The organism is Albidovulum marisflavi (assembly GCF_025751435.1).
Taxonomy (GTDB): Bacteria; Pseudomonadota; Alphaproteobacteria; order Rhodobacterales; family Rhodobacteraceae; genus Albidovulum; species Albidovulum marisflavi.
This window is the reverse complement of the sequence record NZ_JAOWKY010000007.1, coordinates 1-45020: the sequence shown is the minus strand read 5'-3', so window position 1 is coordinate 45020 and position 45020 is coordinate 1. Positions and strand designations below refer to the sequence as shown.

36 protein-coding genes, 1 tRNA gene and 1 pseudogene are annotated in these 45020 nt (G+C 63.5%); 24 read left to right on the top strand and 14 right to left on the bottom strand.

The features are described 5' to 3' along the window. The 4 genes and pseudogenes from OEW28_RS18550 to OEW28_RS18535 all read right to left on the bottom strand — a co-directional run. A pseudogene (locus OEW28_RS18550) lies at positions 1–113 on the bottom strand (electron transfer flavoprotein subunit beta/FixA family protein); the annotation flags it as partial. Positions 114–274: 161 nt separating this feature from the next. Further along, positions 275–847, bottom strand: a complete 573-nt coding sequence (locus tag OEW28_RS18545; RefSeq protein ID WP_263736291.1) for a cob(I)yrinic acid a,c-diamide adenosyltransferase — start codon at positions 845–847, stop codon at positions 275–277. Next, complete coding sequence (locus OEW28_RS18540; RefSeq protein ID WP_263736290.1) at positions 847–1059, bottom strand: twin transmembrane helix small protein; 213 nt, start codon at positions 1057–1059, stop codon at positions 847–849. Before OEW28_RS18540 ends, OEW28_RS18545 begins: the two co-directional genes overlap by 1 nt. 80 nt (positions 1060–1139) lie before the next feature. After that, a complete protein-coding gene (locus OEW28_RS18535) occupies positions 1140–1970 on the bottom strand; it encodes an SDR family NAD(P)-dependent oxidoreductase (RefSeq protein ID WP_263736289.1) in 831 nt (276 codons plus the stop codon). A gap of 254 nt (positions 1971–2224) precedes the next feature. On the opposite strand from OEW28_RS18535, the gene OEW28_RS18530 reads away from it, so the two are divergent. The 6 genes from OEW28_RS18530 to OEW28_RS18505 all read left to right on the top strand — a co-directional run bounded on the left by OEW28_RS18530 (position 2225) and on the right by OEW28_RS18505 (position 8793). Beyond that, entirely contained in the window at positions 2225–2596 is a 372-nt protein-coding gene (locus OEW28_RS18530) for a hypothetical protein (protein WP_263736288.1), read from the top strand. A gap of 34 nt (positions 2597–2630) precedes the next feature. Continuing rightward, entirely contained in the window at positions 2631–4661 is a 2031-nt protein-coding gene (locus OEW28_RS18525; protein ID WP_263736287.1) for a dynamin family protein, read from the top strand. A gap of 62 nt (positions 4662–4723) precedes the next feature. Continuing rightward, entirely contained in the window at positions 4724–6178 is a 1455-nt protein-coding gene (locus OEW28_RS18520) for a dynamin family protein (RefSeq protein ID WP_263736286.1), read from the top strand. A gap of 87 nt (positions 6179–6265) precedes the next feature. Next, complete coding sequence (locus tag OEW28_RS18515) at positions 6266–6655, top strand: hypothetical protein (protein ID WP_263736285.1); 390 nt, start codon at positions 6266–6268, stop codon at positions 6653–6655. Between the two features lie 50 nt (positions 6656–6705). Further along, positions 6706–7452, top strand: a complete 747-nt coding sequence (locus OEW28_RS18510; RefSeq protein ID WP_263736284.1) for a hypothetical protein — start codon at positions 6706–6708, stop codon at positions 7450–7452. 3 nt (positions 7453–7455) lie between these two features. Then, complete coding sequence (locus OEW28_RS18505; RefSeq protein WP_263736283.1) at positions 7456–8793, top strand: dynamin family protein; 1338 nt, start codon at positions 7456–7458, stop codon at positions 8791–8793. 100 nt (positions 8794–8893) lie between these two features. Here OEW28_RS18505 and OEW28_RS18500 read toward each other — a convergent pair whose 3' ends face one another. The 6 genes from OEW28_RS18500 to OEW28_RS18475 all read right to left on the bottom strand — a co-directional run bounded on the left by OEW28_RS18500 (position 8894) and on the right by OEW28_RS18475 (position 16726). Beyond that, entirely contained in the window at positions 8894–9997 is a 1104-nt protein-coding gene (locus tag OEW28_RS18500) for a LysM peptidoglycan-binding domain-containing protein (RefSeq protein ID WP_263736282.1), read from the bottom strand. A gap of 90 nt (positions 9998–10087) precedes the next feature. After that, positions 10088–11188, bottom strand: a complete 1101-nt coding sequence (locus OEW28_RS18495) for a transporter substrate-binding domain-containing protein (RefSeq protein ID WP_263736281.1) — start codon at positions 11186–11188, stop codon at positions 10088–10090. Positions 11189–11295: 107 nt separating this feature from the next. Further along, a complete protein-coding gene (locus OEW28_RS18490) occupies positions 11296–12390 on the bottom strand; it encodes a LysM peptidoglycan-binding domain-containing protein (RefSeq protein WP_263736280.1) in 1095 nt (364 codons plus the stop codon). Positions 12391–12505: 115 nt separating this feature from the next. Further along, complete coding sequence (locus OEW28_RS18485; RefSeq protein ID WP_263736279.1) at positions 12506–13273, bottom strand: PP2C family protein-serine/threonine phosphatase; 768 nt, start codon at positions 13271–13273, stop codon at positions 12506–12508. 16 nt (positions 13274–13289) lie between these two features. After that, positions 13290–14243, bottom strand: a complete 954-nt coding sequence (locus OEW28_RS18480; protein ID WP_263736278.1) for an FHA domain-containing protein — start codon at positions 14241–14243, stop codon at positions 13290–13292. A gap of 113 nt (positions 14244–14356) precedes the next feature. Continuing rightward, positions 14357–16726 carry a serine/threonine protein kinase gene (locus OEW28_RS18475; RefSeq protein WP_263736277.1) on the bottom strand — a complete coding sequence of 790 codons (2370 nt, stop codon included), beginning with the start codon at positions 16724–16726 and terminating at the stop codon, positions 14357–14359. A gap of 408 nt (positions 16727–17134) precedes the next feature. Here OEW28_RS18475 and parC point away from each other — a divergent pair, with 408 nt between their 5' ends. The 3 genes from parC to OEW28_RS18460 are packed head-to-tail and all read left to right on the top strand — an operon-like array spanning position 17135 to position 21807. After that, positions 17135–19480 (top strand): DNA topoisomerase IV subunit A, encoded by a 2346-nt coding sequence (gene parC / locus OEW28_RS18470; RefSeq protein WP_263736276.1) that lies wholly within the window; start codon positions 17135–17137, stop codon positions 19478–19480. A 15-nt stretch (positions 19481–19495) separates the two neighbouring features. Then, positions 19496–20686, top strand: coding sequence for a YjgN family protein (locus tag OEW28_RS18465; RefSeq protein ID WP_263736275.1), 1191 nt, complete (start codon positions 19496–19498; stop codon positions 20684–20686). Beyond that, positions 20683–21807, top strand: coding sequence for a M48 family metallopeptidase (locus OEW28_RS18460; protein WP_263736274.1), 1125 nt, complete (start codon positions 20683–20685; stop codon positions 21805–21807). Before OEW28_RS18465 ends, OEW28_RS18460 begins: the two co-directional genes overlap by 4 nt. A 5-nt stretch (positions 21808–21812) precedes the next feature. Here OEW28_RS18460 and OEW28_RS18455 read toward each other — a convergent pair whose 3' ends face one another. The 3 genes from OEW28_RS18455 to OEW28_RS18445 form a co-directional block, all read right to left on the bottom strand. Further along, the gene (locus tag OEW28_RS18455; protein ID WP_263736273.1) at positions 21813–22469 is read right to left on the bottom strand and encodes a Fe2+-dependent dioxygenase; all 657 of its coding nucleotides are present in this window, start codon (positions 22467–22469) and stop codon (positions 21813–21815) included. Between the two features lie 7 nt (positions 22470–22476). Then, positions 22477–23319: a hypothetical protein gene (locus OEW28_RS18450; protein ID WP_263736272.1), complete on the bottom strand. Its 843-nt coding sequence runs from the start codon at positions 23317–23319 to the stop codon at positions 22477–22479. Positions 23320–23406: 87 nt separating this feature from the next. Then, positions 23407–24771: a cytochrome P450 gene (locus tag OEW28_RS18445; protein WP_263736271.1), complete on the bottom strand. Its 1365-nt coding sequence runs from the start codon at positions 24769–24771 to the stop codon at positions 23407–23409. A gap of 110 nt (positions 24772–24881) precedes the next feature. Between OEW28_RS18445 and OEW28_RS18440 the strand changes: the two genes are divergently transcribed. From OEW28_RS18440 to OEW28_RS18430, 3 genes are all read left to right on the top strand, one after another. Continuing rightward, a complete protein-coding gene (locus tag OEW28_RS18440; RefSeq protein ID WP_263736270.1) occupies positions 24882–25496 on the top strand; it encodes a hypothetical protein in 615 nt (204 codons plus the stop codon). 91 nt (positions 25497–25587) lie between these two features. Continuing rightward, positions 25588–26763 carry an elongation factor Tu gene (gene tuf, locus OEW28_RS18435; protein WP_263736269.1) on the top strand — a complete coding sequence of 392 codons (1176 nt, stop codon included), beginning with the start codon at positions 25588–25590 and terminating at the stop codon, positions 26761–26763. A gap of 256 nt (positions 26764–27019) precedes the next feature. Continuing rightward, a tRNA-Trp gene (locus tag OEW28_RS18430) sits at positions 27020–27095 on the top strand. A 72-nt stretch (positions 27096–27167) separates the two neighbouring features. On the opposite strand, the gene OEW28_RS18425 is transcribed toward OEW28_RS18430, so the two are convergent. After that, complete coding sequence (locus OEW28_RS18425; RefSeq protein ID WP_263736268.1) at positions 27168–28010, bottom strand: class I SAM-dependent methyltransferase; 843 nt, start codon at positions 28008–28010, stop codon at positions 27168–27170. 194 nt (positions 28011–28204) lie between these two features. Here OEW28_RS18425 and secE point away from each other — a divergent pair, with 194 nt between their 5' ends. From secE to fusA, 12 genes are all read left to right on the top strand, one after another. Next, entirely contained in the window at positions 28205–28393 is a 189-nt protein-coding gene (gene secE / locus OEW28_RS18420; protein WP_263736267.1) for a preprotein translocase subunit SecE, read from the top strand. Positions 28394–28589: 196 nt separating this feature from the next. Next, positions 28590–29123: a transcription termination/antitermination protein NusG gene (nusG, locus tag OEW28_RS18415; RefSeq protein ID WP_263736266.1), complete on the top strand. Its 534-nt coding sequence runs from the start codon at positions 28590–28592 to the stop codon at positions 29121–29123. A 98-nt stretch (positions 29124–29221) separates the two neighbouring features. Next, positions 29222–29674 (top strand): 50S ribosomal protein L11, encoded by a 453-nt coding sequence (gene rplK, locus OEW28_RS18410; protein ID WP_263736265.1) that lies wholly within the window; start codon positions 29222–29224, stop codon positions 29672–29674. Positions 29675–29677: 3 nt separating this feature from the next. Further along, positions 29678–30376, top strand: a complete 699-nt coding sequence (rplA, locus tag OEW28_RS18405) for a 50S ribosomal protein L1 (protein WP_263736264.1) — start codon at positions 29678–29680, stop codon at positions 30374–30376. A 446-nt stretch (positions 30377–30822) separates the two neighbouring features. Further along, positions 30823–31338, top strand: a complete 516-nt coding sequence (gene rplJ, locus OEW28_RS18400) for a 50S ribosomal protein L10 (protein ID WP_263736263.1) — start codon at positions 30823–30825, stop codon at positions 31336–31338. A 66-nt stretch (positions 31339–31404) separates the two neighbouring features. Next, positions 31405–31782 carry a 50S ribosomal protein L7/L12 gene (gene rplL / locus OEW28_RS18395; protein WP_263722777.1) on the top strand — a complete coding sequence of 126 codons (378 nt, stop codon included), beginning with the start codon at positions 31405–31407 and terminating at the stop codon, positions 31780–31782. 246 nt (positions 31783–32028) lie between these two features. Beyond that, positions 32029–36165, top strand: a complete 4137-nt coding sequence (gene rpoB, locus OEW28_RS18390) for a DNA-directed RNA polymerase subunit beta (protein ID WP_263736262.1) — start codon at positions 32029–32031, stop codon at positions 36163–36165. A gap of 51 nt (positions 36166–36216) precedes the next feature. Next, complete coding sequence (rpoC, locus tag OEW28_RS18385) at positions 36217–40455, top strand: DNA-directed RNA polymerase subunit beta' (protein WP_263736261.1); 4239 nt, start codon at positions 36217–36219, stop codon at positions 40453–40455. A 169-nt stretch (positions 40456–40624) separates the two neighbouring features. Continuing rightward, positions 40625–41545: a DMT family transporter gene (locus OEW28_RS18380; protein WP_263736260.1), complete on the top strand. Its 921-nt coding sequence runs from the start codon at positions 40625–40627 to the stop codon at positions 41543–41545. Between the two features lie 343 nt (positions 41546–41888). Continuing rightward, on the top strand, positions 41889–42260 hold the full coding sequence (gene rpsL / locus OEW28_RS18375; RefSeq protein ID WP_107674699.1) for a 30S ribosomal protein S12: 372 nt from the start codon (positions 41889–41891) through the stop codon (positions 42258–42260). 12 nt (positions 42261–42272) lie between these two features. Continuing rightward, entirely contained in the window at positions 42273–42743 is a 471-nt protein-coding gene (rpsG, locus tag OEW28_RS18370) for a 30S ribosomal protein S7 (RefSeq protein WP_263736259.1), read from the top strand. A 24-nt stretch (positions 42744–42767) separates the two neighbouring features. Then, complete coding sequence (fusA, locus tag OEW28_RS18365) at positions 42768–44891, top strand: elongation factor G (RefSeq protein WP_263736258.1); 2124 nt, start codon at positions 42768–42770, stop codon at positions 44889–44891. The last annotated feature ends 129 nt before the right edge of the window (positions 44892–45020 follow it).

The window sequence follows — 45020 nt, the reverse complement described above, 5'->3', positions numbered from 1 at the left end:
AACGGGTTCATCGACATCTTCACGTTGGCCAGATCGACACCCGATCCGTCCGCCTTCACGCGGACCTTCACGTTGTAGTCAATCACCCGCTTCACAGGCACCAGTACCTTCATCGGCGTGCATCTCCTCAGGATCAGAGCCGGCCCAGAAGGGCCGGCATGAAAGCTTCCGCGGTTGTGTTAGCGCTTCCGCCAGTCTTTAAACAGTGCAAAATCGACGCTGAGTGTCGCAGGGACGCCACGTTTCTGGATGTTAGCGACCAACTTCGTACCGATCAGCGATTTGCGCCGGGCACCCAAAGCACGTCAGCGCGACCTGCATCATTGGCCATGCGTGCGGCACAGAAAAACCAGTCGGAAAGCCGGTTGAGATAGCGCACCGCCGACGGGTTCACGCCTTCATCGGCCGCAAGCTCGACCGCAAGCCGTTCGGCACGCCGCGCGACGGTGCGCGCCTGATGCAGATGCGCCGCCAGCGCCGTTCCGCCGGGCAGGATGAAGCTGCGCAAGGGTTCAAGCACCGACGTCATCGCGTCGATCTCCCGCTCAAGCCGGTCGACTTGCGCATCGACCATGCGAAGCACCGGAAAGCCCGCCTCGCCGTCCTTTTCCATTTCCGGCCTGCACAGGTCAGCGCCAAGGTCGAACAGGTCATTCTGGATACGCTGCAGTTCCGCGTCGACCGCGCCCTCGGCGTGCAGCCGCGCGATCCCGATCACCGAATTCAGTTCGTCCACGGTGCCATAGGCAGACACCCGGGCCGAATGCTTGGCGACGCGCGCACCGTTGCCCAGGGCCGTATCGCCTGCATCGCCCGTGCGGGTGTAGATCTTGTTCAGAACAACCATCAGTGCCCCCCGATTCCGCCACGGATCAGAACGAACAGAAGGATCAGGATCACGGCAATGGCCTGCGCGATGATCCGATAGCGCATCAGGCGGTTGGCGTGCTTCCGGTTGAAGTCGCCGCCCTTCGCGAAACCGCCGATGCCGATCATCAGCACGACAAGCACGGCAAGGCAGGCGAAGGCGACGATCAGGAACAGCGGGTCATTCAGCATGGGTCTCTCTCCCCTTGTCGGGGCACATGTAGTCACTCCGGGCGTGAAAGCGAAGCAGGAAAACGCGTCCGGGTTCCGCGTCAGATGCGCGCCAGCAAGGTGTCGAGCGCCCGGCCCGGCAGCAGCCGCCGCATCAGCGCCATGACATGGGTCGGCACGGTCACACGGTACCGCGGGCGCGGATCAGGGGTGGAGAGCGCCTTGAGAAGCACCGCGGTCACCGCCGAAGCAGGCAGTTCCCAGCGATCGGGCCCCCGGCTTTCGTAGAGTCGCTTCAACAGGGTCGATTGGTATTGTTCGGCGCGGGGGGAATTGCGCCAGTCGATCCAGCGCTCGAAGTGAGGGATCGAGTTCTGGCGGATCAGGCTTGTGATCGGACCCGGTTCTATCAAAACGACGCGCACGCGCGTATCGGCCATCTCGAGCCTCAGGACATCCGAAAGACCCTCCATCGCGAACTTGGTCGCCACATAGGCACCGCGCCACTTCAGTCCGGTGAACCCCAGCACGGACGAACAGTTGACGATATGGCCGTGGCCCTGTGCCCGCATCGTGGGGATGACCCGGCGCGTCAGGTCATGAACGCCGAAGAGGTTGGTTTCGAAGATTTCGCGCAACGCCCCGCGCGGCAGGTCCTCGACCGCGCCGGGGCACGCATAGGCGCCGTTGTTGAAGACGGCATCCAGCGTTCCGCCCGTTCGTCGCAATGTTTCGTCCACCGCCGCCGCGATGCTTGTTTCGTCGGCGTAGTCGAGCTGGAAACTTTCCAGCCCTTCCGCCTGCAACCGCGCGCAGTCGCTTTCCCGTCGGCAGGTCGCGAAGACACGCCAGCCTGCGCGGGCAAGCCCTTGGGCGGCGTCATAGCCGATTCCCGAAGAGGATCCGGTGATGAGAATGCTTTTCTGTTTCACGTTGCCTGCCCGCCTTGGTCCTCCGGCCCAAGCGATAGTGCAAAGGCCAGCCGCCGGAAACCTTATTTTTAGGGCCGGATTTGCCGGCAGCATCCAGCGGCTTCCCGGAAAAATGTTCGTGGGCGGGCGTATTTGGGACACCGTTTTGCCACAATGGATTTCTAGCCTCTGGCGAGGATTGTGACCCTTTCGGCGACAGTCGCCGAGTCGCACGGGGTCGGAATGCCGGGGCGGAAATTAGAGTCGTATTCACAATGGCATCAGGGTCGACATTGGCATCAGGGGCACGCTCGGCAGCAGCGGTAAGCAGCCTTGGCGCCGCGCTGGCTGCCCTTGGTCAGACCGCGCCCGGTGTGGGCATCGGCATACGCCTGGTCGGATATGACGATCGTACCCGGCGGCTTGGAAACCCGGCGCTGAACACGGCCCTTTCGGCCGGGCGGCGTTTCGACGACTGCGAGGTGCTGGCCGAGCTTCGGAACGGGCAATCCTACAAGCTTCTCAGCGTGCTTCTGGATGCGCCCGCCGAAAGGCTGTGCGTGGCCGAAAGGATCGGGCTGGTGGCGACCGGGCTCGAGGTGCTGAGCCATCTGGACAGTTTGGGAGCTGCGTCTGTCGCCGCCTGACGGTGCGTGCAGCCAGTTGTGAAAGGAATGGTGAATGGTGCGTAATAGAGAGCTGCTGAGTTCGGGAAATGCCGCCTTTGCGGGGCTGGCCTCGTCTTTCTCGGAACTGTCGGAAACGCTGGATCGTCTTGCATCGGTCGCGGACGACAGGACCGCGGCGCGCGCAGCCGGGCTGAAGGCGCGGCTCGAGGAGTTTTCGGCCAAGATCACGTTCGTCGGTCAGGTCAAGGCCGGCAAGTCGGCGCTGACCAACATCCTTGCCGCGACGCCGGGGCTGCTGCCGTCCGATGTGAATCCCTGGACGTCGGTCGTGACGACCGTGGCGATCAACACCAAGGCGCCGGCCGATGTCGAAGGTCCGACGAACACCAAGGCGCGCTTCACGTTCTTCAGCCGTGACGAATGGGACAACCTCGTGGTCGGCGGTGGACGGCTGGGCGAGCTGGCGGAAAGATCCGGGGCGCAAGAGGAGCTTGCCGATATCCAGCGGCAGGTTCAGGCCATGCGCGACGCGACCAAGGCCCGTCTTGGCAGGCATTTCGAACTTCTGCTGGGTCAGAATCACTCTTACGGCTACGTCGATCCGGAGCTGGTCGAACGCTATGTCTGTCTTGGCGATGATGTCACCCCGGGTGAGGGCAATCCCCAGACCGGACGCTTTGCGGACATCACCAAGTCGGCCGAGTTGTTCCTGGACATCCCTGAATACGACGTATCCCTGACCCTTTGCGATACGCCGGGCGTCAACGACACCTTCATGATGCGCGAACAGATCACGCTGCGCAGCCTGCGCGGGTCCGAGCTTTGCGTCGTGGTCCTTTCGGCGCATCAGGCGCTGTCGACCGTCGACATGGCGCTGATGCGGATCATCTCGAACCTGGAGAATCGCCAGATCATCCTGTTCGTGAACCGCGTGGATGAACTTCAAGATCCGGCGGGCCAGATCGACGAGATCCGCTCGGGCATCCTGGCGACGCTGAAGAAGTTCAACATTGCGTCCGACGTCGGGATCGTCTTTGGCAGCGCGAAGTGGGGTGAGGCGGCGCTGATGGGGTCCTACGACGGCCTCTCTGCTGACAGCCGCAAGGCGCTGGAGCAGTTCGGCGCCATGCATCCCGAACTGGCTGGCCGGGACGAATGGGAAACCGCCTGGAACCTATCCGGCCTGCCGGGCCTGTTGAATGCGGTCGCCGAGCGGGTGAGCGAAGGCGCCGGCAAGCGTCTGCTGGAGCGGGTGCGCCGCAACGCGCGCAACCTTACCAACGAGGCGCGGGCAACGCTGATGGCGCGCCGTTCGGGCGGCGCCGCGGTGACGGTGGATTTCGCGGGTCATTCTGCCAGCTCGGTGATGCAGCAGCTTGCCGCCAAGTACGAGTCGGATGTCGCCGAGGTCTGTCAGCAGCTGCGCGACGACCTGATGCAGAGGATGCAATCCGCCGAGTCCGGCTTCGTCAAGCGTGCGACGGATTCCCTGCTTGAGCATCTTGAGCGTCATGGCGAGAGTGGAACCTGGCAGTACGACCCGACCGGCCTGCGCGTTCTGCAGCGGGCGGCCTATCTGAGCTTTGCCCGGGCAATGTCGGCAAAGCTCTCCAAGCTCTATGAAGATGCTGCCCGCCACGTCGAGGCGATATATTCTGCCGTGCTTTCAGAGGCGGAAGGGGAATTCCGGATCGAGGCGCCGCATGCGCCGCGCGTTCCTGCGCCGGTCGGTCTTGGCAAGACGATCGCGCTTGACCTGCAAAGCACCTGGTGGCGCCGCTGGTGGCAGAAGCGGCGCGGATACGAGGCCTTTGCAAAGGACTACGCGCATCTGATCAGGGCAGAGGCGAACTCGATCACCAGGGACCTTGAAGAGAACCAGGTCGCCTCGGTTCTGGAAAACGCCCGTGCGATCCTGCGGGAATTCCTGAAGGAACATCAGGAAACCATCCGCCGCATCACGCAGCCGGACGCGGACACCGCCGAGGATGCGCGCAAAGCCCTCGGCGTCTTGCAAGCGGGCACTGACACGGGCGCCGCCTTCGGAGAAATCCTCCGCGGGCTTGATGATATGGCAGCCTGAAGGGGACGGGCAGAATGACTGATACTCAAACACCGAATCGGCGGGCGGTTTCGCCAGAGGGAATGACCAGGCTCGAAAGCTGGGCCAGCCGCAAACCCTGCATCGCGCTTATGGGTGAATTCAGCGCAGGCAAGACCACCCTGACCAACCTCCTGGTTGGCGAGGACGTGTTGCCGACACGCGTCACCGCGACCCAGCTGCCCCCGGTGTGGATGAGCTATGGCGAGCCCCAGGCCTGGTACGTCGATACTGAGGGCCATCGCCACGATCTTGGCTTCGAGGATCTTCACACCGTTCCCGTGGATGGGGTGCGCTACATCCGGCTTTTCTGCAAGGGCCGCGTCCTTGAGACAATCGACTTGATTGACACGCCCGGCATATCGGACCCGAACATTCCGAAGACCGTATGGGAAATGGCGGTCGGCTACGTCAACGCGGTGCTTTGGTGCACGCATTCGACACAGGCCTGGCGGGAATCCGAGCGCAGCGCCTGGGAATCCCTGCCCGAGCGGCTTCGCGAGAATTCGGTCCTGCTTGCGACACGCTCCGACAAGCTCTTGCCGGCCGACAAAGCCCGCGTGGCACGGCGGCTCAAGCGCGAGGCGGGCGAAATGTTCCGCAGCATCATCATGTTTTCGGCGATGGATGCGATCCGCGCCGCAAGCGAGGATGACGCGCAAGACCTTTGGGTAGAGAGTGGGGGCGAGGAGCTGCTGACCGCGCTTCAGGACATTGCGCATGACATCATCGAAACCCGGATGGGGATGCTTTCGCGCTATGCCGTGATTTCCAGTGAAACCGTTCAGCCGTCCCGCGTTCGGCCGGGGCGGGCTGTCCGCCCCGTCCGGCTTGAGCGGGAAGAAAGCGCCACGCGGGAACGGCTGAGCCGCGACAACGCGGCATCGATGAGATCGCAGGTGATCGAGGGCGCAGAAAGCGCGACCCCCGAAGTCGATACATCCGAAGTGCTGCACCTGAATTTCGTGCAGCGTGTGGTTCCCGGGGAAGCAGACGCGGGCGGCGTGTTCTCGCTGAACGAGCACCTTGAAGACGACGTCGCGGACACGGCAGAGCTTGTTCCCGCAGTCGCCGACGAAGCGCCGGACGAAGCCGAGGACGCTTCGGCGCCAATGGTCGAGCAGGCGGTCGAGACCGAAATCGGTCAAGACCTCGACGCGGAGGCCGGTGATCAGGAACTGGAGGCATCGGCCGACGTCCAGGAACTGCCCGCCGAACCGGTTGATGAGCCGTTGACTGACGCCGATACCGCGCAGATGGAGGCGGTGTCCGTTCCGGAAGGCGACGCCGATTTCTTGGGCGACGGGGAAGGCGGCGAACCGGTTTCCACCTCTGTGACGCTTCTCTGGAGAGAGGTTCTTGCCTCCGAGCCAGAGGCACGCTCGGTCAAGGACGTGCTTGCCCTGTTCGAGAAGTTCCTGTTGGCTGTCGATCGTGCCGAGGGAATCGAACCCGATGCTGAGCGTGCCGAAGACACCGGCCTGCGCAAGCTCGGCTGACGAAGGTCTCTCGCGGCACTGGAAAATCGTGAACCGTCCCTGTAATTCCGTGAAAGCGGTTGCTCTTGGCGGCGGTGGAGACGGATCATGGCGCTGAACGGGTTGATGGATGGCACGCTGCAGGCGCTGCCAGATTGTCTGGCGGTCTGCTACGTCGACATGCCTGAGGAACTGGTTCTGACGCGCCGTTCATCGCGCGCGTTCTCGCAAGAGATACTCGATGCGATCGCAACGCTCGCGGCGCGCCTCTTGGACGGGCAGGGCATGGCTGGCGCTTGGCGCGCGGCGGTCGCCGCCTCGGCGGAGGCGATGCCCGGCGAGGCGCTGATCCGCAACAAGGATTTCACCTGCCTTTTCCTGCGCATGGAAAAGCATGGCGAACATGCGCTCTGCCTGATCGGGAAGAGCGGCGCAGATGTCGCACAGATGCGCAATGCGGGCCGCCAGCTTGGGAAAGACATTGCAAATGTCTTGTGAATCCGCAGGAATTTGAAGCTGGAGTGGGTTGGAAAGAGCAAGCAGGCGCCATGACCGTCAGCCGCGAAATCATGTCCATCATGGCGGGGCTCGAGACATTGTCCGAGCCTGCCGCCACTTCCGCGCGCCATTTGCCCGGCAAATCCGCCTCGGCGCGGCTCGAAGCGATCTTGCGCGTTGTCACGGGCACGATCTTGCCGCGCCGTCTGGTCCTCGTGTCCGGCGGTGGGCGCCGGATGGTCCTTCGTGCGCGCAGCGGGCGGTTGTTCGAGGTCGAGGCCATGCCGTCATCCGATCTTGCCAAGGTTTCCGGCGCGCTCGTGGCCCACGCGCACTGTGAAGGCCAGCATCTCTACCACGTCGAGATCGCGGATGAGGATGACGCGGGATCTGGCGTCGGCTTCTCGGTTGCCGATTTGCGCGCGGCTTGCGCAAAGGCGATGCAGGCTGCCGAGGTGCCATCGGACGCCAGCTTTGCCATGCGGCTTTCGGTCGCTTGCAGCGCCTCGGGTCGGCTGGATGTCTCGGGCGGCGTGACGGACATCAAGGGCGATGCGTCCCTGCTTCCTGCAAGCGCCGACACCGCGCTGATGGGCGACATCGCCGCTTTGCGGACCGCGCTTGGGCACGTGGGCGGCGGCTTTGGATTTGTCGCGGTTGGGGCGGCAGACGAAGGCGCAGGCCGTCTGATCCTTGCCGAGAAGGACAGTGAACTCTGGATCGCCGCCGCTGGGCCCGGGCAGGTTCCGCAACTGGCGCAAGCCTGGGCTGATACCGCCCAACGCGACAAGGGCTGAGTCATGGTGGCATTTCCCAGGGCAGAGACCGAAATCGAAATTCTCAGGCGCTTCGCCGCGGTCATGGACGGAGCGCGGGCTCAGGGCGATCCGGCGCTGGAAAACGCAAGGAGCCAGGTCGAGGCCTATATTGCACGCCTGGAAGCGCCAGTTCGGATCGCGGTAGCGGGGCTTTCCCGTTCTGGCAAGTCGAGCCTGATCAATCTGCTGGTCGGTGAATCCGTGATTCCGACACAGCCGCGCCGCTCGACCATGCCGGCCGTGATCCTCAGGCATTCGGACGCGTACCGGACCACGGCAAGCTGGTGGGATCGGGAAGACAAGGTCTTTGACGGGCTGGACATAGCCGCCGCTGTTGCGCAGGCGCCCGATATCGTATCCGTCGGCATCGACTGCGAGGTCCTTCGCGACGTCTGGCTGATGGACCTGTCCGACCTCGAGGATTCGGGCGCACAGGCCAACGCCCTTTTCGTGCTGAACCGACTGGCCGACATGATCGTCTGGTGCACGAACGCGGACGACCCATGGACCGCGGAAGAGCGCCATTTGTGGGGACTTGTGCCGAAGGCGGTGCAGCGCAAGGCGATCCTTGCGATGACTCATGCGGATCACCTGTCTGCCGGCACGCTCACGCCCACACTTGAGCGGTTGGAGTCTGCGGTCGGCGCGGCGTTTCGCAAGGTCTTGCCCTTGGGCAGCACCGATGCCTGGCGCGCCCTTCAGGGCGAGATCGCGCAACCGGAAAAGGTCTGGGCGGCGAGCGGGGTAGAACCCTTCATGGTCGCCATGATGGAAATGGCGGTCGAGTGCCGGAAATCGGAACTGGAAAAGGTTCGCCGCGGCATGGCGCAGCACCTGGAGCCGCTTCTGGCTCAGCTGCCCCTTGATCCTGGACCGGCGGCCGAGCCGGAAAGCGCCACTGCGAAAACCCGCCGCGCCGATGCGACCGAAGCGCCTGCCACCTCGCGGCCGGCCCCGTCGCAACCGCAGCCAAAGCCCGTAGCGCCGCAGGGCGGCACACAGGCAAAGCCCGTCAGTCCGGTTCTCATGGCCTGGAAGCGGCGCATGGCAGAGGTTGTCGAAACTCTTCACACCGGCGGCATCGAACAGGACGAAGATTTCCTGTCTGTCGCACAGGATGCGGTTTCTCTGTTCCTTGGCGATATTTCCGCGATGCCGGCCCTGCCTGCATCAGAGGCGTGGGTGGAACCCGAATTCCAGCGCGCCCAGGATCTTCTTATCCTGATGCAGTACGAAGGCGACGACGCCAATGCGGAAAAGGCCGCGCTGCTTCTGGCCCAGCTTACGGACGGCCTTGCCCATCCGGTCACGACTGGCTGACGGCAATCACTTCCAAGCTCTGAAATGAACAAGGCCCGCGATCGAATCGCGGGCCCTGTCGGTTTGTTCGGGTGCCGGCTAGTGCCGGCACCATGGCCGATCAGTTCGCCAGTTTCATCAGGTTGTCGTTGTGCTCTTTCAGCGTGCTTGAGATGATCGCATACCATTCGCCGCTGTTGCGCATCTCGCTCAGGCCGCGGTTCATCATTGTGATGTACTGCTTGCCGAACGGGTTCGACTTGTGTGCGATGAAGGACATCGACACGACTTTGGCGAGGTTGGCGTTTTCGACCACATCCGCGCTGATTCCAAGTGTCGCAATGGCGTCTGCGGCGGACTGGATCTCCATGGTGGCAACATCAACCGCCCCTGTCACCAGGGCTTCCATGCAATCGCTCGGCAGGGTCGGTTGCATGAGTTCGATAGCCGGCGGAGTCAGGCCCTCTTCCTCAAGGTCGAAGGTGAAGTAGCCATCCATGCGGCAGATGCGCTTGCCTTTGTAAGCATCGAAGCTTGTCGCGCCAGCCAGAGGGCTGTCCTTCATCGTGTAGTAGCCGACGACGGGTTCGTAGACCGGAAGCGTAGCGTCGAACTGATCGCAGCGATACCGCATTGACTCGCTCAGGATGTCACGCTTTTCGCAGTTCGGCATGAACCATCCCAGACCGATATCGAATGCGCCGGTGGGCAGCAGCGTTTCAAGGTGCGCGCCCCAATCGTTGACGAAGGCAGTCTGGTAACCGCGGGTGTTGCCGCCGCGTTGCATCGCCGTTTCGGCAAGCCGCACCAGGAAGCCGCCGCCCGACAGGCCTTCATCGCTGAAGGGGGCGTAGTTACCGCCCGCCAGGAATTTGACCGGCGGCTCGTAGGCGTTCGACTTGGGTGTGGACGCGGCGATCTTGGTCTGTTCCGCGATGATCGCGTCAGCCGAAGCGGCACCTGCGATCGAGCCGTCTTCGCAAGGAAGGTTAAGAACGGTGCCTTCGACGAGGTTGGCCGGATCGTCGCCGATCACGTTGCGGTTCGCGTTGAAGATGTTCTGGTATTCACCAGTGCCGTAGGCGCTCTGTGCGATCGTCCCAAGGCTGTCGCCCGCCTTCACGGTGTAGGACGTGCAAGCTTCCTGGGCAGAGGCAGAGGTTCCGACCAGCAGCGCCGCAATCCCGGCAGCAGCCACTCGGAAGAACTGGATGCGCTGTTCCATCATGATTCTCCATCTTTCGTTTTGGATCGGCCAGCGGCCGTGCGTGTTGGGGTGGATGACGGGCCGGCTCATCCGGCTCGCCGTAACTCATTAATTTTCAGCAAGTTTCTCGTTCGCTTCCTTGAGCGAGCTGGCGACGATGTCGTACCATTCGCCGCTGTCGCGCATCTCGTCGAGGCCAGCATTGAGCTCGGTCAGAAACTCGATCGCGCGGGGGTTCGACTTCGAGGCCATTGCCGAAATGGCCTGGATCGAGGTGACGAAGGCGTTTTCCACGAACTCGTCCCCGAGACCCAGTTCCTTGCGGACCGAGACCATCGCCTGCGATTCCACCGACATCACGTCGTAAAGGCCCTGCATGACGCCTTCGGCGCAATCGGCCAGGGTCGAAGGGATCGTGATCGTAACGGCAGGCTCGATCAGCCCGGCCTCATCGAGGTCGTGCATCGAATAGCCCTCGGGCCGGCAGATGCGCGCGCCCTTGTAGTCGGCAAGCACTCTGGCATCGGCATAGGGGCTGTCTGCGCGGGTGAAGAACCCGAACACCGCATCGTAGAGCGACTTCGAAAACAGGAAGTTGTCGCAGAAGTCGCGCGTCATCTCGGACATCGAGTCGGTCTTGCCGCAGTCCGGGGCGTACCACGCAACGCTCAGGTCGTAAGCCTTGTACGGCAGCAGGACCGACATGTGCGAGTCCCAGTCATCGACCCAGCCGACCAGGTAGTTGCGATCGTTGCCGCCGCGGTGCATCGCGGTTTCCACCAGACGGATCAGGAAGCCGCCGCCGCTCAGACCCTCGTCGGTGAACGGGTACCAGTCTCCGCCCGTGACGAACTTGATCTTGGGCTTGTAGTCGTCGATCGCAGTTGTCGAACGGCTGGCCGAGGCCTGGGTCGACTTGACCACGTCCGGGGTCGCCGCATCCGCCGTGAGGCGGCCGTCGGCGCAGGGCAGAACCAGCTCGGTTCCGGGCTTGAGGCCCGAAATGTCATTGCCGATCTTGTCGCGGTTCGCGTTGAAGACGATCTGGTAGTCCAGAACGCCGTAGGCCTTGATCGCGATATTCCCGATCGTGTCGCCCTCCTGCACGACATATGTCGAGCAGGCCTCCTGCGCAGATGCGGTCCCCAGGAAAGCACCGGCGCACAGCGCCGATACTGGGAGCGTTTTGCTGATGAGGCGCAAGATCATCCACTGATCTCCTTTTTGTCTTGGCTGCCCTTCCGGGCCGGCCCGTAACTGGGTTGTAAGGTCTCTCTTCTTCGATTGACCCGGCCCGCGCACGAGCCGGGGCCTGATCAGTTCTTCTTCAGTTCTTCTTCTGTCTGGGCCATCAGCCCGGCCGAAACGATGTCAAACCATTCCCCGCTTTCGCGCATTTCGGTCAGACCCCGGTTGATGACCGCCAGGATGTCGGCGCTGTGCGGGTTGGACTTGTGCACGACGACCCGAAGCGTCTTCACCTGCGCAAGATGCGGGTCCTCGACGATGTCGTTCTTGAGCCCCAGATCGGCGAGCGCATCCGAGGCGACCTGCAGGTCCAGATGCACGATATCCACGGTCCCGGTCGCGAGCCCCTCGAAGCACTCGGCAACCGACGATGGGCGCACCAGGGTGATCTTGGGCTCCACCAGGCCGACCGCGGTCATGCCCGAAAGCGAATAGCTTTCCGGCCTGCAGATCCGCTTGCCAAGGTATTCGTCGTAGGTCTGGGCCTTTTCCAGGCCGCTTCCCTTGATCGCGAAGAAGCCGTCCACGATTTCATAGAAGGACTCGGAAAAGTCGAAGTCCGTGCAACGATAGGCATCCGTCGACGACAGCGCCTTGAGGTTTTCGCAATCCGGCCGGCTCCAGGGGAAGGTCGCGTCGAAAGCATTCCGCGGCAGCAGGCTGTCGAGATGCGCGCTCCAATCGTTGACGAAATCGATGGAGTATTTCTGCTGCTTGTCGCCACGCAGCATTGCCGTCCGGACAAGCTGGGTAAAGATGCCGCCTTCGGGCAGCTCCTCTCCCGCGAAGGGCGGATAGTCGTTTCCGGTGACGAAGGCGATCTGCGCTAGAGGTTCGACCACGGCCTCTGCCGCTACGGCCGGCTCTTCCTTGGCTTCCTCCACGACGGGCACCTCGACCGGTGCCGCGGCGGTTTCAAGGCAGGGGATCTCGATCTTCTGGCCGACTTCGATCAGGTTGGGATTGCCACCGATCAGTTCGCGGTTGGCCTGAAATATCCTTGAGAAGTTGCTGGTGCCATAGGCCCGGACGGCGATGTTCGTAAGCGTGTCGCCGCGCTTGATCCTGTAGGTCGAACAGGCTTCCTGGGCAGAGGCCGCATAGGTGCCGGCCGTCAACGCCAAGAAGCTCACTGCGAGAAGCTTCTGGATATCGGTTCGCATAGTGTCGCGCCCTTTCTCGAGCATGGATTGCGACGATCTGTTCGGCGCCGTCAGCGCCGTTTGGATCGCATGTGATTTGGGGATTGGCCGTCGGGATAGGACGGCCGCGAACTCGTTAACTGACCTTTATGACGGCAAGCGATATGTTGTCTTGATCCGGGTCCTCCAGGGACTGGACCTGTGCCATCAGCGCCTTGGCCAACTCGGCGCAACTTTCTTCCTTGTAGCGTTCGACGACCTGCTGGATTTCGGTATCCGACAGGAACTGCAGCCCATCGCTTGAAGCGATGATGATGTCGCCAGGGCGCAAGGGGACGGGCGCCTTGCCGCAGTCCATGCGCGGGATGGGTGCGCCCATCAGCACGGAGGTCAGGCAATTCCTGTCCGGATGATTGCGCGCCGTTTCCTCGTCCAGCATTCCGGTGCGGACCATCAGGTCGATCTGCGGGGCCATCGAATGGTCCTCATTCACCTGGCGCAACCGTCCTTCGCTGAAGACGTAGAGCGGGGAGTCGCCGACCGAGACCCAGTGAAGCCGGTTTTCCATCAGGACCGGTGCGATCAGCGTCGTGCCCATCCCGGACACTTCGCGATTTGACGCGACGTAGGACGCGATGGAATTGTTCGCCGCTGTTGCGACCTCTCGAAGGATGACGGGTATGTCCTCATCCTTGAGCGCGTGGGGCTGGAGGCGCGCCTTCAAGCTGCGCGAAACCTCGGTCACGACGATGTTGCTGGCGATATCGCCTGCAGCGTGTCCGCCCATCCCGTCGGCGAGAACCGCGAACCCCAAGGGGTGATCCTTGAGGAACGCGGTTGCGACCGCGTCCTCCTGGTATTCGCGTTTGCCTTTGTTAATGGCTGTTGCGACGTCATAATGCATCTTGTTGAAATCTTTCTTACTCTTTCTCCCAGACGAAATCTTCGCCGCAGAAGGCAACGAACGTCATGGTCGTTTCGCCGATGCGGATCAGATCGCCGTCGGAAAGCGGTTCGGTGCTCAGCACCGGTTTGCCGTTCAGGCGCACAATGTTGGCCTTGCCGCCGTGACCCAGATAGAACTTGCGATCCTCGTCATCGAAGGCGATCGCGGCGTGGTTCTGGCGAGAAATCGAGGTGTCGCCGAAATCGAGCTGAATGGCCTGATCGTCGCCGCGCCCGATCTGGGACACGCCCGCGCTGATCGCGATGGATGTGCCGCGGCCCGGACCCTTGGTGATGACGACCCAGCCGAAGGGAAATTCGCTGCGGTTCGCGATCTGCTTGGTCGAAGCTTCCTTGGCAAACACGTCCTCGATCCGCCCGTCCGAGCGTTCGAAGCCCAGGAAGGTGGTCTTGACGCGCGACCTGGGACGGGGCGCGCTCGAAGTCTCGGGGGCGGCCTCGGTTGCCGGCTGTGAAGGCGCAGGCGCCGGCTTGGCTGCCTGCTCCGGCTTGACCGCCTGCTCGGGCAGAAGACGCAGGATTTCTGCGATCGGCTCGCGGACAGGTGCCTGATCCTGCGCGGCTTTCGCGCCGGTGTCGGCCTCGGGTTCCGGGGCCGGATCATGCGCCGCATCCAGTTCGGCGGCCATTTCAAGGCCCGCAAGGGTCAGGGGCCGGTCCGGCGTTTCCTTGACGGCAGGATCTTCGTCAGTCTTCGCCGCAAGCGAACCGCGAAGTTGCTGAAGCACGGACTCGAACGGCTCGACCATCAGATCGGGGTCTTCGAGAATGGTTTCATTTGCAGGTGCTACCTGCTCTTCGGTTGCAGCTTCTTCTTCCGACGCGCTGATCTCGGCTTGATCGGCCCGCGCAGCTTTTCTGCGGGAAACGAGATCGAACGAGAACCCCTTCTCGCTCAGTCCTGCCAACGGTCTAATACGCATGATCGTGACCTCGCATTTCAAGAAACGTTTTGCTGCGCGACTGGCGCTAGGAAACTCGTACTGCAACAGTTTCGGCGCGTTGCCGCGCGGGTATGCCCTTATTCGGTGACCAGGTTGTAGCTGGCGGTCGTCTTGATCCTGTCGCGGAGAACCTCGAACTCGGCGGTCGTTTTGCCCTGCTGGACCAGCTTCCGCATCACATCCTCAAGGCTGCTCGACTGGTCGAGGGCCATGCCCGTCGTCATCTCGGAAAGCAGCACGTCGCCTTCGCGCAGCGACGTCCGCGCGTCGCCGATTTCCCGTATCGCGATGTTCCAGCTGTCCTCGCCGTAGCGCGCTTCGGCCCGCAATCCGTCGACCAGTCCGACGCGGCGCAGAACCGGCACCACAAGCTGAACCCGGTTGTACTGCGCTTCGCCCGGCAGCTTGATGCGGACCGAGGCGCGTTCCATTCCGTCGCGTTCGACCGTGAGGTTCCGCAGAATAAGCGCGCCGACGTTCTGTGTCGAAGACACCGGATTGCCGTTCACGGAAAAGATCGTGGTGCCCACCTTGATCCAGTCGCCTGCGATCGCGAGGTCGGTGCTTTCGTCGATCGAACGGATCGTCGCGTAGTTCACCCCGCCGATCGAGCGGACCTGGGTGGTGAATGGCACGACGACATCCCATACCGCAAAGGCGATCTGCGTGGCGGCGGGAACAGCCGGGGCAGCTTCTGCCGCGGCGGTTTCCGTAGGTGCCGCTGTTACAGGTGCTGCCTCTTGCGCTGTGGCGTTCGTCGTCGCGCTCTCGACCGGAGCGACCGGAGCGACCGGAGCGACCGGAGCGACCGGGGCGGCCGGAGCGGCCGGGGCAGCCGCTACTTTGACGGCAGGCTCGCTCGATGTGGTTGTGGCGACAGATTCCGGCGCCACCCCGTTTTCGCCGGCCGATGCTTCAGCCGCATCGGCGCCTTGCCCGGACTTCGAGCCTGCGCTTTCATCAGAGGGTGCGGCGCCGGTTGCGGTTTCGGCCGAAGCAGAACTGACCGGCGCCGCTGCGGCAGCATCAGTCGCCGACGCGGCAGCCGTGGACGTGTTGGCTTCGGGCTTGGGCAGCACCGGCTGCGCCTGTGCGGAAGAGGCAAGCGCTTGCGCGGCGCTGTCCGATCCCTCGGGCGCCGTATCGCCCATCTGCAGCACGACGAAGCCCAGAACAGCCAGCACGGCAACCGCCGAGAGGCCAAGCAGCAATCCACGGCCCGATCCTCCGCGCGGCTCGGGCAGCGGAACCGAAGCGGGTGCTGCCGACACGCGGTGCGGGGTTACCGCCGCTTGCACTGCGGGCTTTGGCTCTGTCTCGGCGGCTTCGCCTTCGGCGGGTTCGGAGCCCCTCTGCTGTGCCGGAGACTCCGGTGCGGAGATCGGTTCCGCGGACTTTGCGGTTTCCTCCGGCGTCGCCGCCGGTTCGGTCACCTCTTCGGCCGCTTCCTCAGAAAGGATCTGTTCGCTGAGCAGGCGCGACACAGCCGCGGTTGCGTCCGCCGCCAGGATCTGCTGGGGCGGGTTCGCAAGCATTTCAAGCCAGTCGGCCGCGCACTGGATGCGCTTGCGCGGGACCGCGTGCATGGCCTTGTCGATGGCTTCGAGGAAGCCGTCCGGATATCCCTCATAGTGGCCCGAAAGCGCTTCGTAGGGGTCGATACCGCCCTCGGCGATCGCGGCCAGACGAACCTGGCTGTTGGCTGCCGGGTGTCCGGTGATCACATGGTAAAGCGTTGCCGCGAGCGCGTAGAGGTCGCTCCAGGGCCCCTGTTCGCTGCCTGCGATGTAGAATTCCTGGGGCGAGTATCCGTCCTTGACGACGCGAAGCGCGGAAAGGGCGCGGCTGGCCCGGGTCGCCTCTTCGCGGGCGGCGCCGAAGTCGATCAGGATCGGCTCGCCATCCTTGTTGATAAGGATGTTGTCCGGCGAGATGTCGCGGTGAAGGATGCCGTTGTCGTGGACGAAACCGACCGCTTCCAGCAGCTTGTAGGTGATCGCGACCAGGCGGTCGGGCGTGATTTCGCCCGGCGCGTGCTCGATGATGTCCAGCAGGTCGCGCCCGTCGATGAAGTCGATCGCCATGTAGGCGGTGTCGTTATCTTCGAAAACCTGGTGCACGCCGACGATGTTGGGGTGGGCAAGCTTGGCAAGGCTGCGGGCTTCCTGCACGAAGAGTTTCACGATTGACTTGAATTCGGCCTGGTGGGCCCGCGACCGCGCCCCCACGATCGTATCGCTGCGGCGGCAGAAACTTCCGGGAAAGCATTCCTTGATCACGACGTTCCGCTCAAGGCTGTCCTTGGCAAGATAGGTGATGCCGAAGCCGCCGCTGTTGATGAAGCGCGATATCGTGTACTGGCCCTGGAGCAACTTGGTGCCGGGCTTGAGTTCGTCGACAAACTCCTCCTTCGTAGCCTGTTCAGCGGCCAGTTGCGGTGCCGTCATTTTCGCTTCCCCAACATTTCAACGGTCGTTCGGTATTTCTGGGATTGTCGCTGGCTCATTCACAAATGCAGGAGACAGAAACAGTCCGTCGTATTCTCGGGGTTTAGGTTCTCTCTCAGAAAGGGGCGAAAGTTGGGCGCTGTGTGGGCGTAATGGCGAATTCAATCCCGGGTCGGAGATTTCAAACAAATTGTAGCAAATATTGCTACAATTGGCGGGCATTGCTTAATGCCAGCTGGCAAAAGCGGAGGCTGGAAGCCAAGGTGTCCGGCGGTCCTGACCTTTGCGGCAAGGCGCGATTCTCGACGTCGGCGCATGTGCGGCAAGTCCGCGATTTCGTCATCGCTTTCGCGGCGATGCGCTTCATTGTCGGTTTACCAAGCCCCCTGCGGCAGCTACATATCCCGCATGAGCAGCACCGACCCGAACGAGCCCGCAACCGGGCCGATCCAGATTTCCGAACCTCTCAGCCGCGCCATCGGCGAGCGCTATCTGACCTATGCGCTCTCGACGATCATGCACCGCGCGCTGCCGGATGCGCGCGACGGGCTGAAGCCGGTTCACCGTCGCATCCTTTACGCGATGCGCGAGCTCAGGCTTTCTTCTTCGGGCGGCTTCCGGAAATCGGCCAAGATCTCTGGCGACGTGATGGGGAACTATCACCCGCACGGCGATGCGGCGATCTATGACGCGATGGCGCGCCTCGCGCAGGATTTCAACGTCCGCTATCCGCTGGTGGACGGACAGGGCAACTTCGGCAACATCGACGGCGACAATCCGGCCGCCTCGCGCTACACCGAGGCGCGCCTGACCGCCGCGGCCGAAGCGCTGATGGAGGGTCTGGCCGAAAATGCCGTGGACTTCCGCGCCAACTATGACGGCACGCTGGAAGAGCCGGTGGTATTGCCTGCGGCCTTTCCGAACCTTCTGGCCAACGGCGCCTCGGGGATCGCGGTGGGCATGGCGACCAACATCCCGCCGCACAACATCCACGAACTTGTCGACGCCTGCCTTGTGATGATCAAGGACCGGAACGTGACCGACGAGGCGCTTCTGGCGCATGTGCCCGGTCCGGACTTTCCGACCGGCGGCGTGATCGTCGAGCCGCGCGAAACGATCCTTGAAGCCTATCGCACGGGCCGCGGATCGTTCCGGACCCGTGCCCGCTGGCAGGTCGAGGATCTTGGCCGCGGCACCTGGCAGATCGTCGTGACCGAGATCCCCTACCAGGTTCAGAAGTCCAAGTTGATCGAGCGTCTGGCCGAGGTGATCCAGACCAAGAAGGTACCGCTTCTGGCCGATGTGCGCGACGAAAGCGCGGACGATATCCGCATCGTGCTCGAGCCGCGCTCGAAGAATGTCGATGCGGACATGTTGATGGGCATGCTGTTCCGCAACTCCGATCTTGAGACGCGCTTCAGCCTGAACATGAACGTGCTGATCGACGGGCGCACGCCCAAGGTCTGTTCGCTGAAGGAAGTTCTGCGCGCCTTTCTGGATCACCGGCGCGAAGTGCTGATCCGCCGCTCCCGGCACAGGGTGGAGAAGATCGACCACCGGCTGGAAGTCCTGCAAGGCTTCATCACCGCCTTCCTGAACCTCGATCGGGTGATCGACATCATCCGCTACGACGCCGATCCCAAGGCCGCTCTGATGGCCGAAGACTGGGCGCGCAAGCAGGCCCGCGCGACATCCGAGAAGGATTACGTGTCGCCCCTGTCGCTTTCGCGTGCCGCCGACGGCCTGACCGAAGTTCAGGCCGAGGCGATCCTGAACATGCGGCTCCGCTCGCTGCGCCGGCTCGAGGAGATCGAGCTGCTGCGCGAACGGGACGACCTGATGCGCGAGCGTGCCGGGCTGGACGCGCTTCTGGCGTCGGAAGCGCTTCAATGGAAGCAGATCTCGGGCGAGTTGAAGGACATCCAGAAACAGTTCGGCAAGTCCGCGCCGGGCGGCGCGCGGCGTTCTGCCTTCGCCGATGCGGCCGAGGTCGAGGATGTGCCGCTTGAGGCGATGATCGAACGCGAGCCGATCACCGTGATCTGTTCCAGGATGGGCTGGATCCGCGCGATGAAGGGGCACCAGCCGCTGGACGCCGAGGTGAAGTTCAAGGACGGGGACGAAGGCCGCTTCATCTTCCACGCGGAAACGACCGACAAGATCCTCCTGGCAGGCAGCAACGGTCGGTTCTACACGCTGCTGGGGGCGAACTTGCCGGGCGGACGCGGCATGGGCGAGCCTGTCAGGCTCATGGTCGACCTTCCGAACGAGGCAGAGATCATTGATCTGATCGTCTACCGGCCGGGCGCGAAATACATCGTCGCCTCTTCGACCGGCGAGGGGTTCGTTGTCCTCGCGGATGAGGTGGTCGCCCAGACGCGCGCGGGCAAGCAGGTGATGAACCTTGGCGAGGACGCCAGGGCGATCGTGTGCAAGCCGGTCGCAGGCGACCATGTCGCGGTCGTCTCGAAGAACCGCAAGCTTCTGGTGTTCCCGCTTGAGGAGCTGCCCGAGATGTCTCGCGGCAAGGGAGTCCGGCTGCAGAAGTACAACCTGGCGCGAGGGCGTCAGGGCGTGCTTGAGCTGGATGGCGGCCTTTCGGACCTCACGACCTTCGATATGGCAAAGGGTCTGTCCTGGGCCATGTCGAACGGAAACACCCGGACCGAGCCGATGGCCGACTGGGTCGCCAAGCGGGCGGGCGTTGGCAAGGCACCGCCGCACGGATTCCCGAGGGACAACAGGTTCACCTGATGAAAGGCATTCGAAATGGTCCCTGGTTCGCATACCGCCGTTGGCTACACGGGTGAACGGGGAAGCCTTTTCGGACTGGCGTTGAAAACCGGTCTTCTGACGGTTCTGACGCTTGGCATCTACCGGTTCTGGGCAAAGACCCGCATCCGCCGCTACCTCTGGTCCTCGGTTTCGGTCGACGGCGACAGGTTGGAATACTCCGGAACCGGGCTTGAGAAACTCCTGGGCTTTCTGGCCGCGGTCGTGATCCTGGCGGTCTACCTGGGCATCGTCCAACTGCTTCTTTTCTATTTCGGCCTGCACTTCGTGGTCGAGCCCGAGAGCGGAGAAGAAGCGCTGATGCAGCTTGCGGTCATCTACATCTCGCTGCTCGCAGTTTTGCCACTGATGCTGTTCGCAAGCTACCGGGCGCGGCGCTATCTGATGGCGCGGACCCGTCTGCGCGGCATCCGCTTCGGCATGGATGCGGCCGCCTGGGGCTATGTCTGGCGCGCGCTGCTTCACTATCTGATGACTTTGCTGACGCTTGGAATCCTGCTGCCGCGGCAGACCTTCTGGCTCGAAAAGTACAAGGCCGACAGGACGCATTATGGCGATGCGCGCTTCGTACAGGGCGGGCGTTGGGTGGCGCTGTATCCGGCGATGATACACCTTGGCATCGCCGCGGCGATCCTGGCCGCATCCGTGGTCCTTCTGGCCTTGACCGAGGACCCGACGCGCGCAGTGCCGCTGGGCGTTCTTGGATACGGATGGGGATTCTTCGGCTGGGCCTTCTATGCGGTGCGCAGTCGCCGCTACCTCGATTCTCACAAGATGCTGGGCGGCAGTGTCGGCTTTGTCGCGGAACCTCGCGTCGGGCGCGTGATCGCGATCTATGCGCTTGGGTTTCTGGCCGTGGGCCTGGCGGGCGGTGCGATCTTTGCGGTGGCAAGTGCTTTGACGGCGGTCGCGGTCGGATCGTTGACGGGGGCGGAAGGCACAGGCGCCGCGGGCATCGTCATCGTCGCGCTGCTGTATCTTGCCACCTTCGCCGTGTTCGGCGCGCTGACGCTTGCCTACATAACACAGCCGTTGATCGCGCATTTCTGCGAAACGCTGACGGTCCTCAATCTGGAAGCACTTCAATCCGTGCGCCAGCGTCCGCATGACCGGGGCGCCGATGCCGAAGGCTTTGCCGACGCGCTCGATATCGGTGCGGCAATATGAGCGCGCCCGAAGGACAGGTGCCGGCGGTCTTCTATGACGGGACGACAGCCAGGCGTCACCCTGTCCTGATCGCGCCCACGCAGGACCGGCTGGGGCTGGCGGTCCTGTTCGATGCGCCGGACCTGACCCCTGTCGTCTGGCCGTTCGACCGGATCCGGGCGCTGGCCGACCAGTCGAACCCTGCCTCGCTCACGCTGACCTTGTATGCCGACAGCACGGACGAGTCGCCCCGCGACCCGGCGCGGCTTTTCGTGTCCGATCCCGGTGCCGTCGCGTGGCTTCGCCGGACCCGGCCTTCGCTATTCAAGCGCGACCTGCGGCCCGGAACCTACCGAAAAGTGGCGCTGTGGCTTGCGGGCGCGGCGGGCGCCGTCGCCATGATGCTGTTCGTGATCCTGCCGGGTCTGGCGAATTTCCTGGCCGAGCGCATTCCCCTTGAGCAGGAGGTCGCCTTCGGACGCGCAGTGATGGCGCAGGTCGAATACCTGTTCCGTGACGGCGACGAACAGATGGTGTGCGACGATCCGAAAGGACGGGCAGCGCTTGATCGGATGACCGCAAGGCTGACCAGGGGACAGACGATTCCCTACGATCTGGACGTTCGGGTTTACAACCACCCCATGCCCAACGCGCTTACGGCGCCGGGCGGCCAGATCGTGATCTTTCGCGGACTGCTGGACAAGGCCGCCAGCGCAGAGGAGGTGGCCGGGGTTCTTGGCCATGAAATCGGCCACGCGGTCCACCGGGATCCCACCCGGCTGACGATGCGTGCGGCGGGCTCTGCCGGCATCTTGTCGATCGTTCTTGGCGACGTCTCGGGCGGTACCCTTGTCGGCATAGCGGGCGAACACCTGATGCAGGCCGCCTATACGCGTGATGCGGAAGAGGCCGCGGACGACTACGCCCTGATGCTTCTAGGTGATGCGGGCATATCCGCCGCGCCCCTGGCCGAATTCTTCGGGCGTATCGCCACCCTCACCGATGACATTCCGGAATACCTGTCTTCCCATCCGCTCGGCGCCGGCCGGGCCGCAAAGATGCGGGCGGCTGGCCTTGAGAACGCGGATGGCCGCATCCTTGATGACGTCGACTGGCAGGCGCTCAAGCGGATCTGCGACTGAGCGGCCTAATCCGCCCACATCCGGATCAGGTTGGATCGCGTGCGGCACAGCGTGTCGAATGCGTCGCTTTTCCCTTCCGCCTCAAACAGCGCCGTGATCGACTGGTCGAGGTCGAACAGAAGCTCTCGCTGCTCGGCTGAACGGATGCGGCTTTGTACCCACCCCACGGCGCAAAGCCGCGTGCCGGACGAAACCGGCTCGACCCGGTGCAACATGGTCGACGGGTAGAGGATGGCATCGCCCGCGCCCAGCTTGAAGGCGCGCTCCTCGATCTTGTCCGCGATGATCAACGCGCCGCCTTCGTAGCTGTCGGGTTCCGACAGGAAAAGCGTGAAGGACAGGTCGGTCCGGATCCCCTGCATCACCGCGTCGTCGACATGCAGCCCGTAGGCCTGTCCTTGCCGGTAGCGAGAGATGATGGGACGGGTCATTGCCTTGGGCCGCGCCGCGGTGCCGAAGACCGGATGCGCCATCAGAGAGGCGGTCACCTTGTCTCGGATAGCCTCCAGATCGGGGGAGGGCAGCGCCTGGTCATTGGCCTTCACTGCCTGCGCGAAGCGACCGGCGCTGGCGCGGCCGTCGCCGAAGGAAAGGGCGGCCGCCGCATCGCGCAATGCGCCCGCCTCTTCCGTGCTCAGCACACGCTCAAGCGCCAGGAACATGGGAACGCTACCTGAGCTTGTAGCCAAGAAGTTCGATCTTGGCGGCAGCGCCCCGGATGATGCTGACGGCGTCTTGGGGCGAAGAACCGGCGCTCATCGGGTCGAATGCGCCGTCCATGGCGGCCAGCGCATCGATCACCTGTTCTGAGATGCCCGAAACTTCGGGGTCAGCCGTCAAGCCTGCCGCACGATCACGCGCGACTTCGATGAAGCCGCGGGCCTCGTAAAAGGCAATCTGGTCGGTGACCGCGCCGTTCTCGATGCTGCTTTCATACTCGTCCGCCGCGGCGCGGACCAAGTCAACGATCTCGTCCATGCGGAGCTCTGCATCGGCTTCGGACATCCCGCGCGCGGCCCCGATCGCTTCGGACAGCGTGTTCATCGCGGCCTGCACATCTTCCAGCGGGGCACCTTCGGCCATGGCGCTGCCGACGGCTTCCAGCTTGGGTGTGAAATCTTGGGCACTCCTGGCGGCCATGTCCTCGCGGATCGTATCCATGATCTCTGCCTCGGGATGTCCCGCGAGCCCGACGGCCTCATCGCTCAGCCCGCGCGCGTAGAGCATGACCGCGCCCTTCATATGCCCTTCGAGCAGGGACAGATTGCCAAGATAGGCCATTTCTGGCGAGGCCGCGCTGGCCATGCCGCCTTCCCCGCCTTCGCCCCCTTCGGTCTGGGCCAGCCAAAGCTTTTCAATCGGGGCAGTCGGGTTGCCTGTCACGTCTCCGGTGGCGGTTCCCGCGTGCGTGACGCCTGCGACCGCCATCCCCAAGGCCGCGCCTCCTGCGGTTAGCGTCGCCCATTTTCCAGGAAAGATCTTTCTGGGTGCGCGTTTGGTCGAATCAGTCATCTTGGACCTCCTTTCGGACCTTGCCGTCCTGATGTGCGTGCCCTGGAAGATAGCGCCAAGGCGCCTGCAACTGACCTCGCGATGTTCTCAGGCCGGCTCGACGCGAAGCCAGACCCCGCCTTGCGGCCGTAGCGTCAGGATAAGGACGGGATCCGGTTCGCGTCCGGGAACCCGCTCAAAGCGGAACCGCGCCAAAAGCGTTGCAAGGATTATCACGGCCTCCTGCAGGGCAAAGGAAGCGCCGATGCAGATGCGCGGTCCCGCGCCGAAGGGCAGATAGGCGAACCTGTCGATGGAACCGGCATCAGAAAACCGGTCGGGATCGAACCTGTCCGGGTTCTTCCACAGAAGATGGTTGCGATGCAGCGCATAGATCGGAAGCATGACGGTGTCGCCCGGTCTGACTTCCCGTCCGCAAAGACAATCGGCCTTGCGGGCGGTGCGCGACAGGAATGCGGCGGGCGGATAGAGCCGCAGCGCCTCGTCGACGATCCGGCGGATATAGGGCAGGGCGGGCAGGTCCGACGCCGTGGCCGCCCGGTCCCCTAGCGCTTCCCGCGCCTCGACCCGTGCGCGATCCTGCACCGTCGGGTCGAACGCGCACAGATAAAGCGCCCAGGCCAGTGTCAGGGCCGTCGTCTCGTGCCCTGCAACGATGAATGTCAGCAGGTTGTCGCGAACCTCGGCGGTGTCCATGCGCCGCCCGGTTTCGGGGTCCTCGCCCTCGAGCAACAGATCCAGAAGATCGGGCACGGCGCGCCGCCCTGCCTGCCTGCGGTTGTCGATCGCAAGGTCCGCGATGTGCTTCATCTCGCGCATCGCGGGGCCGGAGATGACGCGACCGGGTCTGGGAACCCACATCGGCGCACCAAGGATGTCCAGCAGCGAAATCTTCGCCGTCTGCGCGATATAGGCGTCGATGGCGCGATGAACGGCGGCGCGATCGAACCCCTCGGCGCCCGAGAAGGTCACGTCGGAAATGACTTCGAACGTAGCTGTCACCATTTCCTGGTAGAGATCGGCTGCGCGGCCTGCGGCCGATGCGATGCGCTCCGCCGCCCGTTCTGCGGCCGCGCTCATCACCGGCGCCAGAGCCTGCACGTTTCGCACCGAAAAGGCCGGCGCGGCGGCCCGCCGCTGCCAGCGCCAGTGCTGGCCCTCGGCGATGAACAGGCTTTGACCGATCGCGGGGGCAAGGATCAGCTTGGTGACGTCGGATTTGGGATAATCGTCCAGCGCGTCCTTCAGGATGTGGCGGTTCGCCTCGGGATCCATGACCATGTGCCAGCGCTTGCCGGTGCGGCCGGACACGATCGGCTGGCGCGTCGCGATTTCCGGGATCAGTCCCAGCAGGTTTTTGCGCGCCGTACGGAATGAGCCCCAGATGCCCATCGGATCTGTCGCAAGTCTGACGCGGGCCGGCAAGGCGGCGGACGGGGCAGGCGTGTCCATCGGAACCTCCATCCGCCAATATAATGCGTCACGCGGGTCCGCCAAGTCGCCGCGATTGCAGGACAGGGACGAAGCCGCTAAGTCTTGCGGGCCCCGGATCAGAGGATGCCATGACGACCTTCAAACGTTTTGCCGCCCTTGCTGCCGTCGCGCTTGCCGCGGCCTGCACGCCCGCCGACCAGTACCCGAGCAAGCCCTTGGGTGATTTCGCCCTTGGCTACAACATCGTGGTGGCAGCGAACGCGCAGCCCGTGGGACCGTCGCGCAAGGCCACGGCGGAGGAATGGGAAGCGGCGATCAAGAAGGAGATCTCGGCGCGCTTCGATCAGCAGACGGGCGAGAAGCTGTATCACATCGGGATCGGCGTCGATGCCTATGCCCTGGCGGTTCCGGGCATCCCCATCGTGCTGTCGCCCAAGTCCGTTCTGGCGATCACCGTGAATGTCTGGGACGACACGGCCGGTCGCCGCGTGAATGCCGAGCCGCGCCGGTTCACGGTCTTCGAAAAGGGTTCGGGCGAAACCTTCGTGGGCTCTGGCCTGACCTCGTCCAAGGAAGAGCAGATGCAGCGCCTGGCTTCCAACGCGGCGCTCAAGATCGAGGATTGGCTGGAAGACAACAAGGCCTGGTTCACCCCCGAAGCGGCCGCCGCCCGTGCGCTTCTGCCACGCGAGGATCAGGCCGCCGCGGAAACCGTCCCGACCGATGCCGCTACCGCCAACTGACGCTTGATTTTTTCCGGCCTTGCCGGTAGGCAGCGCGCGAGCGAAAATCGGGCTCCTGCCGGGGCCCCCCAACCCATGAGGCGCCTCGGACATGGCAAAGGCAAAGTTTGAACGGACGAAACCGCACGTTAACGTTGGCACGATTGGCCACGTTGACCACGGCAAGACGACGCTGACGGCGGCGATCACGAAGTATTTCGGTGAATTCAAGGCCTACGACCAGATTGACGCGGCGCCGGAAGAGAAGGCGCGCGGGATCACGATCTCGACGGCGCACGTTGAGTACGAGACTGCGAACCGTCACTACGCGCACGTCGACTGCCCCGGCCACGCCGACTACGTGAAGAACATGATCACGGGTGCGGCGCAGATGGACGGCGCGATCCTCGTTGTGAACGCGGCGGACGGCCCGATGCCGCAGACGCGCGAGCACATCCTTCTGGGCCGTCAGGTCGGCATTCCGTACATGGTCGTGTACCTGAACAAGGTTGACCAGGTTGACGACGAAGAGCTTCTGGAGCTGGTGGAGATGGAAGTGCGCGAGCTTCTGTCGTCCTACGACTACCCGGGCGACGACATTCCGATCATCAAGGGTTCGGCGCTTGCCGCGCTGGAAGGCCGCGACGAAGAGATCGGCGAGAAGTCGATCCGCGCGCTGATGGACGCGGTTGACAGCTACATCCCGACGCCCGCGCGTCCGGTTGACCAGCCGTTCCTGATGCCGATCGAAGACGTGTTCTCGATCTCGGGCCGCGGCACGGTTGTGACCGGCCGGGTTGAGCGCGGCGTGATCAACGTCGGCGACGAGGTTGAGATCGTGGGCATCCGCACGACGCAGAAGTCGGTCTGCACCGGCGTCGAGATGTTCCGCAAGCTTCTGGACCGCGGTGAGGCGGGCGACAACATCGGCGCGCTGCTGCGCGGCATCGACCGTGACGGCGTTGAGCGCGGTCAGGTTCTGTGCAAGCCGGGTTCGGTGAAGCCGCACACGAAGTTCGAGGCCGAGGCCTACATCCTGACGAAGGAAGAAGGCGGCCGCCACACGCCGTTCTTCGCGAACTACCGCCCGCAGTTCTACTTCCGCACGACGGACGTGACGGGCACGGTGAAGCTTCCGGACGGCACCGAGATGGTGATGCCGGGCGACAACCTGAAGTTCGAGGTCGAGCTGATCGCGCCGATCGCCATGGAAGAGAAGCTCCGCTTCGCCATCCGTGAAGGCGGCCGCACCGTCGGCGCCGGCGTCGTCTCCAAGATCATCGAGTAATCAAGACCGGGCCCTTGGCCCAGAGGGCCGCCCTTCGGGGCGGCCTTTTCCTTTGCTCATGCGGGTGCTTTTTCTTGAGACGGTCCAGGTTGCGGCGCATCGTCGCGGTGGAGTGCCGGTTCCGGATCGCGCGTCATCGCGGTGCCAAATTCCAGCGAAGCGCTGATCCCGGAAATGTTCCCTGCCACGGCGTTGGCCCGAGTGAAAAACACCCCTTGATTTCGCCGCCCGGCTCGAATACCCACCGCGCAGGCCTAGGGGTATAGCTCAGTTGGTAGAGCATCGGTCTCCAAAACCGAGGGTCGCGGGTTCGAGTCCTGCTGCCCCTGCCAGGCCCTTCCGATCATCGCATTGGCGCCAGTATCCCCGTCATCCCTGACAGGTTCCGAACGCGCGGATGCGTTTCAGCCCGCAGCTTCCTTCGACAAGGCCCACGCGCGGCGCTCGCCAGGATTCGCCTTTACCGCATCGATCGCTTTCCCGATGCGCCGCGCCACCGGCGCGAAGGCAGCGCTTGCCGCCGCCGACTCGAGAACCTCGACAAGTTCCCGATCATCCAGAAGGGCGGTCTGCGCGGCTTCAACCTGCTGCGGCCCGATCTTTCCGGTCACCAGGAAGACGGCACAGTCGCGCGCGCAGAAGGCCACCGGCGTCGCGGCATCGGCCAAGGCGTGCATTTGCGCGATCAGCCAGGGCTGCTTCCAGTGCAGCAGGTCCTGCTGGACGATGACCGAGGCGCCGGGGATCAGCGCGGGGAAGAACTCCGCGGCGATCCTGTCGGCGGACCGGGCGGTTTTTGCGGCATCCACGGCAAGGACCTCGATCGGATCCGCGTTCCAGCGGGCCCGAAGAATGTCTCCGGGATGAAGGGTGACGTTTTCGACCCATGGCGTGAGCAGGCTCTGCGCAAGGTCCAGGACATCGGTGCCTTCGAATGCACGAATGCCTTGCGGATAGAGCGTGCGCTCTTTCGTCTGTTCATTGGCCGTGAACCGGTCGAAGGCATGGACCTGGGTGTTCCTCTGAGCTTCGGTGATGCCCGCGGCGAATCGCGCAGTCGAGCCGCCCACGAAGCACCCCAGGTCCACGACCGCGCCCTTGCCCTTGGCCCAGTCGCGCCCAAGCCAGTAGTAAAGCGCCTGCTCCTCATCCCTCAGCATCGTCGGGACGGTCCTGGCGCGCGGCGGGATCTGGTTCTCGAGGCCGCGCCACGGGGCACCCGTGAATTCGGCTGGATCGCGTTTCATCGGGCGCTCCGTTCCTGTGATCGCTTCTTGGAGCACCTAAGCCCGCGCGGTTCAAGAGCCGGGAAGGGCCACTGTGCGGGTCTCTTCTCGCGCCGGATAGCGCGCGTCCGCTGGCGCAGGTTCAGTGGCGGGCTTGAATTCCACGGCCATGCGGCGTATCTGGCGCGGGTAGCGCAAGGCAAGGCGAGAAGAAAATGGCCACCAACCCAGTCCAGTTCATCCAGCAGGTCCGCTCGGAAGTGGGCAAGGTCCATTGGCCGACGCGGCGCGAGGTGCTGCTGACAACGGTGATGGTCTTCATCATGGCGGCCTTGACAGCGACCTTCTTCTTCATCGTCGACAAGATCATCCAGCTTGGCCTTGGGGCGGTGCTTGGCGTCTGAGGCGCGGGCGGTCGGGTCGCCGGCCATTCGGCCTTGAAATTGCGGGCTTTCGCTTGTAGTTGGGGCGCACTTCCAGACACCGGCGTGCATCGATTCGGGTTGCACGCTGTTTTTTGTTCGGAAGCTGGCGGGTCAACCCGCTGAAAAAACGGAATTCTCCGGCGGACAGCCGTCGGTCTAGCGAGGTCTGAGGCAGATGGCAAAGCGGTGGTATTCGGTGAGCGTTCTCTCGAACTTCGAGAAGAAGATCGCCGAACAGATCAAGCATGCCGTGGCCGAAAAGGGCCTCGAGGACGAGATCGACGAGGTCCTCGTTCCGACCGAAGAGGTCATCGAGATCCGGCGCGGCAAGAAAGTGACCTCCGAGCGTCGCTTCATGCCGGGCTATGTGCTGGTGCACATGGACATGACCGATCGCGGCTACCACCTGATCACCTCGATCAACCGCGTCACCGGATTCCTTGGCCCGCAGGGCAAGCCCATGCCGATGCGCGACGGCGAGGTGAACCAGATCCTCAAGCGCGCCGAGGAAGGCCAGGAAGCCCCGCGCAACCTGATCCGCTTCGAGATCGGCGAGCAGGTCAAGGTGACCGACGGGCCGTTCGACGGCTTCTCGGGCATGGTCGAGGAAGTTGACGAACATGCGAACCGTCTGAAGGTGACGGTTTCGATCTTCGGCCGGCCGACGCCGGTCGAACTGGAATTCACGCAGGTGCAGAAAGTCGCCTGACGTGAGTCTGTGGGAGGTCTCCGGCAACGCCGGGCCGTACCACTAAGCAAGGCCCGTCCGAATGGTTCGGAGCGGGCGTGTGAGAAGGAGCAGGCCAAATGGCCAAGAAGGTAATGGGCAGCCTCAAGCTGCAAGTGAAGGCGGGGCAAGCCAACCCGTCGCCCCCCATCGGTCCGGCGCTGGGTCAGCGCGGGATCAACATCATGGAATTCTGCAAGGCCTTCAACGCGAAGACCCAGGAGATGGAGCCCGGTTCGCCTGTTCCGGTCATCATCACCTACTACGCCGACAAGTCCTTCACCTTCGAGATGAAGACGGCGCCTGCGTCGTACTACCTCAAGAAGGCCGCCGGGCTGAAGCCGGTGGGCAAGCGCAACCGTCCGAAGGGTTCGATGAAGCCGGGTCGCGAAGTCGCCGGCACCGTGACGGTCGCCCAGGTGCGCCAGATCGCCGAAGCCAAGATGAAGGACCTGTCCGCGAACGACGTCGAAGCCGCGATGCAGATCATCCTCGGCTCGGCCAAATCGTGCGGCATCGAGGTGAAGGGGTAAACCATGGCCAAGCTCGGTAAACGCACTCAGGCGGCCCGCGCCGTCTTCGAAGGCAAGTCGAACCTTTCGGTCGAGGATGCCGTCAAGCTGATCAAGGGCGCCGCTTCGGCGAAGTTCGACGAGACGCTCGAAATCGCGATGAACCTCGGCGTCGATCCGCGCCACGCCGACCAGATGGTCCGTGGCGTCGTGACCCTGCCGAACGGCACGGGTAAGACCGTGCGCGTGGCGGTTTTCGCCCGTGGCCCGAAAGCCGATGAGGCGAAGGCGGCCGGGGCTGACATCGTCGGCGCCGAAGACCTGATGGAGACGATCCAGTCGGGCAAGATCGAGTTCGATCGCTGCATCGCGACGCCGGACATGATGCCGCTGGTCGGCCGTCTGGGCAAGATCCTCGGCCCGCGCAACCTCATGCCGAACCCGAAGGTCGGCACCGTGACGATGGACGTTAAAGCGGCCGTCGAAGCGGCGAAGGGCGGCGAAGTTCAGTTCAAGGTCGAAAAGGCCGGCGTGATTCACGCTGGCGTCGGCAAGGTTTCGTTCGACGAGGCCAAGCTGGCCGAGAACGTCCGCGCCTTCGTTGACGCAGTCTCCAAGGCCAAGCCCTCGGGCGCCAAGGGCGCGTACCTGAAGAAGGTGTCGCTGTCCTCGACCATGGGGCCGGGCGTGTCGGTCGACCTCGGTTCCGCATCGGCCCAGTAACAATTCGCAGTCTGCGAACCGGTTGCCCCGCTTCCCGGAAGCGGGGCAATTTTCTTTTGGCCTGAGTGCGCCGAGCGGGCTTCGCCCCCACGGATGCCTCGCCCCTGCTGCGAGCGGGCCGAAGATGCCCTGCGCCGCCGCGCGATCGGGGTGCCGATTGCGGCCGACTGCCGCATAAAGCGCGCGCGACCCTTGGCAAGCGGCTCAATCTGTCATACACGGGCCTCCTTCTTTGGGGCTTTGATTCGTCAAAGCTCCCTTGAAGTCTGTCCGAGACGGAGGGCTGGGGAGACCCGCTAAGTCCTTCCTGAGATGGGGAACGAGACAGAATTCCGGGGGCTGACCTCGGGCGATCTGGCCTCGGGACCATCACGGACCCGAACGTCCCGGACGCCGTCCGGGACAGAAGTGAGCCGGGGGGAAACCCCCAATCTTGGAGTGAAACCGTGGATAGAGCCCAGAAAGAGAAAGTGGTCGAGGAACTCGGCCAGATCTTCGAAAGCTCTGGCGTCGTGGTGGTTGCCCACTACGAAGGCATGACGGTTGCTCAGATGCAGGACCTGCGCGCGGAGATGCGTGCCGCAGGCGGGTCCGTCCGCGTCGCCAAGAACAGGCTCGCCAAGATCGCCCTTGACGGAAAGCCCTGCGAAAGCATCGGCACTCTCCTGACGGGCATGACCGTGCTCGCCTATTCCGAGGACCCTGTGGCAGCTGCCAAGGTCGCGGACGCCTATGCCAAGAAGAACGACAAGTTCGCGATCCTTGGCGGCGCAATGGGCAACACGGCCCTGGATCCGGCCGGTGTGAAAGCCGTCGCCTCGATGCCGTCGCGTGAAGAGCTCATCGCTCAGATCGTGTCCTGCATCGGCGCGCCCGCTTCGAACATCGCCGGGGCCATTGGCGCACCTGCTTCGAACATCGCGGGCATCCTTTCCACTCTGGAAGAGCGGGAAGCCGCGTGAGCAATCAGTGCCTTCGTGGGGTTGTTACCCTGACGTTGGAAACCAAATTAGGAACGGAACAGAGAAATGGCTGATCTGAAAGCACTCGCCGAGCAAATCGTGAACCTCACGCTGCTGCAGGCGCAAGAACTGAAGCAAATCCTGAAAGACGACTACGGCATCGAACCGGCTGCCGGTGGTGCGGTCATGGTTGCTGGCCCGGCGGCTGGCGGCGCGGCGGAAGCTGCGGAAGAAAAGACCGAGTTCGACGTCGTCCTGACCGACGCCGGCGCGAACAAGATCAACGTGATCAAGGAAGTTCGCGCGATCACCGGTCTTGGCCTGAAAGAAGCCAAGGACCTGGTGGAAGCCGGTGGCAAGGTGAAAGAAGCTGCGGCGAAAGCCGAAGCCGAAGACATCAAGAAAAAGCTCGAAGCGGCTGGCGCCAAGGTCGAGCTCAAGTAATCAGGGCCGGGGCCGTTCAGGTCCGACCCAGATTTTCAGGCTGGGTCCGGCTTTTGCCGGGCCCAGCCGAACCCGTCTTGGAAGGTGCATGAAGCCAAGGCTGCATCTTCCCAGGCCGGGTTCGGTTCGGGAGCCCGCCGGTGGGACGGCAGGCATGAATGGAACCGACCCCCTACTCGCAAGCGGCCGCCCGCGTGACCCCGACGCGACGCGAACCGCGCGAAGAGACGAAAGGTGACGACGAGCATGGCTCAAGCGACCGTTGGCCGGAAGCGTATCCGCAGATACTACGGCAAGATCCGCGAAGTCCTGGAGATGCCGAACCTGATCGAGGTTCAGAAATCCTCCTACGACCTGTTCCTGAAATCCGGCGACGGCCCCAAGGCCAGCGACGGCGAAGGCATCCAGGGCGTGTTTCAGTCGGTCTTCCCGATCAAGGACTTCAACGAGCACGCGATCCTCGAGTTCGTGAAGTACGAGCTGGAAAAGCCGAAGTACGACGTCGATGAATGCCAGGCGCGCGACATGACCTATTCGGCGCCGCTCAAGGTGACGCTGCGCCTCATCGTGTTCGATATCGATGAGGATACCGGTGCGAAGTCGGTCAAGGACATCAAGGAGCAGGACGTCTACATGGGCGACATGCCCCTGATGACGCCCAACGGCACCTTCATCGTCAACGGCACCGAGCGCGTCATCGTTTCCCAGATGCACCGCTCGCCGGGCGTGTTCTTCGACCACGACAAGGGCAAGACCCATTCCTCGGGCAAGCTCCTGTTTGCCTGCCGGATCATTCCGTACCGCGGGTCTTGGCTGGACTTCGAGTTCGACGCCAAGGACATCGTGTTTGCACGCATCGACCGCCGCCGGAAGCTTCCGGTGACGACGCTGCTTTACGCGCTTGGGCTCGACCAGGAAGGCATCATGGATGCCTACTACAACACGGTCGACTTCAAGCTGGTCAAAAACAAGGGCTGGGTGACCAAGTTCTTCCCCGAGCGGGTTCGCGGCACGCGCCCGACCTATGACCTCGTGGATGCGGCCACGGGCGAGGTGATCTGCAAGGCGGGCGACAAGGTCACGCCGCGCATGGTCAAGAAGCTGATCGACGAAGGCAAGGTGACGGAGCTTCTGGTTCCGTTCGACCACATCCTTGGCCGCTATGTCTCCAAGGACATCATCAACGAGGACACCGGCGCCATCTACGTCGAAGCGGGGGATGAGATCACCCAGACGCTCGACAAGGACGGCGAGGTTTCGGGCGGCACGCTGAAGGTGCTTCTGGACAACGGCATCACCACGATTCCGGTCCTCGACATCGACAACATCAACGTCGGCCCGTATATCCGCAACACGATGGCCGCGGACAAGAACATGAACCGCGACCAGGCGCTGATGGACATCTATCGCGTCATGCGTCCAGGCGAGCCGCCCACCGTCGAGGCGGCCTCGGCACTGTTCGACACGCTCTTCTTCGACAAGGAGCGCTATGACCTCTCGGCCGTTGGCCGGGTCAAGATGAACATGCGCCTGAACCTCGGCAAACCCGACACGCAGCGCACGCTGGACCGCGACGACATCATTGCCTGTGTCAAGGCGCTGGTTGAACTGCGCGACGGCAAGGGCGAGATCGACGACATCGACCACCTCGGCAACCGCCGGGTGCGTTCGGTCGGCGAGCTGATGGAGAACCAGTACCGCGTCGGCCTGCTGCGCATGGAGCGCGCGATCAAGGAGCGTATGTCCTCGGTCGAGATCGACACGGTCATGCCGCAGGACCTGATCAACGCCAAGCCGGCGGCTGCCGCGGTGCGTGAGTTCTTCGGCTCTTCCCAGCTGTCGCAGTTCATGGACCAGACCAACCCGCTGTCCGAAGTGACGCACAAGCGGCGCCTCTCGGCCCTTGGGCCGGGCGGTCTGACGCGCGAGCGCGCGGGCTTCGAGGTGCGCGACGTGCACCCGACCCACTATGGCCGGATGTGCCCGATCGAAACGCCCGAAGGTCCGAACATCGGCCTGATCAACTCGCTGGCCACCTTCGCCCGCGTGAACAAGTACGGCTTCATCGAAACCCCGTACCGCAAGGTGCAGGGCGGCAAGGTGACCGACGAAGTCCAGTACATGTCGGCCACCGAAGAAATGCGCCACACTGTTGCGCAGGCGAACGCGACCTTGGACGAGCAGGGCAACTTCATCAACGAGCTGGTCTCAACCCGCCAGTCGGGCGAATACACGCTGGCTCCGCGCGAAAGCGTCGACCTGATCGACGTGTCGCCGAAGCAGCTGGTTTCGGTCGCGGCCTCGCTCATCCCGTTCCTTGAAAACGACGACGCCAACCGTGCGCTCATGGGCTCGAACATGCAGCGTCAGGCGGTTCCGCTTCTGCAGGCGGACGCGCCGTTCGTCGGTACAGGGATCGAGGCGGTTGTCGCCACCGACTCCGGCGCGGCGATCATGGCCAAGCGCGGCGGGATCATCGACCAGGTCGACGCGACCCGTATCGTCGTGCGCGCGACCGAGGATCTTGAGATCGGCGACGCTGGCGTGGACATCTACCGTCTGCGCAAGTTCCAGCGGTCGAACCAGTCGACCTGCATCAACCAGCGTCCGCTGGTGAAGGTGGGCGACCGGGTCGCCAAGGGCGAGGTCATCGCGGATGGTCCCTCGACCGACATGGGCGAACTGGCGCTTGGCAAGAACGTCATCGTCGCGTTCATGCCCTGGAACGGCTACAACTACGAAGACTCGATCCTGATCTCCGAACGCATCGTGCGCGACGACGTCTTCACCTCGATCCACATCGAGGAACATGAAGTCGCCGCCCGCGACACCAAGCTCGGGCCCGAGGAAATCACCCGCGACATCCCGAACGTCGGCGAGGAAGCGCTGCGCAACCTTGACGAGGCGGGCATCGTCTACATCGGCGCCGAAGTCGGGCCGGGCGACATCCTTGTCGGCAAGATCACGCCCAAGGGCGAAAGCCCGATGACGCCGGAAGAAAAGCTTCTGCGCGCCATCTTCGGCGAAAAGGCGTCCGACGTGCGCGACACCTCGCTGCGCCTGCCGCCGGGGGACTACGGCACCGTCGTGGAGGTTCGCGTCTTCAACCGGCACGGCGTCGACAAGGACGAGCGTGCGCTGCAGATCGAGCGCGAGGAAGTCGAGCGTCTGGCCCGCGACCGGGACGACGAGCAGGCGATCCTCGAGCGCAACATCTACGCGCGCCTCAAGTCGATGATCCTGGGCAAGACCGCGGTCAAGGGCCCGAAGGGCATCAAGGCCGGGGCGGTGATCGACGAGGAACTGCTGGACTCGCTCTCGCGCGGCCAGTGGTGGCAGCTTGCCCTTGGTGAAGAGCAGGACGCCCAGAACGTCGAGGCGCTGAACGCGCAGTTCGAGGCGCAGAAGCGCGCTCTCGAGCACCGGTTCGAGGACAAGGTCGAAAAGGTCCGCCGTGGCGACGACCTGCCGCCGGGCGTCATGAAGATGGTCAAGGTCTTCGTCGCGGTGAAGCGCAAGCTGCAGCCGGGCGACAAGATGGCCGGCCGTCACGGCAACAAGGGTGTCGTTTCGAAGGTGGTTCCGATCGAGGACATGCCGTTCCTCGGCGACGGTACCCCGGTCGACATGGTGCTGAACCCGCTTGGCGTGCCGTCGCGCATGAACGTCGGTCAGATCCTGGAAACCCACATGGGCTGGGCCGCACGCGGCCTGGGCATCCGGATCGACGACGCGCTGTCCGACTACCGCCGCACGGGCGACCTGACCCCGGTTCGCGACGCGCTGAAGCATGGCTACGGCGACGAAGCCTATGAAGAGGCGTTCGCCGCTCTCGACGAGGATGATCTTGTCGAGCGTGCCCAGACCGTGAAGCGTGGCGTACCCATCGCGACCCCGGTCTTCGACGGCGCCAAGGAAGCCGACGTCAACGATGCGCTGATGCGGGCGGGCTTCGACCTGTCCGGCCAGTCGAACCTTTACGACGGCCGCACGGGCGAGAAGTTCCAGCGCAAGGTCACCGTCGGCGTGAAGTACCTTCTGAAGCTTCACCACCTTGTCGACGACAAGATCCACGCGCGTTCGACCGGGCCGTACTCGCTCGTCACCCAGCAGCCGCTGGGCGGCAAGGCGCAGTTCGGTGGCCAGCGCTTCGGCGAGATGGAGGTCTGGGCACTCGAAGCCTACGGCGCCGCCTACACCCTGCAGGAGATGCTGACGGTGAAGTCGGACGATGTGGCGGGCCGGACCAAGGTCTACGAGTCGATCGTCAAGGGCGAGGACAACTTCGAGGCCGGCGTGCCGGAATCGTTCAACGTTCTCGTCAAGGAAGTGCGGGGCCTCGGCCTCAACATGGAACTCCTGGATGCGGAGGGAGAGGAATAAGGCGGGAGATATCCCGCCCCACTCCCACCGCGCCATTTCAAGGATTTGAAGATGAACCAGGAACTGACCACCAACCCGTTCAACCCGCTGGCCTCGCCCAAGCAGTTCGACGAGATCAAGATCTCGCTCGCCTCGCCCGAGCGCATCCTCAGCTGGTCCTACGGGGAGATCAAGAAACCCGAAACGATCAACTACCGTACCTTCAAGCCGGAGCGGGACGGGCTTTTCTGCGCCCGGATCTTCGGGCCGATCAAGGACTACGAATGCCTTTGCGGCAAATACAAGCGCATGAAGTATCGCGGCGTCGTCTGCGAGAAATGCGGTGTTGAAGTCACGCTCCAGAAGGTGCGTCGCGAGCGGATGGGCCATATCGAGCTCGCCGCCCCCGTCGCCCATATCTGGTTCCTGAAGTCGCTGCCGTCGCGCATCGGCCTGATGCTGGACATGACGCTGCGGGATCTGGAACGCATTCTCTACTTCGAGAACTACGTCGTGATCGAGCCGGGTCTGACTGACCTGTCCTACGGTCAGCTGATGACCGAAGAGGAATATCTGGACGCGCAGGACCAGTACGGCGCGGACGCGTTCACGGCGAACATCGGCGCCGAGGCGATCCGCGACATGCTGGCCGCCATCGACCTGGACGCGACCGCCGAACAGCTGCGCGAGGAGCTGAAGGAAGCGACAGGCGAACTGAAACCGAAGAAGATCATCAAGCGGCTGAAGATCGTCGAGTCCTTCCTGGAATCCGGCAACCGCCCGGAATGGATGGTGCTGACCGTCGTTCCCGTGATTCCGCCGGAACTGCGCCCTCTGGTGCCGCTGGATGGTGGCCGTTTCGCGACCTCGGACCTGAACGACCTCTACCGCCGGGTGATCAACCGGAACAATCGTCTGAAGCGTCTGATCGAGCTGCGCGCGCCCGACATCATCGTGCGCAACGAAAAGCGCATGCTGCAGGAATCGGTGGACGCGCTGTTCGACAACGGCCGTCGCGGCCGCGTCATCACGGGCGCCAACAAGCGCCCGCTGAAGTCGCTGTCCGACATGCTGAAGGGCAAACAGGGCCGCTTCCGCCAGAACCTGCTGGGCAAGCGCGTGGACTTCTCGGGCCGTTCGGTCATCGTGACCGGTCCGGAGCTGAAGCTTCACCAGTGCGGCCTGCCGAAGAAGATGGCGCTCGAGCTGTTCAAGCCGTTCATCTATTCGCGGCTTGAGGCCAAGGGTCTGTCCTCGACCGTCAAGCAGGCGAAGAAGCTGGTCGAGAAGGAGCGCCCCGAGGTCTGGGACATCCTCGACGAGGTCATCCGCGAACACCCGGTGCTTCTGAACCGCGCGCCGACGCTGCACCGCCTGGGCATCCAGGCGTTCGAGCCGGTGCTGATCGAAGGCAAGGCGATCCAGCTTCACCCGCTGGTCTGTTCGGCCTTCAACGCAGACTTCGACGGCGACCAGATGGCCGTGCACGTCCCGCTGTCGCTGGAAGCGCAGCTGGAAGCGCGCGTTCTGATGATGTCGACGAACAACGTGCTCTCGCCCGCCAACGGCGCGCCGATCATCGTTCCGTCGCAGGACATGGTGCTTGGTCTCTACTACGTGTCGATGATGCGCGAGGGGATGCAGGGCGAAGGCATGGTCTTCGCCTCGGTCGACGAGGTGCAGCACGCGCTGGACGCCGGCGCTGTTCACCTTCACGCCAAGATCCAGTGCCGCGTCTCGCAGATCGACGGGGAAGGCAACGAAGTCTTCAAACGCTTCGAAACCACGCCGGGCCGCGTGCGGCTGGGCGCGCTTCTTCCGAAGAACGCCAAGGCGCCCTTCGAACTGGTCAACCGCCTTCTGCGCAAGAAGGACGTGCAGAACGTCATCGATACCGTCTACCGCTACTGCGGCCAGAAGGAATCGGTCATCTTCTGCGACCAGATCATGGGCATGGGCTTCCGCGAAGCGTTCAAGGCCGGCATTTCCTTCGGCAAGGATGACATGGTCATCCCCGACAAGAAGTGGACGATCGTCAACGACGTGCGCGACCAGGTCAAGGAATTCGAGCAGCAGTACATGGACGGCCTGATCACTCAGGGCGAAAAGTACAACAAGGTGGTCGACGCCTGGTCGAAATGCTCGGACGCCGTGGCCGCGGCCATGATGAACGAGATCTCGGCCGTCCGTAAGGACGACGCCGGGGCAGAGCTCGAGCCGAACTCGGTCTACATGATGTCGCACTCGGGCGCGCGGGGTTCGCCGGCGCAGATGAAGCAGCTTGGCGGTATGCGCGGCCTGATGGCCAAGCCGTCGGGCGAGATCATCGAAACGCCGATCATCTCGAACTTCAAGGAAGGCCTGACCGTGCTCGAGTACTTCAACTCGACCCACGGCGCCCGCAAGGGTCTGGCCGACACCGCGCTCAAGACCGCGAACTCGGGCTACCTGACCCGGCGTCTGGTCGACGTGGCGCAGGACTGCATCGTGCGTCTGCGCGATTGCGGCACCGAACGTGCGATCACGGCCTCGGCCGCGGTCAACGACGGTGAGGTCGTGTCGCCGCTGTCCGAGCGGATCCTGGGCCGCGTGGCTGCCGACGATATCATGGTGCCGGGCACCGACGAGATCATCGTGCAGAAGAACGAGCTGATCGACGAACGCAAGGCCGACGCTGTGGAAACAGCGGGCGTGGCGTCCGTCCGCATCCGCTCTGCGTTGACCTGCGAGGCCGAAGAGGGCGTCTGCGCCATGTGCTACGGCCGTGACCTTGCGCGCGGCACGATGGTCAATATCGGCGAGGCTGTCGGCATCATCGCCGCGCAGTCGATCGGTGAACCGGGCACGCAGCTGACGATGCGGACTTTCCACATCGGCGGCATCGCTCAGGGCGGCCAGCAGTCCTTCCAGGAAGCCAGCCAGGAGGGCAAGGTCGAGTTCCGCAACGCAATGCTGCTGGAAAACGCCAATGGCGAACACATCGTCATGGGCCGTTCGATGCAGATCGCGATCATCGACGACGCGGGACAGGAACGTGCGTCCTACAAGGTGTCCTACGGCGCGAAGATCCACGTCAAGGACGGCCAGGCCGTCAAGCGTGGCGCCAAGCTGTTCGAATGGGACCCCTACACGCTTCCGATCATCGCCGAAAAGGCGGGTGTTGCGAAGTTCGTGGACCTCATCTCGGGCATCGCCGTGCGCGAGGATACCGACGATGCGACCGGCATGACCCAGAAGATCGTGACCGACTGGCGCACCGCGCCGCGCGGCAACGATCTGAAGCCGGAGATCATCGTGATGGATCCGGCGACGGGCGAGCCCGTTCGCAATGATCAGGGCAACCCGGTCAGCTACCAGATGTCGGTGGATGCGATCCTTTCGGTCGAAGATGGCCAGGAAGTTCGCGCCGGCGACGTGGTCGCCCGTATCCCGCGCGAAGGTGCGAAGACCAAGGACATCACCGGGGGTCTTCCCCGCGTGGCGGAACTTTTCGAAGCCCGCCGTCCGAAGGATCACGCCATCATCGCCGAGATCGACGGCTATGTCCGCTTCGGCAAGGACTACAAGAACAAGCGCCGCATCACGATCGAGCCGACGGACGACAGCCTGCAGCCGGTCGAGTACATGGTACCCAAGGGCAAGCACATTCCGGTTCAGGAAGGTGACCACGTCCAGAAGGGCGACTACATCATGGACGGCAACCCGGCTCCGCATGACATCCTGCGGATCATGGGGATCGAGGCGCTGGCCGACTACCTGATCGACGAGGTGCAGGACGTCTATCGTCTGCAGGGCGTGAAGATCAACGACAAGCACATCGAGGTGATCGTTCGCCAGATGCTGCAGAAGATCGAGATCCTCGACTCGGGCGAAACCACGCTTCTGAAGGGCGAGCACGTCGACAAGTCGGAGTTCGACGAGGAAAACGACAAGGTCATCGCGCGGGGCGGACGCCCGGCGGTGGGCGAGCCGGTTCTCTTGGGCATCACCAAGGCATCGCTGCAGACCCGGTCGTTCATCTCGGCGGCGTCCTTCCAGGAGACGACCCGCGTCCTGACCGAGGCCGCCGTCCAGGGCAAGCGCGACCGTCTGGTCGGGCTGAAGGAAAACGTCATCGTCGGCCGCCTGATCCCGGCGGGCACCGGTGGCGCGACCCAACGCGTGCGCCGCATCGCCCACGACCGCGACATGGAAGTGATCGAGGCACGCCGGACCGAGGCCGAACAGGCCGCGGCGCTGGCAGCCCCGATCGACGATATCGTTGCGGATGACGAACTGGGTCTGGTCGATACGCCCGAAAGCCGCGATTGATCCATACATGAAAGCCAGCGAACGGCCCCGGAAGTCCGGGGCCGTTTGCATTTGCGCGGAGCCGGAGCGGACTCGCGCCCGCGAGCCAGGCCCGAAGGATCTGCCTGACCGGAAGGGCAAACCAAATTGCCTCTGGCGCGGCGAAACCGACGCTGCTACCGCAACGTGCATGATGCTTTCCGACAACCTTCGCGGATCGATTCTGATGGCCACCGCCATGTGCGCCTTCACGCTGAATGATGCCTGCATGAAGACGGTCACGTCGGAGCTGCCCTTGTACCAGACCGCCATGTTGCGCGGAGTCTTCACGGTCCTGGCTCTGATCGCGATCTCTCCCTGGCTGGGCGGCCTGACCCTTCGCGTTTCGCGGGGCGACCGAAAGGTGCTGTTCTGGCGGACAGCAGGGGAAATCCTGGCCACGGCGTTCTTCCTGACAGCGCTGACGCATCTTCCGTTCGCCAATCTGTCTGCCATCATGCAGGCGTTGCCATTGGCGGTGACCCTGGGGGCCGCGGTCGCGTTCGGCGCACCGATCGGCTGGCGGCGCCTTACGGCCATCGCGGTCGGCTTCGCCGGCGTTCTTCTGATCGTCCGGCCGGGGCTTGCGGGGTTCGACTCCTGGTCTCTTCTGGGCCTGGCCTCCGTCCTCAGCGTGGTCGTCCGGGACCTTGCGACCCGCCGGCTTTCGCCCAGCGTTTCATCCGTCACGGTGGCCTTTGTGGCCGCGTTGTCCGTCAGCGTCGCGGCGGGGATGATGGTGCCTTTTTCTGGCTGGAAACCGGTTGGAGCCCACCATTGGCTGCTTATCCTGTCCGCATCGGGTTGCCTGATCGCCGGCTATCTGACGGTCGTCGCGGCCATGCGCGTGGGCGACATCGCCTTCGTTGCCCCGTTTCGTTACACCTCGCTTGTGGCGGCGCTTATGCTGGGATGGCTGGTCTTCGCGGAACTTCCCGATGCGATGACCTTGACGGGGGCGGCAATAATCGTGATTACCGGCATCTACACGTTCCACCGGGAACGACAGGCCAGCGGCCGCCGGCCGATGCCCGCTGCCCATACCGCCCGGATCAAGGGAACGGCGACGTGAGCTTGACGTTGGTACAACCCAGGCCGGGCGCCAGGTGATCAAAGCCTGAACGCGGGTCCCGATCCCTGCGGCGCCATGTTGACATCCCCCGCGACTCCCCCTATACGGCGCGCACTTGTGCGGCGGGAAAATCCCGTCCGTACCGGTATCAAGAACTGAAGTGGTCATGATCCGGGCCAGCAAACGGCCCCGATCCTCTGGAATTCCACCGCGTCGTCCCCGCGAAGGGGACGGATGCGGTTTTGGTGTTTTGCGGACGCGCGAGGCACGACAATGGTGAAATGCCCCCGGGAACGTCGCTGACGGGCGAACGTCGATCGGGTTGCAACATAGGGCGAGATTAATGCCGACGATTCAACAGCTGATCCGGAAGCCCCGGGAAGCCAACGCAAGAAAGTCCAAGTCCCAGCACTTGGAAAGCTGCCCGCAGAAGCGCGGCGTCTGCACGCGGGTCTACACCACGACCCCGAAGAAGCCGAACTCCGCTATGCGGAAGGTTGCCAAGGTCCGTCTGACCAATGGCTTCGAAGTGATCAGCTACATCCCCGGTGAAAAGCACAACCTTCAGGAACACTCCGTTGTCCTGATCCGCGGCGGCCGGGTGAAGGACCTTCCGGGTGTCCGTTACCACATCCTGCGCGGTGTCCTCGACACCCAGGGCGTCAAAGATCGTCGTCAGCGTCGTTCGAAATACGGCGCGAAGCGTCCGAAGTAAGGAGAAAGCGCCATGTCGCGTCGTCACGCCGCTGAAAAGCGCGAAGTTCTGCCCGATGCCAAGTTCGGTGATCGGGTTCTCACCAAGTTCATGAACAACCTGATGGTCGACGGCAAGAAATCCGTCGCCGAGCGCATCGTCTACAACGCGCTCGACCGTGTTGAAGCGCGTCTGAAGCGCCCGCCGGTTGAAGCGTTCCACGAAGCGCTCGACAACGTGAAGCCGTCGCTCGAGGTCCGCTCTCGCCGTGTCGGCGGTGCGACCTACCAGGTTCCGGTCGAAGTTCGCCCCGAGCGCCGCGAGGCCCTGGCGATCCGCTGGCTCATCACCGCCGCGAAGAACCGGAACGAAAACACGATGGAAGAGCGTCTTGCCGCCGAACTGTCCGATGCCTGCAACGGCCGCGGCACTGCGGTGAAGAAACGCGAAGACACCCACAAGATGGCCGACGCCAACAAAGCGTTCAGCCATTACCGCTGGTAACCGGCGGCACCGAGGATATCTGAAATGGCACGCGCTTACCCCCTTACGCGATACCGCAACTTCGGGATCATGGCCCACATCGACGCGGGCAAGACCACCACGACCGAGCGGATTCTCTACTACACCGGCAAGTCCCACAAGATCGGCGAAGTCCACGACGGCGCCGCGACGATGGACTGGATGGAGCAGGAACAGGAGCGTGGCATCACGATCACCTCGGCTGCCACCACCACTTTCTGGCAGCGTCAGGAAGACCCGACCGCCGAAGGCACGTCGGACACGAAGTTCCGCTTCAACATCATCGACACCCCGGGCCACGTCGACTTCACCATCGAAGTCGAACGCTCGCTGGCCGTTCTCGACGGCGCTGTCTGCCTGCTTGACGCCAACGCCGGCGTCGAACCGCAGACCGAAACCGTCTGGCGCCAGGCCGACCGCTACAAGGTTCCGCGGATCGTGTTCGTCAACAAGATGGACAAGATCGGCGCCGATTTCTTCAACTGCGTGAAGATGATCAAGGACCGCACCGGCGCGACCCCGGCTCCGATCGCTCTGCCGATCGGCGCGGAAGACAAGCTGGAAGGCATCATCGACCTGATCAAGATGGAAGAGTGGGTGTGGCAAGGCGAAGACCTCGGCGCAAGCTGGGTCCGTCAGCCGATCCGCGCCGACCTGAAGGACGTCGCCGAAGAGTGGCGCTCCAACCTCATCGAGCTTGCCGTAGAGCAGGACGATGACGCGATGGAAGCCTACCTGGAAGGCAACGAGCCGGACGAGGATACGCTGCGCAAGCTGATCCGCAAGGGCACGCTGTCGCTGACCTTCGTTCCGGTCACCGCCGGCTCGGCGTTCAAGAACAAGGGCGTCCAGCCGCTTCTGAACGCGGTCATCGACTTCCTGCCGTCGCCGCTCGACGTGCCGGCCTACATGGGCTTCGCACCGGGCGACGAAACCGAAGAGCGCAACATCGCCCGTTCGGCCGAGGATTCTCAGCCCTTCGCCGGCCTCGCGTTCAAGATCATGAACGACCCCTTCGTCGGCTCGCTGACCTTCACGCGGATCTACTCGGGCGTCCTCAAGAAGGGCGACCAGATGGTCAACTCGACCAAGGGCCGCAAGGAACGCGTCGGCCGGATGATGATGATGCACGCCATCAACCGCGAGGAAATCGACGAAGCCTTCGCGGGCGACATCATCGCGCTCGCGGGCCTCAAGGAAACGACCACCGGCGACACGCTCTGCGATCCGTCGAACCAGGTCGTTCTGGAAACGATGACCTTCCCGGAGCCGGTGATCGAGATCGCTGTCGAACCGAAGTCGAAGGCCGACCAGGAAAAGATGGGCCTCGCGCTCGCTCGCCTGGCCGCCGAAGACCCGTCGTTCCGCGTCGAGACCGATCTGGAATCCGGTCAGACCATCATGAAGGGCATGGGCGAACTTCACCTCGACATCCTGGTCGACCGCATGAAGCGGGAGTTCAAGGTCGAGGCGAACATCGGCGCCCCGCAGGTGGCTTACCGTGAGACGATTTCGCACAAGACCGAGATCGACTACACGCACAAGAAGCAGACCGGCGGTACCGGCCAGTTCGCGCGTGTTAAGCTGGAAATCGATCCGGTCGAACCGGGCGTCGGCTACTCGTTCGAAAGCCGCATCGTTGGTGGCGCGGTGCCGAAGGAATACATCCCCGGCGTCGAAAAGGGCATCAAGTCGGTCATGGACTCGGGCCCGCTTGCCGGCTTCCCGGTCATCGACTTCAAGGTGGCTCTGACGGACGGTGCCTTCCATGACGTCGACTCCAGCGTCCTGGCGTTCGAGATCGCGACCCGCGCGGCCATGCGCGAAGGCCTGAAGAAGGCCGGCGCCAAGCTGCTGGAACCGATCATGAAGGTCGAAGTCGTGACGCCGGAAGAATACACCGGCGGCATCATCGGCGACCTGACCTCGCGTCGGGGCATGGTGCAGGGGCAGGACACGCGCGGCAACGCCAACGTGATCAACGCCTTCGTGCCGCTTGCGAACATGTTCGGCTACATCAACACGCTCCGCTCGATGTCCTCGGGCCGCGCGGTGTTCACCATGCAGTTCGATCACTACGAAGCGGTGCCGCAGAACATCTCGGACGAGATCCAGAAGAAATACGCATGACGGGAAGGCGGGGTGAACCCCGCCCTACCCCTTAACCCGTAGGGCGGGGTTCACCCCGCCACCCGAAACAGGAGGCCATCATGGCAAAGGCAAAGTTTGAACGGACGAAACCGCACGTTAACGTTGGCA

Coding starts and splice junctions, on each gene's coding strand:
- OEW28_RS18545 (WP_263736291.1), bottom strand. CDS start 847: ATGGTTGTTCTGAACAAGATCTACACCCGCACGGGCGATGCAGGCGAT.
- OEW28_RS18540 (WP_263736290.1), bottom strand. CDS start 1,059: ATGCTGAATGACCCGCTGTTCCTGATCGTCGCCTTCGCCTGCCTTGCC.
- OEW28_RS18530 (WP_263736288.1), top strand. CDS start 2,225: ATGGCATCAGGGTCGACATTGGCATCAGGGGCACGCTCGGCAGCAGCG.
- OEW28_RS18525 (WP_263736287.1), top strand. CDS start 2,631: ATGGTGCGTAATAGAGAGCTGCTGAGTTCGGGAAATGCCGCCTTTGCG.
- OEW28_RS18520 (WP_263736286.1), top strand. CDS start 4,724: ATGACCAGGCTCGAAAGCTGGGCCAGCCGCAAACCCTGCATCGCGCTT.
- OEW28_RS18515 (WP_263736285.1), top strand. CDS start 6,266: ATGGCGCTGAACGGGTTGATGGATGGCACGCTGCAGGCGCTGCCAGAT.
- OEW28_RS18510 (WP_263736284.1), top strand. CDS start 6,706: ATGACCGTCAGCCGCGAAATCATGTCCATCATGGCGGGGCTCGAGACA.
- OEW28_RS18505 (WP_263736283.1), top strand. CDS start 7,456: ATGGTGGCATTTCCCAGGGCAGAGACCGAAATCGAAATTCTCAGGCGC.
- OEW28_RS18500 (WP_263736282.1), bottom strand. CDS start 9,997: ATGGAACAGCGCATCCAGTTCTTCCGAGTGGCTGCTGCCGGGATTGCG.
- OEW28_RS18495 (WP_263736281.1), bottom strand. CDS start 11,188: ATGATCTTGCGCCTCATCAGCAAAACGCTCCCAGTATCGGCGCTGTGC.
- OEW28_RS18490 (WP_263736280.1), bottom strand. CDS start 12,390: ATGCGAACCGATATCCAGAAGCTTCTCGCAGTGAGCTTCTTGGCGTTG.
- OEW28_RS18485 (WP_263736279.1), bottom strand. CDS start 13,273: ATGCATTATGACGTCGCAACAGCCATTAACAAAGGCAAACGCGAATAC.
- OEW28_RS18475 (WP_263736277.1), bottom strand. CDS start 16,726: ATGACGGCACCGCAACTGGCCGCTGAACAGGCTACGAAGGAGGAGTTT.
- parC (WP_263736276.1), top strand. CDS start 17,135: ATGAGCAGCACCGACCCGAACGAGCCCGCAACCGGGCCGATCCAGATT.
- OEW28_RS18465 (WP_263736275.1), top strand. CDS start 19,496: ATGGTCCCTGGTTCGCATACCGCCGTTGGCTACACGGGTGAACGGGGA.
- OEW28_RS18460 (WP_263736274.1), top strand. CDS start 20,683: ATGAGCGCGCCCGAAGGACAGGTGCCGGCGGTCTTCTATGACGGGACG.
- OEW28_RS18455 (WP_263736273.1), bottom strand. CDS start 22,469: ATGTTCCTGGCGCTTGAGCGTGTGCTGAGCACGGAAGAGGCGGGCGCA.
- OEW28_RS18450 (WP_263736272.1), bottom strand. CDS start 23,319: ATGACTGATTCGACCAAACGCGCACCCAGAAAGATCTTTCCTGGAAAA.
- OEW28_RS18445 (WP_263736271.1), bottom strand. CDS start 24,771: ATGGACACGCCTGCCCCGTCCGCCGCCTTGCCGGCCCGCGTCAGACTT.
- OEW28_RS18440 (WP_263736270.1), top strand. CDS start 24,882: ATGACGACCTTCAAACGTTTTGCCGCCCTTGCTGCCGTCGCGCTTGCC.
- tuf (WP_263736269.1), top strand. CDS start 25,588: ATGGCAAAGGCAAAGTTTGAACGGACGAAACCGCACGTTAACGTTGGC.
- OEW28_RS18425 (WP_263736268.1), bottom strand. CDS start 28,010: ATGAAACGCGATCCAGCCGAATTCACGGGTGCCCCGTGGCGCGGCCTC.
- secE (WP_263736267.1), top strand. CDS start 28,205: ATGGCCACCAACCCAGTCCAGTTCATCCAGCAGGTCCGCTCGGAAGTG.
- nusG (WP_263736266.1), top strand. CDS start 28,590: ATGGCAAAGCGGTGGTATTCGGTGAGCGTTCTCTCGAACTTCGAGAAG.
- rplK (WP_263736265.1), top strand. CDS start 29,222: ATGGCCAAGAAGGTAATGGGCAGCCTCAAGCTGCAAGTGAAGGCGGGG.
- rplA (WP_263736264.1), top strand. CDS start 29,678: ATGGCCAAGCTCGGTAAACGCACTCAGGCGGCCCGCGCCGTCTTCGAA.
- rplL (WP_263722777.1), top strand. CDS start 31,405: ATGGCTGATCTGAAAGCACTCGCCGAGCAAATCGTGAACCTCACGCTG.
- rpoB (WP_263736262.1), top strand. CDS start 32,029: ATGGCTCAAGCGACCGTTGGCCGGAAGCGTATCCGCAGATACTACGGC.
- rpoC (WP_263736261.1), top strand. CDS start 36,217: ATGAACCAGGAACTGACCACCAACCCGTTCAACCCGCTGGCCTCGCCC.
- OEW28_RS18380 (WP_263736260.1), top strand. CDS start 40,625: ATGATGCTTTCCGACAACCTTCGCGGATCGATTCTGATGGCCACCGCC.
- rpsL (WP_107674699.1), top strand. CDS start 41,889: ATGCCGACGATTCAACAGCTGATCCGGAAGCCCCGGGAAGCCAACGCA.
- rpsG (WP_263736259.1), top strand. CDS start 42,273: ATGTCGCGTCGTCACGCCGCTGAAAAGCGCGAAGTTCTGCCCGATGCC.
- fusA (WP_263736258.1), top strand. CDS start 42,768: ATGGCACGCGCTTACCCCCTTACGCGATACCGCAACTTCGGGATCATG.